This is a genomic window from Reinekea sp. (assembly GCF_982785585.1).
The window spans coordinates 1-57,671 of record NZ_CEYAVF010000009.1 but is presented as its reverse complement, the minus strand read 5'-3'; the positions used below and the strand labels follow the sequence as shown (position 1 = coordinate 57,671).

Below are 57,671 nucleotides of genomic sequence, written 5' to 3'. Positions count from 1 at the left end.
TAGCTGGTTGATAAGGCGATTACCGGTAGGATGATGTATTCCGGCTTGCCACCGTTCCAGCCACCCCCGGGGAGCCAGCCCAAATAGAGAGTGAAGAACAGCACCAGCAGCGGGGCCATCACAAAGTTAGGCAACACCTGGGCCGAAAAGGTAAAACTGAGCGCGGCATAGTCTTTCCACGTGTTGTGATTCAGAGCCGCGATAACGCCCATGGTCACGCCAAATAAAACCGCCACTAGGGCGGATATTGAGCCATAGGTCAGGGTCACGGGAAAGCCAGCCCGGACCAGATCATTGACGCTGCGATCCTTATATTTAAAGGACGGGCCAAAGTCGAAATGGAAAACAATGCCGCTGACATAGTTCAAAATTTGTACGCTATATGGTTTATCGAGACCGTACTTCGCTTCGATATTGGCTTGAACCTGAGCAGGCAGTTTCTTCTCTCGGCTAAAGGGACCGCCGGGGGCACTGTGCATCAGTACGAAGGATACTACTATAAGAATCAGCAGCGTCGGGATCGCGGTAAGCAAACGCTTGAAAATGAAACTGAACATAAGATCTATCCTAGTCTAACCGGTGTCAAAAAACGCGCATCTTCGCCTCAGACATACCTCTGGGCGAGCGCCATTAGATAAATAAAATTCAGTTTTTCACTATTATTTATAAATACGCCACTGCGGGTGCCGATGGGATGAGGTATCTGGTTGACGACAAGCTCGCCAGCGTTTTTCAGCCCTGTAACAGAAAACACCGCCAGCGGCGGTGTTAATCTATTAGCTTGGCAACGCGACGTTACTCTGCAACTTTATACAGGTTTTTCGCATACCAGTTGGTTTGCACGTTGTTGTAAGGCCAGCCTTTTACTTCGGAATCGAGCATAAAGACGCTGGTGTAATGGTAGAGCGGGATCAGTGGCATCTCGTCGGCGACGATCTGTTCGATGCGCGTATAGTTCGCGCTCGGATCGGCCATGGTCTTGGCTTGAGTCATCAGTTGATCGACTTCGGCGTTGACCCATTTGCCATCGTTGTAGCCCGATTCGCTGCGCACCAGATCGAGGAAGGTGGAGGCTTCATTGTAATCGCCACACCAGCCGCCACGCGAGATATCAAAGTTCTGATTGCCGCGTTCTTCCAAGAAGGTGGTCCACTCCATGTTGTTCATTTCGGCGTTAACACCCAGCTTGGACTTCCACATCTGGGTAATGGCAGTTGCGATCGACTTATGGCCTTCAGAGGTGTTGTAGAGTATCTCGACCGACAATGGATTGTTCTCGTCGTAACCGGCCGCCGCTAACAATTCAATAGCCTTGGCATCCCGTTCTGCTTGAGTCAGTTTACCAAACTCGACATCCGGCACCTCAAAGCCCGCCGTGGCACCCGGTGTAAAGGTATAGGCTTCGATCTGACCGGCTTGCAGGATGCTTTCGGTGATGATCGAGCGATCGACGGCATAGGACAGCGCCTGGCGAACACGCTTGTCTTTCAGGGCTTCTGAACCGCTGGCGCTCAGGTTGTAAGCATAATAGTAGGTACAAAGGCTGGGTACAGATACCGCGACGTCAGCACCGAATTCTGCTTTCAAGGCTAGGTACTGACCAGAGGGCACCGGACCACGGTCCAGTTCACCGGCTTTCCAGCGGATCAGACCCTGGTTGTCATCTGGTATGACCAGCGTAACCACTTTTTCAATAATGGTCTCGGCATCATTCCAATAGTTGCTATTGCGTTCCATCACAACCCGTTCGTTAACCACATGCTCGGTCAGGCTATAGGCGCCGTTGTTGACCATGTTTTCAGGCTTGGTCCATTCGTTGCCAAACTGCTCAATGGTTGCCTTGTGGGTCGGGAAGGTCGTGGAGTGAGAGACCATCATCGGGAAGTAGGGTAAGGACTCACTCAGCTCAACCTGGAAGGTATAGTCATCAACAGCGCTGACGCCCAAGCTCGCAACCGGTTGTTCACCGGCAATGATTTCGGCGCCGTTTTTGATCGCCATGATTTCCATATACCAGGAATAGGGTGATGCAGTCACGGGGTCGACAGCGCGCTGCCAGGCGTAGACAAAATCATTGGCGGTAATAGGATCGCCGTTGGACCACTTGGCATTTTCACGCAGGAAGAAAGTATAGGTTTTCTTATCGTCAGAGGCTTCGAAGCGCTCTGCGACGCCGGGTACCAGATTGCCATCGGCATCTTGGCTTAACAGACCTTCAAAGAGGTTGCGCACATGGTCCGAACCGGCAACATCTTCGACTATCTGTGGGTCGAACGAGCTGTGCTCGTCAAGCGCCCAATAGGTAAAGGTTTGATCTGCTGCTAAGGTCTCGCCCGTTACCGGATGCATCGCCGCCGCGATGATAGTGGGTACACTCGCCGCGACACCTAAGGCCAGCTCGGCCGTGTCGTTTGCGGCGTCAGTGTTGCTGGCGTCAGCGTCATTATCAGATGAACAGCCGGTGAGTAATATCGACGTTCCGACCAGCGCAGCGGCCAGTGTTTTTTGAAATGGTTTCATGTGAGTTCCTCTAAGTGTCATAGTAAGCCCCTTTGGAAGGCGGTCTTATAATTGTTGGACATATGAGTGTCCCTTTACTGCATCTAGTGCATGAGTCTTACCTTAGGGTGCCGAAAGGCAGTGTCAATCTGACCGTTTTTTTGCCGTTAATAGTCAATCAAAAAACAGGCCAAGGCAGGCTGACTGCGACTCACTTTCAAAAATAATCCTCTATTGGCCTTTGGAATTAATCAGCGACGTAAAACCGTGGGTCATGTACAGATTGTTACCGTTTGTCTTATTGTTGTTAATGTTAATGTTGTTATGAAATCTGACACGTCTTGTGAAAAACATCAATGGTGTTCTGCACTATTTGTGCCTTTTATTGACTTGCTACTGTACAGCTTGCCGCACAGTGTTTTGGGCGAAAAAAATAGTCTCTGGAATTAAGCGTTAGCCCTTGTTGAGCTAAAGGCTAGTGTGCTCTGCTACCATGGCCTCTATCAAATGGCTGAATTCACGTTGCAGGCCATCGTCATTGCCCAAATTGACTTCTATTAGACGGCGTAGATAGCTCGCAGATTCTAGATCGAGACCGACTAGATTCAGACCATAGGTCGGCTTATCAGACAACGCATAGGCGACCTCGACGGTGAAGTTGAATTCGATATCGCTCTGCTCGGGCCGTATCTTTAGTGCGCCGCGCTGGCCAATCGTCAACACGGTAGAGGCTTTACTGACCGTGATTAGCGCGCCCTTGAGGCTGATGTCTTGGAGCAGCCCGGTGATCGGCTCTCGGTTTTTGTCCGTAAGGGTCATTCTGATCTGCGCATCGAACGGGATGCGCTGAAACCGGCGTTTGTTAGGTTCCATAGCGGGTCTCCAAAGTGTGGGGCACAATTCCTATAGAGCGGCCCTAGCGGGGTCGCAATATAAAACTAACGAGGTGTAATATGTCGAATAACAGCAGCTTACCGAGTGTAGCTCAAAGTTTGCCGGGTCGAGCGCAGGCGATGGAACTCGATTTTCAGCACGCCGTTTTGGCGATTGATATGCGGCACGTGCCCGATAATTGCGCCTCAGTCTGGCTCGCGTTGGGCTGTTTTTGGGGTGCGGAGCGACTCTTTTGGGCTTTGCCTGGCGTTAAGAACACCGCTGTAGGCTATGCCGGTGGGCACACACCGAACCCGACCTATGATGAGGTCTGTTCCGGCCAAACCGGACATACTGAAATAGTGCAGGTGGTGTTCGATCCGAATGAGATTGGCTTGACGACGCTGCTGAAGGTTTTCTGGGAAGCACACAACCCGACGCAGGGCATGCGCCAGGGCAATGATGTCGGTACCCAATACCGCTCAGCGATCTATGGTAGTGCAGACCAGCTGGTGGTCGCCCAGGCCTCGCTGGACGCCTTTCAACAGCAACTGACGCTGAACTCCCTGGGTCAAATTAGTACCGAGCTGCGCGCAACGCCGACCTTTTACTATGCAGAAACCTACCATCAGCAGTATCTACACAAAAATCCCAGAGGCTATTGCGGCCTTAAGGGCACTGGCGTGGTCTGCGCGCTCTAACGCAACTGTTGGCCGTTGATCGACTTGTGGTTGCCGATAACCAACTATTGGGTCACCGGCAAGAACCATAAACCAAGGGGTGCGGTGTCATTCCGCTAATTGGTTGATGGCGTTCTTTAGTGTCAGGGTTGCTGCACGGGCCGCTTGGGCAAAATCTGCCCCGCTCGAGGCGTACAGGATGGCGCGCGATGAGTTGATCATTAGGCCCTGACCGCCGGCGAAGCGACCATTATCGACCGTTGCTTGAAGATCCCCCCCTTGAGCACCTATGCCTGGGACCAAGAACGGCAGATCCGGGGCGACCGCGCGTATGCGGCGCATCTCCTCAGGTGCAGTGGCGCCGACCACTAGGCTGATATTGCCATGTCGATTCCATTGTTCTTGGGCCAGGCGCGCCACATGCAGATAGAGCGGTTCGCCATCGATGAGACGATTTTGGAACTCACCGGCGGAGGGGTTAGAGGTGCGACATAAGACAATCACGCCCTTGTCGGCATAGTCGGCAAAAGGCAAGACCGTATCCGAACCCATGTAGGGATTCACCGTAACGGCGTCGGCCTGATAGTGCTCAAAGGCCTCGCGCGCATACATCGTCGCGGTGGAGCCGATATCGCCGCGCTTGGAATCCAAAATGACCGGAACGCTTGGGTAAAACTCACGGATATAGGCGATGGTTTGCTTCAGCGCCGGCTCGGCGGCAACCGCGGCATAGTGCGCAAATTGCGGTTTGAAGCAGCAGGCCAGGTCGGCAGTGGCGTCGATGATGGCCTTATTAAAGGCGAAAATATCGCTCACGGCGGCTGGGAACAACTCTGGCAGAGGGTCCAGTCCGACACAGACGGCGGTGCCCTGTTGCCAGCGCTGTTTGATTTGGTTACTAAAACTCAAGACGGTTCTCCAGTCGAGTTACTATAGGGATTTCATTTTGCCACCATCGACAACCAGGCTGGTGCCGTTGATGTAGCTTGCCGCATCCGACAATAGAAAGGTGGCGGCATTGGCAAATTCTTCAGGCTGGCCATAGCGTTTAGCCGGTATCTGCGCCCAAACCTGCTCGCGATGGGCCTCGATGCTGATCCCCGAACGAGCAGAGCGCGCTGCATCGAGGGTAGCGATACGATCGGTGGCAATCAAGCCTGGGATGATATTGTTGACGCGTATACCGTAGGGTGACAACTGGCTGGCCAAGCTTTTAACCAGTGCCGCGACGCCGGCCCGCATCACATTGGACAACAATAGCACGTCGATAGGTTCGCGTAGCAAGTTCATGGTTTGCCCTATTAACGAATCAGTTTCATATATATTTTGGAATTGCGCTGAATGTTATACAGCTTTTGGCGCGTCTCGGGCAGGTCCTGCACGCTGACTAGCCTAAAGCCACGTTCAACAAACCAATGTTCGGTTTGGGTGGTCAAGACAAAGAGATTCTTGATGTTTTCTTTGCGCGCCTGCTTTTCGATGGCACTCAATAGGGCATCGCCTCGACCCTTCTTCTGATAATCGCTGTGCACCGTGACACAGGCCAATTCGGCCTGATCGTCGGATAATTTATAGATGGCGGCGCAGCCAATGATCATGCCATCGCGTTCATTGACATAAAAATGATTGATTTCGTTTTCCAGCTTTTCCGGATCTCGTCGAACCAAGATATTCTGCTCTTCGAGCGGCCTGAGTAAGGCTAGGATACCCTGAACATCCTCGATTCGTGCCTGGCGAAAGGTGTCGTATTGATCCAGGGCGATCAGGGTCCCGACACCATCGCGGGTAAACAGCTCAGCCAGTAGCGAGCCATCGGCGGTGCCATCGATCACATGACAGCGTGGAATGCCGGCACGGCTGACCAGGGCGGCAACCTGAAGTTCCAAGTAGGCCGGGGTGCTCGGATCCGCCTGGCTGAGTATCTGTTCCAATGCCGGCACACCCATCTCCTTTTGGTTATCGGACAGCGATAGCGGGTTGTCGCCCACTATAATGACCTTGTCGGCGCCGATCTGTTTGGCGATTTCAATCAGCAACTGCTCCGGCGGCAAATAGAGGATATCGCCGGTGATCGAATACCCCAATGGTGGCATCAACACCAGATGTTGTTTATCGAGGTGTTCGCGAATGGCCAGATGATCAATTCGTCTGACCCGGCCTTGAGCTTTTAGGTCGATACCGTTAAAGACACCAGCCGGACGCGCCATGACAAAGTTTCCGCCTACCACGCGGATGCGAGCACCGTGCATCGGCGAATTGGCCAGGCCTTGACTGAACAGCGCCTCGATCACATAACGGCGGCGTCCGATGGCCGCCACCAGGGTGTCCAAGCTGGTTTCGTCGATCGCCTCCTTATCATTTAACCGGGTCGCAAAGCAGTCGGCATCAAACAACACCACCAAACGCAGCCCCAAGCTATTGAGCAGCGTGAGGTCACTGATAATAGATGTCAGTCGTTCGTTATCCAGGACCTGATCCCGTAGCCAGATAACCGAGGTTTTGCCACGGTAGGCATGAATATAGGGCGCACTGTTGCGAAAATGACTGACAAAATCCATAGTTGATCTCTTAAAAGGAGGGGGACTCAAGGCACATTAAAGCAGTGTATCGTCAAACATCGAAAGCGGCCAGATAGGTTTTTTATAGCGGATGCCGAAGCGGCGCCCTGGGACCGTTCATCGCCGACCCGCTGACGCCGTGCGGGGTCGGGAATTGGCGCCAATCAAGGTGTTATTTGTGCCCTAACGATTAAAGGACTTTGGAAAATCGATCAGCTGTGCCGGGCCTGAAGTAGGCATCGAAGGTTACCAGAATAGGGCGCAGGAGTAGGCGGCCTAGGGGGCGAATCGTGACCAGGTCGACATCGATGGTCACCAGCTCATGCTCTACCAGCTTACCCAACTCGGCCCAGGCGTGACGGAAATAGGTCGGCGCATCGATATCAAAACGGGCCGATACCTCAGTCAGCGAGAGTCGACCCTGGCAGGCCAATTGGCCGATGATCCACTGGCGCACCTTGTCGTCCGCGGTTAAAAAAACTCCTCGATTGATCGCCAGCTGAGATTGACCCAGTAAGGCGTCATAGGTCTCGACATCGTGATGGTTTTGCAGGTAAACACCATCGATTTGACTGATAGACGAGACGCCCAAGGCCAGCATGTCGGTTTCGGCCTTGGTCGAGTAGCCCTGGAAGTTTCGCTGCAGGCTGCCTTCTTGCAAGGCTGTCGCCAGCGCATCGCTGGGTTTGGCGAAATGATCCATGCCGACATAGAGATAGCCGGCCTGTTGCAGTAATTCAATGCTGTCACGCAGGATATGCAGTTTGGTATCGGCGCTCGGCATGCTGGCCGGGTCGATGCGCCGCTGCGGTTTAAACCGGTCCGGTAGATGAGCATAGTTATAGAGGCTGATGCGCTCGGGGCTCAGGCTTAGGGTCTGTTCCCAAGTGCGAGCGAACGATGCACTGGTCTGATGTGGCAAACCGCATATTAGATCAAAGCTGATCGAATTAAAGCCTAGATCCCGGGCCGCTGCGACCTTGTGCTGGACCAGCTCAAAGGACTGGACTCTATTGATCGCAACCTGGGTCCGAGGGTCGAAATCTTGAACCCCGAAGCTGAGCCGATTAAAGTCTCGCCGGCGCAAAAGCTGGAGCATCTCATCGGAGGTTTCACGCGGATCCAGCTCGATGGAGAACTCGCCGGGTTGGTTTACTGGGTCCCAGTCAAAGTAGACCGCGACCAGATCCAATAGTCGGGTCATTTGACCGTTGCTGAGAAAGGTCGGCGTGCCGCCGCCGAGGTGCAGTTGGCTGATGGGTCGATGGCCAAAGTTGCGCGCCTGGAGGGCCATTTCCCGTTCGATCATATCCAGATAACCATCTGCCCGGCTGCGATCCTTGGTCGCAATTTTATTACAGGCACAATAAAAGCAGATATGTTGGCAAAAGGGGATATGGAGGTACAGCGAGAGGGGATCAGTGACCGGGCGTTGCCGGTCAAGATGCTCCTGTACCTTTTTTGGCGCCAATAATTGGAATTGCGCGGCGGTCGGGTAGGAGGTGTAGCGTGGTGCAGTGACATCGTATTGGCGGATGAGGGCATCATCCCAAGGCACATACCACTTATTGGCCGGTGTCATCTGATTCTCCAGTGTTTTGACTACCTTAGCGACAGACAAGGCATTAGGCACTGACCTGAATCAAGCATTAGGCTGCGTAAGGTGGGTTACCCCGTTCCAACGCACCCCTGAGGGATGTTTGCATAACGTTTAATAGCTTAAGTCCCTAGGTGCCCTGTTGAAAGAATTCGCGCGAACCGAACACAACCATGGTCTTGCCCTTGACGGACACCAGGCCTTGCTCTTCCAAGCCCTTCAATACTCGGCCAACCATCTCGCGTGAGCACCCTACGATACGACCGATTTCTTGCCGGGTTATCTTAATCTGCATGCCTTCAGGGTGGGTCATGGCATCCGGCTGTTTGCACAGCTCGAGCAGGGTGCGAGCAACCCGGCCGGTGACATCGAGGAAGGCCAAATCGCCTACTTTGCGGGTGGTGTTGCGCAACCGAGTAGCCATCTGCTCACCAATAAAGTACAGAATGCGGGCGTCGTTGTGGGTGATTTCTCGAAACTTGGAGTAGGATATTTCGGCTACTTCACATTCGCTTTTGGTTTTGATCCAAGCAGATCGGGAATTTAATGAATCGAATAGGCCCATTTCGCCGAAAAAATCGCCGGCATTCAGGTAAGCCATAATCATTTCGCGACCATCATCTTCCTCGATAATGACCGAAACGGAGCCTTTGATGATGTAATAGAGGGAGTCACTCTTGTCCCCGGCATAGATCAGCGTAGTTTTGGCCGGATAGCGCCGCCGATGACATTGGGATAGGAAGTAATCTAGGTGCTTATGTTCTAGGGTATTATGTAGCATAGAAAGTGGATTCCAATGTTACTGAAAGGCTGAACAGCACCGACGGGCGATGACTCAGCTGTCCAATTATTATGGGGTAGCTACAGCAAGCTGGCCATGGCCAAACATCAGTTGTTTGACGCAGTTCCCCTTTTAAAAAGTCATGTTCTTTTTACCTACCTCACTCAACTTTAGCCGAAATTTCAAAATTAGCGCTGTCAATTGCGTACCAATGCTCAATAATATGGGTCTGCGTTATGGCGCTCAATTTTTTAGGAGATCGATTAAAAGTGAAAACATCATTGCAGTGGGTTGGCGAGAAAGCATTTTCATACGAGTCAAATAGCGGCTTCACCGGCTTTGTCGACGGTGCGGCGCGGGATTCCGACGCTGCCAAGGGGCCAACACCGATGGAATTGCTCCTGGTCGGGCTCGGCGGTTGTACCGCCTATGACGTGGTCGGTATTTTGCAAAAAGCCCGTCAAGACGTAGTGGATTGTCAAATTCAGTTGCAAGCAGAGCGGGCAACGACGGTACCGGCGGTATTCACCAAAATACATATTCATTTTTTAGTATCCGGTCGAGCTCTAAAAGAGTCCCAAGTGCACCGAGCGATCGAATTGTCTGCCAAAAAATACTGCAGTGCATCCCTGATGCTGGAGCAAGGTGGCGTCGAAATAAGCCACAGTCATGAGCTGATCGAGGTCAGTTAAGGTTCCAGTCTGGAGATCAATGCCGCTCCACCCCTAGGTTCTTTAAGCCTGTCGGTTTGCGTGTTGACTCATTTTTAGTTTTTCTGCCGGCCAAACTGGGTTACAGTCCATTTAGCACCTACACTCTATGGATAACAATAATCGGCATGTGACCCAATACAGCTGGGTGTCTAATCCCTCAGCTGATAACAATAGGAATCATCAACCCAAAGCAGGCTGGCTTAAAGGACAGGGCAATATGGCGCAGGAAATAGAACTAAAACTGACCATCAGTGAACAGTCGATCGACGACTTTCTGGCCCTAGAGTTGTTGTCGGCCTATTCGGCCGAAACAGCTTTTTTGGAAAACACCTACTTTGATACCCCAGCGCGTCAATTGACCCAGGTTGGTTCTGCACTGCGGATACGTAAGACGCCGCAGGGTTATCTCCAGACGCTGAAAACGCGCGGCCTGAACAGTGGCGGTCTGCACCAGCGCGATGAGTGGGAGTATGGCATAACCAGCAATACCCTAGAGATGGCCCTATTTCCCGAACAGGGCCTGCCAGTGGGCCTTCAGGCCGAGCAGCTGGAACCCCTGTTCAGTACCAATTTCACCCGCACCAGCTGGCAAATTACCTATAATCTATCCAAAATCGAGCTGGTACTCGACCTCGGTCAGGTAGCGTGTCAGGCCGGTAGCGACGCCATCTCTGAGCTCGAACTGGAGTTAAAAGACGGCCAGCTCTCGGATCTGTTCGCTCTGGCGCTGGAAATAAGTGCGCGAGTGGCGGTGATGCCGTCGGATATATCGAAAGCCGAACGCGGTCATCGCATCTGTAATGGCTTTACCGACAACCATGTTGAATTACCCGATATAGTTCCCCAACAAAGCATGGAAAGTGCCTTTTGTGCCCTGTTTGGCTATGAAATGGAGCGGCTGCAACGCAGTTGGCAAGTGTTTTGGTCCTCGCAGCAATGGCGCCATCTGCAGGAGTTTGTTGTCACGCTGGGCAATATGCATACCGAGATCGAATGGTTCCAAGGCATGATGCCGAAGACGCAGATCGACTATGCCCACGACCAGCTCAAGTGGATCTCCGCAACCGTCACGCCAATCCTATCTTGGTGGCCGGCCTGCTTTGCGCTGTCGCAAGATGCGGAGGACGAACCCAAGTCAGTGGCCATCAGTTTGCAACAAAGTAAGGCTAAAAAGGCTTTAAAGGCCTTGCGGCTGTTACAGAATAATCCAGAATTGGGCAGTCGTATTCTGTGCCTGACCGCCTGGTTGCACGGCCAGCAGTGGCGTGTGGGTCAACTGGCCGAACAGGTCCGTTTTGGTGAGCAACCGGTGACCGATGGTCTGGACTATAGTTTTGACAAGGCATTAAACGAATTGCGCACCGATTGCTTTTCCGGCAGCACCAGCAACGCCCTGTCGCAGTCCCCTGCAGTGCATCGCTTACTGATGTTGTGCCAGTATTTCGACCGACTCTATGGCAAAGAATTGGGTGATCTTCGCGCACCCTTGCAGGCCTTGGAAGATAATTTATCCCGCTTATCGGCCATCGATGTGGTAACTCAGCTGAAAGGTTGGCTCAATGATTTGCCCTTTGAACAACAGGCCAGCATTCACAGTTGGACCCGCTCGCAGACTGTATTGCTGCGTGATATTAAGCAGTTGGCCAATAAGCTAATTAGTGGTCGGGAGGCCTTAGGAGAAAGCCCTATTTGAATTTACTGCCCGGGAAGCTGCAGGTTGACGACCTGCTGATTCAACTGGAAACAAGCCAACGACTCAGCGCGACGCAGGCGGCCAAGGCGCGCAGCCAAAAACGTGACCCTAACACACACGCCATTCACCAGATCGCGGCCTTTGGGCTTGCCGATCAAGCCCACCCGGGTAAAAAACTCACCGCACTCACTCTGACCCAGTGGTTAGCGGAAGCCTTGGACTTAGCCTTTATCCATATAGATCCGCTCAAGGTTGATGTCGAATCCCTTGCCTCGATCATGTCTTATGAATACGCCAAACGCTATTCTTTGTTGCCGCTCAAGGTTAGCGCGGATCGAGTCCAGATTGCCACCAGTGAGCCCCTGTTGACCGGTTGGGAAGAGACCATCGCTCAAGTGACCCGCCGTAAGATCGATAAATTCCTCGCAGTTCCCGATGACATCGCGCGCTTTGGCTTGGAGTTTTACGCGCTCAATCGTTCTGTCACCCGTGCCAGCGGTAAGGGCCAGGGCAGCGGTTTGGGCAATGTCGAACAGCTAATAGAACTGGGCAAACTGGCCAGCCCCGAGGCGAACGATGAGCATATAGTCAATATCGTCGACTGGTTATTCCAATACGCCTTTGAGCAACGCGCCAGCGATATCCATATCGAGCCGCGGCGCGAATATGCGCATATTCGATTGCGCATCGACGGGGTGTTGCATTCGGTGTATCAGATGCCGATTCAGGTCGGCCAGGCGGTATTGAGTCGTATCAAGATTCTTGGCCGAATGAATATCGCCGAGAAACGCCGGCCATTGGATGGCCGCGTCAAGACTAAGACGCCGGATGGCCTTGAGGTTGAATTGCGGCTCTCGACCTTGCCGACCGCCTTTGGTGAAAAACTGGTGATGCGGATCTTCGATCCGCAGGTGTTACTCAAGACCTTCGATCAGCTCGGCCTGTCCGATGACGACCTGACCAATTGGCGCGCCATGATTCGCCAACCCAACGGTATTATATTGGTGACCGGGCCTACCGGGTCGGGTAAAACCACGACCCTCTATGCCACCCTTAAGAGTTTGGCCACCTCTGAGGTGAATGTCTGCACCATCGAAGACCCGATCGAAATGATTGAGCCGGCCTTTAATCAGATGCAGATCCAAGCCACTATCGATCTCAATTTTGCTGAGGGTATTCGCGCCCTGATGCGTCAAGATCCGGATATCATTATGATCGGTGAGATTCGCGACCTGGAAACCGCTCAAATGGCGATTCAGGCCGCTCTAACCGGCCATCTGGTGTTATCGACGGTGCACACCAATGACGCGCCATCGGCGATCACTCGACTGCTCGATCTCGGTGTGCCCGGGTATCTGCTTAAATCGACCATTCTCGGGGTGATGGCGCAACGGTTGATCCGCACCCTGTGCCCGCATTGTAAGGCCGAAACGGACATCGACGACGCCACCTGGCAACAGCTGATGCGTCCCTGGTCGGCAAGAAAACCGGCCAGAGTCTATCAGCCGGTGGGCTGCCTAGAATGTCGCAATACCGGCTTCTCGGGTCGGTCGGGTGTCTATGAAAGCTTCGTGATGAGTGACGCTCTAGCGGATCTGGTGCAAGACGGCTGCGATCCCCAAAGCCTGCGCAAAGCCGCTATTCGTCAAGGTATGCTGAGTTTGCGCTTGTCTGGAGCGCGTAAAATAGCGGCCGGTAGCACGACCGCCGATGAAGTTCTGCGCGTGACCCCGGACACCCGTTAGCTCTGGGTCAGCAGCCTGCCAACGGTCGTCCAATGCAACCGCGCTTGGGCCTAGATATAGTAAGTAACCTTGGTCATCAGTTTCGAGACGCCGGTCATAAATTGTTTCACCGGTGGCGAAAATTCAATCCCTCCCGCTGCCAAGGCCTGAGCCTCATGTTGTCGTTCGTCCGTCAACATCTGCTCTAAAATCGCGCTCGAACGGCTATCAATCTGCTCAATCTGTTGCAGATGGGCGCTTAGGTGGTGGCTAACCTGATCTTCGGTCGCAGCGACAAAGCCCAAGGAATAGCGATCTCCTGCGGCACCGGCCAGCGCCCCCAGACCAAAAGACAGACCATAAAAAATTGGGTTCAACCAACTGGTGCGGCCCTGCAACTCCTGCAAGCGCTGGTCACACCAGGCCAGATGGTCGAGCTCTTCTTGCGCGGCCAAGGTCATCTTAGCGCGTACCGTTGGCAACCGAGCGGTGAGTGCCTGACCCTGATACAAACCCTGAGCACAGACCTCGCCGCTGTGATTGATGCGCATTAAGCCCACGCTATGGCGTCGTTCGGCGTCACTGAGCTCGGTTTGGGCCACAGCATGTGCTGGGCTTTGCGTGCCAGCGCTGACGGCACCCGGCGTCAGGGTGCGCAGCGCGTTGTCGAATTGGCCGATCAATCGGTCAGTAAAAGAGAGAATTCTTGGCATGGATGTTTTCCCGGTTTTTCATGATTGTGGGCATAGCTCGGTTCAGCGTCTGGCGTAAGGTTCGAGCCGAAACCGGCTTGGAGAGAAAATATTCCATCCCCGCCTCATCCCCGCCCAAGTCATTGGCCAGTTCGTCGGTCCCGGTCATCATAATAATAATGATATCCTTATTGAGGCTTCCATCCTGACGGATCCGTTGGGCCAGCTCAGCACCGCTCATGGTTGGCATATTTTGGTCTAATATTAGCACATCGATGGGCAGGCCCTTATGGTATTCGTTGTGCAAGTTGGCCAGTGCCGACTGACCATTGCTCATGCTCAGCACCTCTACCGCCCAACTCTTGGCCAAGTGCTCGATCACCTTACGGCAGGTCAGGTTGTCGTCGACCACCATCAGGCGCAGGTCTTCCGGCAGCGGCGTGCTGCCCGTCGCCCTGCCAGCATCGAGGTCAGCCGCACTGGCGAGGGGCAGATCGACCCAGAAGCTGGTTCCCCTGCGTAATTCGCTGCTAAGCGTTAATTGTCCTCCCAAGATGCCGACCAAATACTTGCTAATGGGTAAGCCCAAATGCACGTCTTTAGGCAGCTGTTGCTTGGCATCGTGGCTGTCTGGAAAGTGAAATAGCCGAGCTTTTGAGTCCTTTGCCATGCCCGGTCCAGTATCGATTATAGCAAAGCGGATCCGCTGATTTTGCCATGGTTTTACTGTTAGCAACACCTCGCCATGTTCGGTATATTTTAATGCGTTATCAAGCAGATTCGATAGGATCTGACCGATTATATGGGCATTGCCGCGATACTGGGTGGGTATGTCGGGCGCAATATCGAGCACCAGCTCCAGGTGTTTGCTATGGGCAATACGGGAAAAGGGCTGAACTGTATCTTCAATAAGATCAAAAAGGTCGAATTCATCATCGTTTTCCGGCAGTCGGTTTAGGCCGATGCGGATCAAATTCTGCAACTGATCGGCTTCACGCAGCAAGGCAAAGCCAGCATTTTGCACCGTGTTGACATAGTCTTGTTGGTGCGCCGACAGCGTGGTGTCCTGCATAAGCTCGGCCATACCCAACACGCCATTGATTGGGCCGCGAATATCGTGATTCAGTTTTCTTAACAGCGGCCAGTGTACATCGGGGATAACGAGCCCCTCAACCGCCAGTCTGGCACCCTTAGTTTTTGCAGCCTGCCAACTGGCGAGGGTGATCAGGATGGCCGCCAGCACCGCCATGAGACTGAGTGAATACAGCATCGCCCCAGTGGTCGATAGTAAGCCCATCAGGATTAGAGTGGTGCAAATGAAATAGCTCATCAGCACTAGGCAGCCCGCTAAGGCGAGGCGCTCTGAGAAACTGTTGGGGCCACTCTCTATCCAGTAGAGGCTGATAAGGATCATAGCCGTCGGTATAACGAAGCTGTGTACTGCCAGCAGGTCGATGGTGAACGGCGAGCAAGCCAGTCCGAGCAAAATGATCAACAATCGGCCGAGCCAGATCAGTGCATCGGCTACCCAACGGGAAAACTGATCGGCACGCATCGTGGTAAGCATTCCAGTCATGGCCATCAGGGTCATAAAAGCCCCGACATTAATGGCGCCCACCTCAATATAGGCGATATTGGCTAGCCACTGGGTGATATGGCCGTTCCAGCCGTTCAGGTTGATCAAAACACCCAGATTGAGTACGGCTGCCCAGATGGCAGTGCCAATCCGAAAGAGATAATAGGCATGGCAGCTGATGCCGATGGCCATCAGGACCAGCATGAGCACTAGTGTATTAAACTGTAGGCTGGTGCGCAGTGCGCGGACTAGAGTCGCCTCATCGACCAGGCGCACGGCCATATTGGTTGCGGCGATAGGGTCAATCCTTAGAAACAGCTGCTGAGTACCGGCTTCCAGTGCTATGGGCAGAATATAGTTACCCAACTGATAAGGCCGGTCGTTTAAGCCCATATCAGCCCCGGTGGCAACGTGCTGATAACCACTTGCGGCGTCGAGGTTATAATACAGCTCTGCCGTGGCCAGAAAGGGGGCTTCCAGAATCAGAAACAGACGCAGTGAGCGCTTGGTCAGATTATCGACGGCAAAGGTAAGCCAGGTCTCCGACGCAAGCTGATGGTATCCGATTTCCGAGCCATGGACCGGAGTGAACTGGCGCAGGATGGCGGGGCTGATCACCTCAAGGATTGGGTAAGGATCGCTTGGCGTATTGAGATAGGCGCCGTTTGAGACCACATTTGCATTGAGATAAGGTTGCTCGATCTGAATGGACTCAAAGCCCTGGGCCCAAGACCAGATGTTGGTAAACAGGCATATCAACAGCAGGCGTTTTAGCATGAGAACCCACTATCCGGTAAGAGCGAATAAGTAGTATAGCGGCGGCGCTGAGATCGGTGAGAGAACCGGAAAATTTTTTTTCAAAAGCCCAGGTCACTGGCCGGGACCGAGCGCTGCTCAGCAGCTCCGGCCAGTGTTTGGAACAACGATCAGCTGTCGCGATTGATCGCCTTGTGACCGATGTCGGTGCGGTAATAGGCTCCTTGCCATTGTATCTCCGCCACACCAAGATAAGCCTGTGCTTGTGCCAGCGCGACCGTGTCGCCCAGGGCCGTTACGCAGAGTACCCGACCACCTTGGGTGACCAGACCCTGTTCGGCATCGAGCCGAGTACCGGCTTGAAACACCTTAGTGCCGGCTCGTTCTGCCGCGGCAATACCGGCAATTGGGTCGCCTTGGCGATAAGCGAACGGATAGCCGCCGGCGGCCATAACCACACCCACGGCGGCGCGCTCATCCCAGAGCGCCGTCTGCTCGGACAATTGACCGTTGATGGCCGCCAGACACAACTGGCCCAGATCAGACTGCAGACGCATCATAATGGGTTGAGTTTCCGGATCGCCGAAGCGGCAATTGAATTCCAAGACATAGGGGGTGCCATCGGCAGCGACCATAATGCCGGCATAGAGAAACCCGCGGTAGCGATTGCCTTCGGCAGCCATGCCCTGAACGGTCGGGTAAATCACCTCTGCCATTATCCGTTGGTGAATGGCATCGCTCACCACCGGTGCCGGTGAGTAAGCCCCCATGCCGCCGGTGTTGGGGCCCTGATCGCCATTGTCGCGCGCCTTATGATCCTGTGAGGTGGCCAGAACCAAGACGTCCTCACCATCGACCATGACGATAAAACTGGCCTCTTCACCGCTCAGGAACTGTTCTACCACGACACGCGCGCCAGCTGCACCAAACTTATTGCCTGATAGCATATCCTGGACCGCTTCGATGGCCTCGGCATTGGTCTGAGCCAGGATAACACCCTTACCCGCGGCTAGGCCGTCGGCCTTGATGACTATCGGCGCGCCCTTGGCTTCGATGTAGGCAATAGCTTCACTTTCATCGGTAAACACGCCATAAAATGCCGTGGGGATCTGGTGTCGGGCGAGGAAATCCTTGGCAAAGGCCTTGGAGCCTTCCAGCTGAGCCGCGGCCTGAGTGGGTCCAAATACCGCGAGACCCTGGGCTTCAAAAAAGTCCACGATACCAGCCACCAGCGGCACTTCGGGCCCGACGATGGTCAGTTCGACCTCATTGGCGCGAGCAAAGTCGGCTAGGCCGGCAAAATCCAGCACGTCGAGTGCAACGTTTTCAATACCCGGTTCTGCGGCGGTGCCGGCATTGCCCGGCGCAACAAAGGTGCGGCCAGCGGATTCAGCTTGGCTAGCGCGCCAAGCCAGGGCGTGTTCGCGCCCGCCATTACCAATAATCAATATGTTCATAATGCTATCCTCTAGTGGCGGAAATGGCGCATGCCGGTAAAGACCATGGCAATGCCATGCTCATCGGCGGCGGCTATAACTTCGTTGTCGCGCATACTGCCGCCGGGCTGAATAACGGCGCTGACACCCATCTCGGCGGCCTGATCCAGGCTATCACGGAAGGGCAAGAAGGCCTCAGAGGCCATCGCCGAGCCGGTGATCTCCAGCCCCTCATCCTTTGCCTTGATGTTCGCAATAATGGCGCTGTAGACCCGGCTCATCTGCCCTGCACCGATGCCGGTGGTGAGGCCGTCTTTGGCGTAGACGATGGCATTGGATTTAACGAACTTGGCCACTTTCCAGGCAAATAAGAGATCTTCTATCTGTTGTTGTGAGGGCGCCAGTTTGGTCACTACACGCAGATCGTCGGCGCCGATCATACCCAAATCCCGGTCCTGCACCAGTAATCCGCCGGTCACCCGTTTGAAATCGAGCGCCGGGGTCGGGGTCGACCAATAGCCGCAAGCGAGCAGTCGTATATTCGGCTTGCTGGCAACCAATGCCGCGGCTTCGGCCGAGACCGCGGGCGCAATGATTACCTCGACAAACTGCTTGCCAATGATGGCATCGGCCGCGGCCACATCGAGCTCCCGGTTAAAGGCAATGATGCCACCAAAGGCGGACGTGGTATCGGCTGAAAAGGCGCGTTGATAGGCTTCTTTTAGCGTTGCGCCGGTGGCCACACCACAGGGATTGGCATGCTTGACGATAACGCAGGCCGGGGCGGAAAAGCTCTTCACGCATTCCAGGGCCGCGTCGGTATCGGCAATATTGTTGTAGCTCAGGGCCTTACCTTGCAGCGTGGTGATGGTGGCAATGCCCGCTTCGCTGGCACCCTCTTCGATATAGAAGGCCGCGCGCTGATGTGGGTTTTCACCATAGCGCATGATATCTTTTAAGATAAATTGGCTATTAAAGGTATTGGGGAAGTCGGCACGCTCTGGGATCGCCGAGGCCGGTGTGTCGACCGGCACTGTACCGAGATAGTTGGCGATCATGCCATCGTACTGAGCGGTATGTTCAAAGGCGGCACGTGCTAGTGCAAAGCGGGTGGCGGCGCTGAAACCCCCATCTAGGTCCCACTGTTCGATCAGCTCCGGGTATCGGTCGGCGCTGACCACGATGGCAACATCCTTATGGTTCTTGGCGGCCGAGCGGACCATGGTTGGCCCCCCGATGTCGATGTTTTCGATCGCGTCGGCCAAACTGCAATCGGCATTGGCAATGGTTTGGGCAAAGGGATAGAGGTTCACTACGACCAGATCGATGGCGCTGATGCCGTGTTCGCGCATAACCTCATCGTCGATGCCACGCCGCCCCAATATCCCACCGTGGATCAATGGATGCAGGGTTTTGACGCGACCGGCCATCATTTCGGGGAACGCAGTCACTTGGGACACTTCGGTGACCTCTATATCGTTCTGTTGCAGCAGCTTAAAGGTGCCCCCGGTGGAGATAAGGGTAACGCCGCGGGCGCGCAAGGCGCGGGCAAACTCGACAATACCGGTCTTATCGGAAACGCTGATTAGCGCGCGTTTAGGGGCAATTACGGATGCAGATTGGCTCATGGAGTCCTCGAAACGGGTCATAGTGGTTAAAATTTGATTGATCGGTCAAAAAATAAGGGCGCAGAATGAACAAAGGCGACCGCAGTCGCCTTTTATTAGAGCCTTAAAGAAGCCCATACTCCTTCAGCTTTTTGCGTAAGGTCCCGCGATTTAAACCCAAGACCTTGCTGGCCTTGGTTTGATTGTCGCGGCAATAACGCATCACCGCTTCCAGCATAGGTGCCTCAACCTCGGTCAAAACCATCTGGTGGACGTTGGTAACGTCCTGCCCCTCAAGATGGGAAAAATAATTGCGCATGGCAATTTCAACGCTGTCACGCAAGGTCTGGGGCTGTTCGGCGGCCGCCTGGTAAGTCAGGCTGTCGGGAGAATCGCTCTTGGGCGCGAAAGTATCTAGGTTCATGCGGTGGTTTCCTTAAGTCGTTCAAAATTGTCAAAAAGTGTATTGATTGCGCCGAGTTGCAGTTGACTGCTCTCAAGCAGAATAATTTCTTGGTAACTGTGTTTGGGTAGGCCTTGTCCGCCCAAATACCAACCCAGGTGTTTGCGGGCAATGCGCACGCCCATAAAGTCACCGTAGAATTGGTGCAGTGCCTGAACATGTTCGTTCAGGGTGCGTTGTACCGTGTCCATATCCGGTTTTGGTAGCTCTTCACCGGTCAATAAAAAGTGATTGATGGCATTAAAAATCCACGGATTGCCTTGCGCGGCACGGCCAATCATGACCCCGTCAGCTCCGGTCAGGTGTAATACGGCTTTGGCCTTATGGACGCTATCGATATCGCCATTGGCCAGTACTGGGATGCCAACTGCCTGTTTTACCGCGGCGATGGTCTCGTATTCGGCCTCACCCCGAAAGGCATCGGCTCGGGTACGGCCATGCACTGACAAGAGGGCGATACCGCAGTCCTCTGCCATCTTAGCAACGCGAACGGCATTTTTTAACTCCGCATCCCAACCGGTGCGGATTTTCAGGGTCACCGGGACATCCACAGCCGCGGTGACTGCTCGCAATATATCGGCGACCAGCTGTTCGTCTTTAAGCAAGGCCGACCCGGCGGCACGGTTACACACCTTCTTGGCCGGGCAACCCATGTTGATATCGATGATTTGGGCCCCCAAGACGACATTTTCGCGCGCGGCGTCAGCCATCATGGTGGGTTCACCGCCGGCTATCTGGACGCTGATTGGTTCACCCTCGCCGTCATGGTTCAGTCGCCATTGGGATTTATTGCTTTTCCATAGGCGAGTGTCACTCGTCACCATTTCTGACACCACTAACCCAGCCCCTAAGGCCCGGCAGAGTTTGCGAAAGGGTTGATCTGTAACACCAGCCATCGGCGCAAGCACCGTCGGCTGATCTATGGTATAGGGTCCAATTTTAAACACAATAAATCGTTCAAAAAACGCTCAACTTAGGGGCGCGGAAGCATAGCTGTTCTTGGGGGCTAAAGAAAGTGAGAACTTCGCAATAAAGCCATTATTTCAGGCTTTTTGTTGCCTTAGGGTGGAAACCCAAGGCGCCCCCCTGCGGGCACACTAAAGCTTGGGTTTTCAACGGCTTAGCTTAGGGTTGCAGCAAGGCGCCGATTAGGAAGGGCTTAATAATAGCTGGTAGTTGACGGCACCGGCCACCGGCGTCCGGATCGCTAGAGAAACATAAATTCGGGTATTAATGGGCATCAGTTCGACCCCGGTTAATTCACCCTTGAGATACTCGTCCGGATGATACCGTTGATCGGCTACCAGCTTGCCATTTACATCAGTGTATTGCAGTAGTAGCAGCGGAAACGCCTGCTTAAAGGGTGCCCTATTGGTCAAGACAATATCGACCATGCGCAGGTCTTTCAGATTCGGATCCTTATGCTCGCGCACCAGCAGGGAGCTGCGGATATTGTCCAGGTCTACCTGAGCCGGTAGGCTGCAGCCCAGCACGTTGCAGGCGCTCTGATAGAGGCCCCGCCATTGATCCATGCGCGCATAGTGATTGCGCTCCAGCCAGGCTAATTGGCCGGCCAACACTAGGAGCAAACCAACCACCGCAATCCAACCCAGAGGCCGCAATCGATGTAACCGGTCCTCCAGCTGGAAATCCAGATCTGGGGCGTGGTTGACCTTATTGACCACTTGCGAGGCGGTCTGCGGCATCGGGAAGTCCGGTTCAAAACTGGCTGACCTCCTTGCTGGTGCCACAGGTTTGGCCAGGGACCCTGTTGCGCGTTGATTAACCTCGCCAGCATTGAACACAGCTGTCATGGGCTTGGTATCGTTCTCCATATCCTCAAGAATGGACTCGGCCCAGCGTTCGTCTTGCTCATCGGGATCGGTCAACCCCGGCGTATTGAGTTCTTGAGCTTCGCGTTGAAAATGATCGACTTTACGGTTCGGCTTGTTGGTCGAGTCGTCTAGGTTGCGGAAACTGTCAGACAGCTCGCCAAAACCCTCCTCCGATGCATCGTCACCGAACAGGCGATCATCGGCGTTGTCATCGAAAATAAAGTCATCATCACCATCGGCAAAGACAAATTCGTCCTCGGAGGCTGAAAATCCGCCAAATTTTGACTCAGGCTCTGGCCCAGGCGCTGCCGGGGGTCGCGGTGCGGGTTGACGTGGACTCGCAGGCTTGGTCTCGGTTTTAGGCGCACTGGGCTTGGCGGCCGGCGCGGCTGCGGGGCGATTGCCCGATGAGGGGCTGGTGACGAGATGGTTTCGGGCACCGAATACTTGCAAGCACGCACCGCATCGAACCGATCCATTGGCCACAGCCAACTGCTCGCTTCTAACCCGGAACGATGTCCCACAATGGGGGCATTGCGTAATAAACGATTCAACCATTACTGTATATCCTTGGGCATCCATGCTTAACAAAAATTATCGTTGAGATTGGCTGTTAATATTTTGCCAAGTCGATAGCCGATTCTAAGACGTTCAATAGGGGCCTAACATCGGGCCAAAGCCTTTGGCTGAGCCGATCGAGCCAAGATTATAGTCGTTCTCGTACCGCTTTGCGCCGGCCGCTTAAGCGCACCCAGCCGTCCAAGGTAACCACCGGATCGAACGTGATAGTCGCGCTGTAAGCAGCCATAACCGTGTCCGCCTGATGGGCTAATATACCGGAAAGTACTAAGGGTTGTCCGGGTTTTAGGTAGCTGGCGATAGCATCACTGAGATCGCATAGGGGCCCGGCCAAGATATTGGCGATGACTATCTGATAATGACTTTCTAGGTCATTGGTATCGGTGGTAACAAAATACCGCTCTGCGGCGATATTATTTACCGCCGCGTTGTTATCCGTCGCGATGAGTGCTTGCGGGTCTATATCGATACCGGTCATGCGCTCTGCGCCGAGTAACAGAGCCGCGAGCCCCAATATGCCCGAGCCACAGCCATAATCCAAGACCGTATCGCCGGCTTGGATATGGTCATTTAGCCACTGCAAGCACAAAAAAGTCGTGGGATGGGTACCGGTACCAAACGCCAGGCCGGGGTCCAGCTTTAGGTTGACCCCAGCCGCATCGGGCGGCGTCTGCCAGGAGGGTACGATCCACAAGCGATCTCCACAGGCGATGGGTTTGAAATTGTCCATCCACTCCCGTTCCCAGTCCTTATCTTCCAAAATCTCGGTGCTGATTGAAGCGACCCTAAGCTGGTGAGCGGCAATCACGGAATCCATGAGCGCGACCAGGTGGGCGACATCCACATCCTCTTCAAATAGGCCTTGAATGGTGGTGTGCTGCCACAGCGGTGTGGTGCCGCGGATCGGTTCGTAAACTGGTTGATCGTCTGTGTCGATTAGGGTGACGGCTTTACAGCCAGCTAGCAGCAAGGCATCTTCCAGTATCTCACTGTGTTCGGGCAGGGTGGCAAGTCGTATTTGTAACCAAGGCATCGGGTTATCTCAATAATTTTGCCAATAATAGCAGAATGGTGGGCTGTTTTTGCATGCTTCTAGGCTCGGAATTCAAAGGCTCGGGCGACCTTGTGGTGCCCGAACCTTCGCTGCGGGACTACTGTTCGTCGGCCAGCTTGTGCTCAAGATAGTGAATATTGACACCACCTTCGATAAAAGCGGCATCGAGAACCAGTTTCTTGTGCAGATCGACGTTGGTTCGAATACCACCGATAACCAGTTCATCCAAGGCCGATGCCATGCGCTTTAGGGCTTCGGCACGGGTCGGAGCAAAGGTGATCAGCTTGCCGATCATCGAATCATAGAAGGGTGGTACCGAGTAGCCGGCGTAGATATGAGAGTCCCAACGCACGCCTAAGCCACCCGGTGGATGGAACTGGGTAATGCGACCCGGGCTGGGCATAAAGGTTACGGCGTCTTCGGCATTGATACGGCATTCAAAGGCATGGCCTTCGATTTTGACCTGTTCTTGAGTGTAAGTCAGGGGCAGGCCCGCTGCTATATTCAACTGTTCCTTGATGATGTCGACACCGGTGACCATTTCTGAGATCGGGTGCTCCACCTGAACACGGGTATTCATTTCAATAAAGTAGTAATGGCCCGCTTCATAGAGAAACTCGAAGGTGCCGGCACCGCGGTAATTGATATCAATACAGGCCTTGACGCATGCGTCTTGCACGGTCTGTCGTGCGGCCAGGTCGATGTGTGGTGCAGGGGCCTCTTCGAGCACCTTTTGGTGCCGCCGTTGCAAAGAGCAATCACGATCGCCCAAATGAATGGCGTGACCCTGGCCATCGGACAAGACCTGGATTTCAACATGGCGAGGATTGGTTAAAAACTTCTCCATGTAGACCGTGCCATCGCCAAAAGCCGCGGCCGCTTCGGTCTGGGTAATGGTGATGGAGCTGAGCAGATCCTGTTCTTTGTGGACCACACGCATGCCGCGCCCGCCGCCGCCAGAGGCAGCCTTGATAATCACGGGATAACCGATACGCAAGGCAATGCTCTTACACTTAATTGGGTCCGTCGGTACGGCACCGTCAGAACCCGGTACCGTTGGAACGCCGGCTTTTTTCATGGCCTGAATGGCCGACACCTTGTCACCCATAAGTCGGATGACCGCGGCCGTTGGTCCAATAAATTTGAAGCCAGATTTTTCGACCTGCTCGGCGAAATCGGCCCGTTCGGCCAAGAAGCCATAACCGGGATGGATGGCATCAGCGTGAGTCACTTCGGCCGCAGCAATAATAGCGGGAATATTCAGGTAGCTGTCAACCGAGGCGGCCGGCCCAATACAGACGGCCTCATCGGCCAACTTGACGTGCTTCAGTTCTCGATCGGCGGTGGAATGAACCGCGACCGTCTTAATGCCGAGTTCTTTACAGGCACGCAAAATGCGCAGCGCGATTTCACCTCGATTGGCAATTAAAACTTTGTTCAGCATGGGGCTACTCCGCTTAGCTGATCATGACCAGTGGTTGATCAAATTCTATCGGCTCACCGTTTTCGGCGAGAATGGCGGTGACGGTACCGCTCTTGTCGGCTTCGATTTGGTTCATCATCTTCATCGCTTCGATGATACAGATGGTGTCCCCGGCCGAGACCTTCTGGCCAATTTCAACAAAAGACGAGCTGGTTGGTGACGGCGAACGATAGAAGGTACCCACCATCGGAGACTTGACGGCGTGGCCGGCCGGCGCAACGGGCGCTGGGCCAGCTGCTGGGGCTTCAGGGGCCGCCGGAGCGCTCATCTGCATGGGTGCCTGTTGCGCAGCCTGGAAGGCATATTGGGCCGGTGCAGCGGCTAAGCGTGAGGTGCGGCTGATGCGAATGGATTCCTCGCCTTCAGAAATCTCAATTTCATCGATGTTGGATTCTTCCAACAACTCTATAAGCTTCTTGACCTTACGAATGTCCATGCTATGACCTCTAATTATTGATTCTGTGGTGTTTTATTAGTTAAGTATTCACTGGCTGCGGTAAGCGCCAAGAGATAACTCGTTTGTCCAAAGCCAGCAATCACCCCGACCGCTATCGACGATAGGTAGGAGTGCTGACGAAAATCTTCTCGAGCGTGCACGTTCGACAAATGCAGCTCGATAAAGGGTGTTTTTACCCCAGCCAAGGCATCGCGGATAGCGATGCTGGTATGGGTAAAGGCACCCGGGTTGATCAATATCATGTCTGTACCATCGGTCAGGCTCTGATGAATTCGATCAATCAGGACCCCTTCGTGGTTACTCTGCAGGTGGACTAGCGTGTGTCCCAAGGTGCTCGCATCCGCGGACAATTGCGCCACTATATCGGACAAGGTGCTGGCACCATAGAGCTCCGGCTCACGTACACCGAGCAGATTGAGATTTGGTCCATTTAGTAACAGCAACGATGCCATGGTTCACCCTGGGTTTGAGTTTAAGTCTATTTGTAGCGAAAAGTCGCTAAAAAACAAGTATTAGCACAAGATAATCAGGAAAACACCAATGCACAACGGGTAGGGTGAATTTTAGTTGTGAAAAATGTTCAATAAATACTGTCTTTTACTCAATTCGGCCCCAAATACGCTCAGAACAGCATCTGTTTGCGCTCACCGAGCGGATTTTGGCAAGGAATGTGACCGCTGGCCTATTGGCAGGGCGCGGGTCTGGCGTTACCCTCAAGTGGCTATTTAATGGAGACAATTTAGCATGTTAAAGGTTCAATTTAAGCGCTTTTGGAACGGTTTAAGACACCAATCGTCGAATGCCCCCGGCACCAAGACTGTTGGCAAGAGTTTGAAATACTGGCTTATGGCTGGATTGACCCTGATATTGTTGCTGTGGACAGCACTTGGACTGTATTGGAGCAACTCGCCAGCGGTGGCCAATGTGGTCAGCCTGGCCCAACAATCCGCCAAGGCTCAAGGTAAGCAAGCGGTAGTTGGCTATACCACCGCCTACACTCTGCGCCATCTAGCCGACACCCTGCTGACCAAGCCGGGCGGCTACCTGTCAAACGACGTCACCCCGCCGTCTATCTTTTTGGATAACATGCCTAGCTGGGAATTTGGTGTGGTGATTCAGGTGCGCGACCTCTCCCGAGCCTTCCGTAAGGACCTCAGTCGCTCCCAGTCCCAGTCGACCGAAGATCCGGATCTGGCCGAAGCCGAACCGCTGTTTAATTTCAATAACGACAGTTGGATCTTGCCCTCAACCGAAGGCGAGTATCGCAATGCTATCGGGTATATCGATAGTTATATGACCCGGTTGGCCGACCCCGCCAACGCTAAGGCGCAGTTTTATGCCCGAGCCGATAATCTGTCAAATTGGTTGCGAGATGTCGAAACCCGGCTTGGCTCGCTCTCTCAGCGTCTAAGCGCCTCGGTCGGCCAGCAACGCTACAATACCGATATGGCCGGGCAGGCGAGCGCCGAGCAATCGACCCCGACCGAGAAGCAGACCCAAATCAAGACCCCGCGTCTGTTGGTGGACAATGTTTTTTATGAAGCCCGAGGCACCTCGTGGGCGTTGATCCATATGATGCGCGCGATCGAAGTCGATTTTGCACCGGTGCTCGAGGACAAAAATGCCCTGGTCAGCTTGCAACAAATCATCCGCGAGCTGGAGGCCACCCAGGAAGCGATTTGGTCACCGATGATCCTTAATGGCAGCGGCTTTGGTCTAATACCCAGCCATTCTTTGGTGATGGCCAATTACATTTCGCGCGCCAATGCCGCCATTGTCGATCTGCGGGAACTGTTGCAGAACGGCTAGTCCGAGGCACCCATAAAAAAAGCGACCTAGGTCGCTTTTTTTATGCCGAACAATTGGCAATGTTATTACTTTTTGTCAGCTGCGAAGGATTCGCTGATGATAGCGCGAGCGCGATCGGCGTCGGCCCAGCCCTTGACCTTGACCCATTTGCCCACTTCTAAGGCCTTGTAGTTCTCGAAGAAGTGCTTGATTTGCGCCAGCAGTAGCGGCGGCAGATCGGTGGCTTCCTTAACGTCGGTATAGAGGGCGCTGAGCTTGTCGTGCGGTACAGCGATGACTTTGGCATCTTCACCGGCCTCGTCGGTCATTTCTAATACGCCGACTGGGCGGCAGCGAATCACCGCACCGGGGGCTACTGGGTAAGGGGTAACGACTAACACATCTACCGCGTCGCCATCATCGGCCAAGGTATGAGGGATATAGCCGTAGTTGGCCGGGTAAAACATCGGCGTCGCCATAAAACGATCGACCATCAGAGCATCCATATCTTTGTCGATCTCATACTTAATAGGCGCATGATTGGCCGGGATCTCGATTACTACGTAAATATCATTGGGTACATCTTTGCCGGCGGGGATCTGGGTGTAGCTCATAATGGGCCTCGTTTAGGGTCGTTGCTCGAAAAGGAAAAAATTAGAGGCGCAGTATATAGGGTGCGCCTTGTCATACCAATTTTATGAGGTGATTTTATTGAAGCGCTCAAAATAATCCGGAAACGTCTTGGCGGTGCAGCCTGGGTCGTTGATCACAATGCCGTCTGTGGCAAAGGCTGCGAGCGAAAAGCACATGGCCATTCGGTGGTCCTTATAGGTATCGATGGCGGCCGGCGTGACGCGTTGGGGCGGTGTAATGCTTAGATAATCGCGGCCTTCTTCCACGATCGCGCCGAGTTTACGCAGTTCGGTGGTCATCGCTGCGATACGGTCGGTTTCCTTAACGCGCCAATTGTAGATATTGCGGATCACCGTGGTACCTTCGGCAAATAGGGCCGCGACGGCGATCGTCATGGCCGCATCAGGGATATGGTTTAGGTCCAGATCGATCGCCTTGAGCGGGCCCTGGTGCGCCACCTCAATCCAGTTTTCCGAGCGCAGCACTGTAGCCCCCATCTGTTCCAGCACCTCGGCAAAGCGGATGTCGCCCTGCACCGAGGCGGTCCCCACCCCGTGAACTCGAACTGGGCCACCGCCGATGGCGCCGGCTGCGAGAAAATAGCTAGCACTGCTGGCATCACCTTCGACCAGAATCTTGCCCGGTGACTGATAGCTCTGTAAACCATCGATGACAAAGCTCTGGTAGTCGTTATTGACGACCGTGACGCCAAAGCGTTGCATAACATCGAGCGTGATATCGATGTAGGGCTTGGACACCAGTTCACCAGTCACGCTGATGGTCAGGGGTTGCTTTAACAAGGGTGCGGCCATCAAAATCGCCGTCAAGAATTGGCTCGAGATACTCCCTTCGATGGCCACGGGTGCCGCCGTGAGTGGCTGCGCGCTAATCTTAAGGGGCGGAAAGCCAGCGCTCTGCTGATAGTCAACATTTGCTCCTAGGGCTTGCATAGCTTCGATCAGGTCGCCGATTGGACGCTCGAACATGCGTTCTTCACCGGTCAGAATGAATTCGCCGCTGCCGAAACACAGTGCCGCAGCCAGGGGTCGCATGGCGGTCCCGGCATTGCCGAGAAAGATGGTTTCACTTTGGCCGCGCGCCAAGGGACCATCGAGCCCAACAACCCGACATTGGGTGCGCTCGGCATTGAGTTCGTAGCGGACACCAAGCTGAGTCAGAGCTTGCAGCATATGCTGGACATCGTCGCTGTCTAATAAATTATCGATAACAGTCGTGCCCCGACTGATAGCCGCCAGCAACAGGATACGATTGGATAAGCTTTTTGAGCCCGGGATGGTTACTTCACCGTGGGCTTGGCTTAATTTGGGTAGGGTTAACGATTCCATAGCTATTAGACGCCGAATGAACAAAGGATTTTGCGCTATTGTAAGGCAGTTGCGGGTGATCTTGCACCCTCAGCAATAGAAATCAAAACTGTCTTGTGCGATCTGCACTGCCATGGAATGCGAGTTTTGCGGGCTCAGGCCGCTCCGGCTCGAGGCATGGCATGGCCGTCATGCCTATTTGACGATGAGAATATCGACCGTGATTCGGTCCAGCACCTTCTCGGCGGTATGACCCAGTAGCCAACGTTCGAAGCCGGATCGGGACACCGCGCCCATGATGACAATGTCGATATCGTTTTCATACAGGTGGTCCGGAATAACCTGTACCGGGGAGCCCATCTCAAGTTTCGCCAAGTCCGTTGCGATACCCTTACTCGAAGCCAAGCTGGCTAATGCATCCAGATGTTGCTGGCGGATTTCCTCGCTGATATCGGTTGAGTTGATGGCCGGTTGGTCCAGGTAAATCATTAGGGGTGTTGGGTCATAGACGTGCAAGAGCTGAACTTGGCCGTCCAGCTGAGCCGCCAGATCGAGGCCGCATTGGATAATATGGTCGTCGAGAAAGCTCGGTTTGTCATTGCTGCGAACTGGGTCGACGGCCGCCGTGACCGTTACCTTCGGGTGCCAGGCAGTGCCCTTCGTCAAGAGTAGGGGCACTGGGCAATGGCGAATCAGTTCCCAATCGGTTTGGCTGAAAAAGGTGCGTTGGATAACATTCTGGTGGTGTGTCGCCTTGACCACCAGGTCGACCGAATTGCCATCTATATAGTTGAGCAGCGCGGCACCAGCATGCTTATCCCATACCGCTTCGGTGTGCACGACAATGTCCTGGGCACGGGCGATGGCTGCCAGGCTATCGAGTCCAATGAGCAGCCTTGACAGGTAGGCGTCGCGAGCATTTTCGGCCAGGTTCTGGAGATTGTTTAGGGCGCCGTCATAGCCAGAGGTGAAAAGCGTCATGCGCGAGCCGGTTTTTTTTGCCAGGATGGCCGCCTTTTCGACCGCCGTAACACTTTCTTCCGATTGATCCAATAAAACGATGATCTGGCGTAATTCAAACATGGTCGTCCCTCCAGCAGGCATAACGGAACGCGGTTGAGTTAATAAACCGCGATGGCTACCTGTTAGCCTAGAAAGGACAGGGGATTTTGTGCTGATCTACATCAAGGAATGATTTGGAAGACCACAACCACCTTTTGCACGCCATTGACCTCTGAGGCAATTTCAACAGCCTGTGCGGCTGTTTTTTCACTGACTCGACCCATCAGGTAAACAATACCTTGCTGGACCACCAGTTCGATATTGGACGATGGAAAGAAGTCGGTGGTAAACATTCGCGAGCGGGTCTTAACAGAGAGCCACTTATCGTTCGCTTTGAGGCCGGTGGAAATATTCGGTTCAGCCGTGAGGTGGTTGTGTATCGCCTTAATTTGGGTATCGGTTTTCAACAGCCCGGTTGCCAAGGTCACCAGTTCGGCGGTCGGCACCTGGCCGACAATCAGAACCACGCCGGCGTTGACCTGAATGTCGACATTGGCGTCCCCATAACGTTGATCTAATTTGACCAGGTTTAACTTGAGACGAGTTTGAATGTTCTTATCGTCTATCACCTCACCCATGGTGCGACCTTCTGGGTCCGGTCGAATGGGGTCTTCGGTGATGCTACCGCGGATAGTCGCACAGCCGGTGAGCAGCAGGACCAATAACCAAGGCAGGATGTAAAGGCGATTCATAATTCGTTTCCAAAGATAGCATTTTCAATGAGTTCAACTAGGCAGTTCAAGACCAGATGATGGGTCAGCTGGACACAACTGTCCCGGTCGCTTTCCACACGCAGTTCCATATCGTTATCGTCGAGCAAGGTGGCAACATCGCCGCCACTGCCGCCGGTCAGTGCAATGACGCAGACGCCCTGTTCGTGCGCCGCCTGAACCGCTTTGATCAGAGCCGAGGCATTGCCGGTTGAGGAGAGGATCAGGAGTATGTCGGGTGCATGGCAGAACGCGCGCACTTGTCGGGCATAGATATCACCTGGCCCGCTGTCATAGGCGACAGCACTGGTTAGGATGCCATCATTACTGAGCATTAAGGCGGGCAAGCCGGGCCGGTCGCGTTCGAATCGACTGAGCATTTGAGCGGCAAAGCCGGCCCCGAGAGCGCCAGAGGCACCCATGCCACAGACGACAATCTTGCCATCATTGATAAGGCAGTCGGTCATGACTTCGCTGGTCTGTTCGATCAGGCTGTCCAATGTTTCGGCGGCCATTTGGAATGTTTCTAATGCCAGGCCGACCTGGTCAATAATTATGTCTTGTGGGTTCATATGGTGGCTAAAAAAGCTCCTTTAATCCACTGCGCTTGTCGGTTGATATTGATGCCGATGACATCGAAGCGCATGAAAAGTTTACTTAAATGGGCATGGGTCAAAATATAGTATTGGGCCGTCTTGGTCAGCTTCTTTTGCTTGGCTAGGTTGACGGTGGCCGCAGCGGAACCAAAATGAGTATGGGCTCGATAGCGAACCTCGACAAAGACTAATTCTCGTTGCGAGCGGCAAACCAGGTCAATTTCACCAAACCGACTGCGAAAATTGCGCTCCAGGACCGCCAAGCCGGCCGTGACCACTAGGTTTTCGGCCAAACGCTCAGCGTCCGCGCCAGTCTTGAGGTGACTTGGCTGGTCTGACTTCATTGCAGCAGGTCAGTAGCGGGCACTTGGCGTATCAGTCCATCTTGAACCTCGGCCCAGTCCAGCTCGCGCTGAATCCTGCCGTTTTCGGTCAGTGTCATGGCGCCGGTCACGCCCTGAATTCGAACGTCATTAAAAACCGACATTTGCGCCAAGCGCGGATACAGCCGATAGGCATCAACCCCTAGGGCGACCAAGGCCGCATAATTATCCAGGCTTTCCGGGAAGGCCTCGGCCACGCGGTTCTTGATCGGGCTGGGCGCTAGGCGCCAAGGCATCTCAACAAAGCGCACGCCCTCTAGGTCTTTATTCTTATCTGGGTCATCGACCCCAGAATAGAGAATCGAGGTCGCCACCACAGGCAGATCGACGCCGCGCTGATAGTTAAGAATGGGTTTCAGTTGTCGGGCCTGAGCTGGAAAGGCGAGCATGAAAACCATATCGATATCTTCTCGACGACGGAATTCAAACACCAGATCCTCGTCCAGTTTGCGCCGCAGTAATTGATAACGCTCCTCACTGTCTTGAATATTCAACGCATTCTTTATGTTAGTAAGATATTGATCGGGCTGGCTAAAGAAAGCTTTACTGGCGATAACTCCGCCCTTGAGCTGCCAGAAGCGAACAAATGCATCGCTGACCCGCTCGCCCCAGGCGCTATCCGGTGCGACAATCATCACGCGGCGCACGCCTTGCTGCCAGATGTCATTGGCTACCTGAATCGCTTCATCCTCGGGGGCGAGGCCAAATTGGTAAAAGTTGGTGACCCGTTCGACGCGGCTGTCTGCGTAATTTAACGCCAATACCGGGATGGGCAGGTCTTGAATGCCCGCCATGCGCTGAACTTTAACCTTGGTCAAGGGGCCAATAATCGCTTGGGCGCCCTCTGCGGTGGCCTGTTTGTATAGGGCGCCTATGTCTTCATTGGCGGCCGTATCATAAAAGGTCAGCTCCGGTGTTTCTTGGCCATACTGACGGGCCTGATACCAGGCGGCGAGTAAGCCGTTGCGAATCGCATTACCGGCTTTTTCCAGTGATCCTGATAAGGGTAGCAGGATGCCCAGGCGAGTCGGTTGGTTCAGGGTGAGTTCGGTCAACATCTGCAGGCTGCGGGGCAGGCGTTTGGCGGCCGGGTGTCGGCTATTGGCCAGTTGCCACTGTTCTACCACGGATTGCAGGCGGCTCAATTCGCCGTCTTCCGTTCGGCTGATTAGGGCCAGTTCAATCCATCCGGTCAGATCTGGGCTCGATTCGGTATTAACTAGGCTTAACAGCTGCTCTTGAGGGACCAGCTGCAGATCAAACCAAATCTGTTCTTGATTGGTAATGGCTGTCTCACCTTCAAGCACTGGCGCTAAAAAAATTCGTTCGCGCGCCGCAGAGAGCGATCGGCCTGAAAACTCATAGGCTTCCGCGCGTTTTAGATTGAGCGCGATCTGCTCCTGAAGTGGCAAGCCGTCTAACAAATAGGCATACTCGCCGCTCAACCAGCTCAGGGCCTCCTGGCCATCGCCCAAGATCAGTGCAATATTGGCATTGGCCAGCACATAGCGGGTTTGTTGGTCGGTTAATAGCTGATTAAAGCTCAAGCTGTGTAACAGGATACGGGCTTCATCGACTTGACGCTGTGCGATATAGTCTTCGATAGTTGTTATCTGCTGATTGACCAAAGGCTCGGACTCAGGCTCGGCCGTCGGCGCGATAATAACCTGCGGTGCCACGATGACCGGAGGAGGTGCCACCACAGTTGTGGCGCAGCCCTGCAGTAAGGCAAGAACAAGCAGTGACAACAGCGTAGCTGTGTTAGCAAACGAGCAAATTCGCATGGTCCGGTGAACTTATGTTTGAGTACCCGTGCATTCTACTCAGTATTCACCGTAAAAGTCATTCGGTCATCACAATTGACTGTGTAAGAGAACGGAAAATGAACAGCAACCAGATCATTAGAAATACTTTATATGTCGTGGCCACCCCCATCGGCAACCTGGCCGACATTTCCGAACGGGCGCAACAGGTCTTGCGTTCGGTCGATCTGATTTGCTGCGAGGATACCCGGCACAGCGCTCGATTGATGGATCATCTCGGCTGCACGACCCCGCTCCTATCATTGCATGAGCACAATGAACGTGATCGCTCGGCCATGATCGTTGAGCGCCTGCAATCGGGGCAGTCTATTGCCCTAGTCAGCGATGCGGGTACACCGTTAATTTCAGACCCCGGTTATGTCTTAGTTAATCACGTGATTGACGCCCAGTTGCAGGTGGTGCCTATTCCCGGCGCCAGTGCGGTGATTACCGCTTTATCAATCAGTGGGCTACCAACCGATCGTTGGCGCTTCGAAGGCTTCCTGCCGAGTAAAACCGGCGCCCGGCTAAAGATCCTGAATGCCTTGGCCACAGACCACCTGACCCTGGTCTTTTACGAGAGCAGTCATCGTATCGAGGGGTCGCTCGCCGATATGGCGATAGCCTTTGGCGCCGATCGGCCGATTGTCGTGGCGCGCGAGTTGACTAAAACCTTCGAGACCGTCCTGCGCGGCACCATCGCCGACGTGCAGCAGGCTGTGGCGGCCGATAACAACCAGCGCAAAGGTGAATTTGTGGTTCTGGTGCAAGGTGTGGCGACCGAGGTGGTCGGCATTGGCGATGAGCGAGTGGTCGCATTGGTCAATGAACTAACCGCCATTCTGCCGCCGAAGAAGGCCGCTGCCATCGTGGCCAAGGTATTTGGCGGTTCAAAAAAGCTTTATTATGAATATATTGTCGCCTTGGGTAGCGAATAAACTTGCCTTCCTGAGGATTTCCGGTATTTTGCCGCTCGGGAGACAGCTAGACAGTCGCCGCTTGCTTGCAAGGGGAGGAAAGTCCGGGCTCCATAGGGTAAGGTGCCAGTTAACGGCTGGGCGGCGTGAGCCGACGGAAAGTGCAACAGAGAAGAGACCGCCAGATGGGCAACCGTTTGGTAAGGGTGAAACGGTGCGGTAAGAGCGCACCGCGACTCTGGTAACAGAGTTGGCATGGCAAACCCCACCTGGAGCAAGACCAAATAGGGTTCCATTAAGGCGTGACCCGCGCTGGAACCGGGTAGGTCGCTTGACTGTGTGAGCGATTACACGGCTAGATGAATGACTGTCCACGACAGAACCCGGCTTATCGGCTGTCTCCCACCTTTATTCTAAACCCTGTTTACGCAGGGTTTGGGGTTCCATTACTGCGTACCGACCCAGGTCGCCTGCCGCAGGACTAGTAGAATAGCGTTAGTCTGGCCGTGCGCCTCGTTACGATCTGCTTTTCTTTATTTCCCCTCTTTCCCTGGTTAGTTTCATTCCAAAACAATCTAACACTTAAGGTATTACATTAACTTCATAACCTAAGCCGAGTGCTCGTCTGTATTTTGTGTTGTTAGTGGGCGCTAACTTTTCTGCTCGGTTTTGCCACCCACATTTTAACCTACTGTTTTTAAAGGCTTTTCTCGTTTTTTTATTGTTAGCGCAGGCTTGCTTGTGGGTCATGGGGCCTTTATAGTGTCAAATAGTGGGGTAAAGTGGATAAATGTGGAGTTTATCCGTTCGTAAGCGGTTACTAACTGTAGGTTAATTTGGAGTCGCCAGTGGCGTTGAACGACAATTATATGTTGCGAGGAGTGCACTCCTTGGCGTTAGACGTCAAGGGTCGGATTGCCATGCCTAGCAAATATCGTTCACTCCTTGAGCAGCTGGCCAATAATCAGTTAGTGATCACTATCGATACCGAATCTAAATGCCTGCTGATCTATCCCCTCGCGGAATGGGATCTTATTCAGGAAAAGATATCGGCACTGTCTTCCTTTAACAAAGCAGCTCGGCGTATACAGCGACTGCTAATAGGCTACGCCACTGACGCGGATGTCGATACCGCCGGACGACTACTGATTGCCGGCCCGCTGCGCGAATACGCCCAGCTCGACAAGAAAGTGGTGTTATTAGGGCAAGGCAACAAATTTGAACTGTGGTCTGAATTACTGTGGAACGAGGCGCGAGATGAGTATATAGCCGCCGCCGGCAGCGATTCGGCCATGACCGCTGAATTGGAGCAAATCTCGTTATGAGTCCCGTTGACGCCGCTCAATTTCAGCATGAAACCGTATTATTGGTAGAGGCCGTCGAGGCCGTTTTGGCGGGCGAGGGTTTCTATATAGACGGCACCTTCGGCCGCGGCGGTCACAGCCGCCATCTGCTTTCCAAGGTGGGTCCAACATCCCGCTTACTGGTAATCGACAAGGACCCGCTGGCCATTGCCGAAGCGCAGCGTCTCGCCGCCCAAGATAGTCGAGTCACCGTGGTCCAAGACGGCTTTGCGAATCTAGCCCAGGTGGTCGCCGAGCAAGGCCTGACCGGTCAGGTTTGTGGTGTTTTGTTGGACTTGGGCGTGTCATCGCCTCAGCTAGACGATGCCCGGCGCGGTTTTAGTTTTCAAAACGATGGCCCGTTAGATATGCGCATGAACCCAGACGAAGGGCTCAGTGCCGCACAGTGGCTGACCGTAGTGAAGGAGGTTGACCTAGCCAACGTCCTGTTTCAATACGGTGATGAGCGCTTTAGTCGGCGCATCGCCAAGGCGATCGTAGCGGCTCGACAGGAGCAGGCACTAACCTCTACCACCCAGTTAGCCGAAATCATTAAGGTCGCCCATCCCAAGTGGGACCATAAACGCCACCCGGCGACTAAGTCGTTTCAGGCTATCCGAATCTTTATTAACGGCGAGCTAGTCGAGTTGGAGCAGGCGCTCAACGCAGCCATAGAGGTGCTCAAGCCCGGTGGTCGCTTGGCCGTGATTGCATTCCATAGCTTGGAAGATCGGGCGGTTAAACACTTTATTCGCCTTCAGGCCAATGGCCCTGAATTACCGCCTGGTTTGCCTATTCCGGAGTCTGACATAGTGCGCACGATGCGCGCTGTCGGTAAGGCGATTAAACCCAGCAAGGACGAGGTTGCAGTTAATGTTCGCTCACGCAGCGCCGTGCTTAGAATTGCGGAAAAGCTCTAAGGATGTCGGTGTCACCGGCCGCTTGGGGTCTGCTAGTGCTTGAGGTCTGCGTGGTGTTGATTACCGCCTTCGGCATTGTTTCGGTGACGTACCAGACGCGCGGGCAGTTTGCATTGATAGAGCAGGGCCGGCGAGCGCAGCAGGTCCAGTGGGAAGAATGGGGCAGGTTGCTGTTAGAAGAGAGTGCGTTTTCCTCACCGTCGCGCGTCGAACGCGTCGCGCGTGAGCAATTAGAGATGATATTACCCAGTGTCGAAAACATTCGAGCAATGGAATACAAATAAAAAGAGGGTATGAGTTAGGACATGGTGCAAACTCGTTGGCGTTACACCACAGTACAAATAGTTTTGCTGGCCTTAGTGTCGGTGACGCTTTGGCGTGTGGTGTATCTGCAAGTGATGCAAAAAGACTTTCTGATCTCAGAAGGAACTTCTCGCTGGCAGCGAAGCGAAGTGGTTAATGCACCGCGTGGCATGTTGTCGGATCGCTATGGCGAGCCCATTGCCGTGAGTACGCCGGTCATATCTGTCTGGGCCGATCCGCGTGAGTTAGACCCTACCGATTTGCCGGCTTTGGCCGAAGCGGCCCAGGTCCAGGTTAAAACCCTCATTCGACGGGCCGACGCACATCGCGCCTTTATGTTTGTGCGCCGTCAAATGACCCCCGACCAGGCCCAGGTCATTCTCGATATGAAGCTGCCCGGTGTTTACGGTCAGCAAGAATATAAACGTTTCTATCCTACCGGCGAAGTCGCAGCCCATCTCAGCGGATTTACCGATGTCGATGATCGAGGTCAGGAAGGCATCGAGTTGGCCTTTGAGCGGCAGCTTGCCTCTGTCGCTGGTAAGAAAGAGGTGATTCGCGATTTGCTCGGACGTTCAGTGCGGGATGTGGGCGAAATTTTGGCGGCGCAGCCGGGTGAGAATCTGGTGCTGACAATAGACTTGCGCTTGCAATATCTGGCCTTTCGCGAACTCAAGCAAGCGGTAGCGAGCATGGGCGCGGCCTCCGGTTCTGTAGTGATGATGGATATTCACACTGGCGATATCTTGGCTCTAGTCAATCAACCCGGTTACAACCCCAATGATAGAAGTTCGCTCTTGCCTGAGGCCTTGCGCAACCGCGCGCTAACCGACCTATTTGAACCCGGCTCAGTAATGAAGCCCTTGACCATGGCAATTGCTCTGGATGCAGGCGTTGTAAAGGTCGACAGTCAGATCAACACCAGTCCGGGCCGTATGCGCTTGGGCAAATATACTATCCGCGATTTCAAGAATTACGGCACTTTGAGTGCAACCCAGATCATTAAGAAATCCAGCAATGTGGGCATTGTTAAGGTTGCCGAAAACATACCCAAAGAAGAATTCTGGCAAGCGCTCTATAACTTCGGATTGGGTGAAACAACAAGTTTAGGTTATCCGGGCGAAGCCACCGGTTCATTGCCCAACCCGATGCGCTGGGACAGTGTTATCCAAGGATCGCTCGCTTATGGCTACGGTATGGCAGTGACGCCGCTGCATCTGGCGCAGGCCTATGCCACGCTGGCCAATAATGGTCGCCGGGTGAATGCGCGTCTTATTCAAGGCGTGTCATCCGGCGAGACGGGTATGCAGGTGGTCAGTGCCGCTTCAGCTCAAGCCGTGATAAAGATGATGGAAACGGTTGTGCAACCCGGTGGTACCGCTACTCGGGGCAAACTGGATTGGTACAGCGTAGCAGGCAAGACGGGTACGACTCACCAGGTGGGTGCTTCGGGCTACGAGGATGCAAAATATGTCTCATCCTTTGTCGGCATTACCCCGGCGATCAATCCGCGCATCGTTACTGTCGTGGTGATCAACGAGCCGCCAGATGATGCCTACTACGGTGGTGAAGTCGCCGCACCGGTATTTAAGGGCATTATGGAACAGGCCATGCCCCTATTGAATATTCGACCTGACTCATCGCCTCTGGCCGAAGCGGGGTCCTACTAATGATCTCTATGTTGGATTGGTTACCGGAGTGCCATGACCTCGCTGGCGTGCGCGCGCTCGACATCACTCTGGACAGCCGAGAGGTGACTCGAGGATCTATTTTTGTCGCCTTGAAAGGCCATGTCCTAGATGGACACGACTTTATTGACGCGGCGCTAGCCAATGGTGCAGTCGCCATCCTATGCGAGCGAGCCGTGCCCCAGCCGCAAGGTGCCGTGCCGATATGTGTCATTGACAACCTTGCTGGACGGCTGGGTGATCTAACCCATCGCTTCTACGGTTCAGTGACCGAACAGCTCAGTATGATCGGTATTACCGGCACCAACGGTAAGACCTCTACCTGTCAATATATCGCCCAATCACTCGATTTCTTGGGTAAGCGCTGCGGCATCATTGGTACCAACGGCCAGGGTCTCTGGGGTCAGCTCAGTGAAACCCGCAACACCACCCCCGATGTGGTGCGCTTGCACATAGAGCTGGCCCGCCAGCAGCAGCAGGGCGCCGAGTATTGCGCCATGGAAGTGTCCTCCCATGGTTTGACTCAGGGTCGGGTTGACGGCGTGCATTTCCGTAGCGCTCTGTTCACCAATCTGAGCCGCGACCATCTCGATTATCATGGCACCATGGCCGCTTATGGCGCAGCCAAATGGCAGTTGTTGAACTGGCCCGGCCTGACCAACGCCATCGTGAATATCGATGATCTTTGGGTACAAGATCACTTAGCCACGATCACCGCCGAACATATTTATACTTACAGCCTAGAGCGTCCTGCGACCGTTCAGGCCTTATCAATTCGCTGCCACGAAGCCGGCATTGATGCCACCGTGCAGACGCCCCAGGGTATCGTTGATTTAAATTTACGCTTGCTGGGCCGGTTCAATCTTAGCAATGCCTTGGCAGCTTTCGCCCTAATGTTGGCCGAACAGGTGCCGTTGAATACCGCAGCCCGCATTATCTCCAACTGCAGTCCAGTGAAGGGTCGTATGGAAACCATCCGTTTAAAGTATGCGCCCTGCGTCGTGGTCGACTATGCCCATACGCCCGATGCCTTGGCGAAGGCCTTGCAGGCATGTCGTGAGCACGTCAGTGGTCGTCTGGTGGTGATCTTTGGTTGTGGTGGCGATCGCGATGGTGGCAAGCGTCCGCAGATGGCCCAGGTCGCTGCTGAGTTGGCCGATTTTGTTGTGGTGACCGATGATAATCCTCGCACCGAACGTTCAGAGCAGATTATTGCCGAAATTTGTCAGGGTTTTGATGCCACAGCCGAATATCGAATCATCAATGACCGCAAGCAGGCCATTACCCAGACATTGGCTAGTTGCAGTGCGACCGATGTGGTCTTAATAGCGGGCAAGGGTCACGAAAATTACCAAGAAATCGATGGTATCCGGCATCCCTTTTCCGACCAGGAAACGGTTATTAATTGGCAGGAGGCGCTCGATGTTGACTAATCTAAAACTGTCCGATTGGGCGCTGGCATGCACCGGTCAGCTAATCGGCGTTGATGCGGTTATAGATGACATTTCCACCGATACCCGTTCGATCAATAAAGGTGACATCTATGTTGCTCTTGTCGGTCCCCTGTATGACGGTCACCACTATTTAAGTGCGGCGATAGAAAAGGGTGCGTGTGCTGTTGTGGTACAGCAGTTAATAGCCGATCTGGCGATTCCTCAATTGGTGGTGAGTGACACCAAGCGGGCTTTGGGTTGTCTGGCCAGTGCGCTGCGCGATCGGTTTACCGGCCCAGTGATCGCCTTGACCGGCAGTGCCGGTAAGACCTCAACCCGGGCCATGCTGGAGCATATTCTCGCCTTGCAGCCGGGCCTATTGTCGACTCAAGGCAATTTCAACAACGATATAGGTGTGGCCAAAACCTGGTTCCGTCTGTCCGATCGGGACTTGCGAGTCTTGCTTGAATTTGGCGCCAATGCTGCTGGTGAAATAGATTGGTTGGGTAGCATATCGCGGCCCCATATCAGCCTGATTATCAATGCCGGCATAGCCCATACCGACGGTTTTGGCGGGCTTGATGGTGTGCGCATGGCCAAGGGTGAAATCATCGACACGACCGACATCGCTGGGGGTTGTGTGTTCAACCGGGATGATCCGGCCTTTGCCTATTGGGTCAAGCGAGCCGGTAAGCGTCGAACAATCAGCTTTGGACAGCATCTCGACGCCGATGTTCGTTTGCTGGCATTTACCAGCACCGGGCAGGGCAGTGATTTTAGCCTTAGCTTGCCGGACGGCAATATTGCTGTCAGCTGGCCCATGCTTGGTCGCCATATGGCGCTCAATGCGGCGGCGGCTGCAGCGACCGCTTGGCTGGCTGGTGCGTCAGCCCCTGACATCGCCAATGGCCTTGGTGCCATGCAGCCAGAGCCGGGCCGTATGCAGCCGGTTGAGTCGAAACATGGCGGTGCGTTGATTCACGATGCCTACAACGCCAATCCAGTTTCATTTGAAGCGGCCATCGATGTCATGGCAGACATAGGCGGAGAGACATTGTTAATCGCCGGCGACATGGCTGAGCTGGGTGCCGAGTCTTTAGCGCATCACCGGGCGGTGGGCCAATATGCTATAGGTAAGATCGGCCAGTTGTGGAGCGCTGGCGAACAGGCTAGTGCGATGTCAGCGGCCTTTGGTGGGCGACATTTCAAATCAGTAGTCGAATTACTGGCCGAGTTGCCAGCAACAATAAATCATAATACAGCCATTTTGGTTAAGGGATCACGCAGTTCTGGTATGGACCGGGTGATCGACGCTCTGAGAGGGAAATCCTAATGTTTGTTTGGCTCACGCCTTTTTTAGAGCAACTTGATGCTGGCTTCCAGGTGCTGCAATACCTTACCTTGCGGGCCATTTTCGGCGTGTTAACAGCATTGGCTGTGTCGTTGATTTTGGGTCCGAAATTGATTCGGTTATTGAAACATCATCAGATCGGTCAGTCTATCCGCAGTGATGGCCCTCAGAGTCATCTGGCCAAGGCTGGCACTCCGACCATGGGCGGTGCGTTGATCATTATCTCGGTGATCAGTTCCGTGTTGCTCTGGTCGGACCTTAGCAATCGTTATGTCTGGATCACCTTGCTGGTTACCGCTGGATTCGGCGGCATCGGTTGGGTGGACGATTATCGTAAGGTGGTCAAACGAGATAGCAAGGGCCTATCTGCCAAAGCCAAATTTCTATGGCAGTCAGGCTTCGGCCTGTTTGCCGCAATGGTGCTGTTTTACTCTGCCACGACACCAGACGAAACGACCCTTTTTGTGCCCTTTTTCAAGGACATCGCCCTGCCGATGGGTGGGCTCTATATTGCCATGACCTACTTCGTGATTGTCGGTACGTCCAACGCCGTGAATCTAACCGACGGCTTAGATGGTTTGGCCATCTTGCCAACGGTTTTGGTCGGTGGCGCACTCGGCGTGTTCGCCTACGTCACCGGTAATTCAGTCTATTCCGACTATCTGCAAATTCCCTATGTTGCCGGCACTGGCGAGTTAATTGTATTTTGCTCTGCCTTGGTGGGCGCTGGTTTAGGCTTTCTATGGTTTAACACTTACCCGGCGCAGGTCTTTATGGGCGATGTGGGCTCGTTGGCACTCGGCGCTGCGTTGGGCGTGATGGCCGTCATCGTGCGCCAGGAATTAGTACTTTTTATTATGGGCGGTATTTTCGTCGCCGAAACTCTGTCCGTGATTATCCAAGTCAGCTCATACAAAATGACCGGGAGGCGCATCTTCAGGATGGCGCCCCTACATCACCATTACGAATTAAAAGGTTGGCCGGAGCCACGCATCATAGTCCGTTTTTGGATTATTACCGTGATTCTGGTCTTGATTGGTTTAGCTTCGTTGAAGATCCGCTAATGACACTAATAGGCGCCGACACTAAGTATTTGGTAGTGGGTCTTGGATTGACCGGGCTGTCCTGTGTGCGTTATTTAGCGGCGCGGGGCAAGTGGGTTGCCGTGACCGACAGTCGCACCAATCCACCGAACCTGGCCGAGGTGAAAACGCAGTTTCCGGATATGGATGTGCAGGTCGGTGGCTTTGATATAGAGCAGTTTGAGCAGGCGGATGTCCTGGTAATGAGCCCTGGGGTTGCTCTGCACACGCCTGCGGTGCAGGCCGCTATCAAGGCCGGCGCGCGCGTCACCAGTGATATCGAACTATTTTTGAGCGAGTTCACCGGTCAAGTCGTGGCCATTACCGGTTCAAATGCCAAATCAACGGTTACTCAATGGTTGGGTGAGGCCATACAGCGCAGCGGGCGCAGCGTATTGATCGGCGGTAATATTGGTCAACCGGTTCTGGATGTCGCGGATCAAATGTTCGATGTAGCCGTTTTGGAATTGTCGAGCTTTCAACTGGAACTGCTCCCGAGTGTCGGCGCGGATATAGCGACCATCCTCAATGTGTCTGAAGACCATATGGATCGATACGATTCGATGGCGCGTTACCAACAGGCCAAGCAGCGTATCTACTTTGGTGCCAAGCAGGCGCTGTTCAATCGCCAAGATTTGCTCACCCAGCCGTTGGTCGCACCGAACGTCAAGGTAGCCAGCTTTGCCCTGACCCGTCCCGATCTCAAACAATATGGCTTACTCGAAACCCCATCCGGAACTTGTCTGGCCTTGGGGTTAAACGCATTGCTGCCAACCTCTGTGTTGGCCTTGCCGGGGCGTCATAATATTGCCAATGCGCTGGCCGTGTTGGCCTTGGCCGATGCGGTTCAGAATCCGCGCGAGCATACCTTGGCTGCGTTGCGCAACTTTAGTGGTTTGCCGCATCGCTGCCAGTTAATTCGTGAGCTTGCGGGCGTTCGATACTTTAACGATTCCAAAGCAACTAATGTTGGCTCGACCTTAGCTGCGCTAACCGGCCTGGCCCAAGCCGACCGTAAGGCCATCGTACTGTTGCTTGGTGGTCAGGCCAAGGGTCAGGAGCTCGGTCCGCTGGCACCAGCGATCGCCGCTCATTGCAAGGCGGTGTTTGTCTATGGCGAAGACCAGTCGCGCTTCACCGACGTGGCGCCGCAGGCCACTTATGTAGAATCCATGTTCGACGCGCTAGCCCAGGCCAAGGCAATAGTGCAAGCGGGTGATGTGCTGTTGTTATCACCAGCCTGTGCGAGTTTTGATCAGTTTACGAACTTCGAACAGCGTGGTCGTCAATTCGTAACCTGGGTGGAGGCGCTCGCATGACTATGCAAAAGCAGATGCCTCTGGCGCCTAATAGATTAGACCTTAATTATCAGCCCATGTGGCAGCCCGACGTGGTGCTGATCGGCAGCTGTTTCGCTCTGCTCTTGTTCGGACTGGTGATGATTGCCTCGGCGGGCATTGATGTCAGCGAACAGCTATTTGACGTGCCCTATCATTTCGTCCTGCGTCATGGCATCTACATGCTTATTGGCGCCTTCGGTGGGTTAATGGTCTCCGTGGTCCCTGCCGCGGTTTGGCAGCGGCACAGCGCTTTCTTCTTGTTGGCTGGTTTTTTGTTATTGGTGTTGGTGTTGCTTCCAGGCATCGGACAAGAGATTAAGGGTTCACGTCGCTGGATCGATTTGGGGCCGATCGGCTTTCAGCCGTCTGAACTGGCCAAGGTTAGTATGATTTTATATGTCGGTGCCTATCTTGTGCGCCGTCGTGCAGAGGTCATCAGTAGCTTTTACGGTTTCGCACGGCCCTTGCTCGTTCTGCTGGTGGTTGTGGCCCTGTTATTGTTGGAGCCTGACTTTGGTTCAGTCGTGGTAATCTTGGGCACTATTCTCGGTATGTTATTTTTGGGTGGTGTCAAACCCATGCAATTTTTGTTGACCATGTTTGGCGCGCTCGCCCTAGTTATTGCGATGGCCTTATCAGAGTCTTACCGCGTTAAACGCCTGTTGGCATTTCGCAACCCGTGGTCTGATGAAAATGTTTATGGCAGTGGTTACCAATTGACCCAGTCGTTAATTGCCTTCGGCCGGGGTGAGTGGTTTGGTGTGGGCCTAGGCAATTCAATACAAAAACTCTTTTATTTACCCGAAGCCCACAATGATTTTATTGTCGCAATAATCGCTGAAGAATTGGGCCTATTTGGCATCGTGGCTTTGATCGCGCTCTATGCGCTAATGATCCACAGAATCTTTAGTGTCGGTCGTTTAGCCGAAATTAAGGACAACCTCTTTGGCGCCTATTGCAGTTATGGCATTGGCATCCTTTTTACAATGCAGGCCTTTATCAATATAGGGGTTAACACCGGCTTACTGCCTACCAAGGGACTAACACTGCCCTTTATAAGCGCCGGTGGTACCAGCCTTATTGTCAGCATTTGCCTCATCGCTCTGGTCAATCGCATTCATGCTGAAACGCATCGATTGGAGCCGACCAGATGACTAAAATAATGCTAATGGCCGGCGGCACGGGCGGTCACATCTACCCTGCGGCCGCGGTTGCCGAGGAACTCCAAGCGAATGGTTATCAGATCCGTTGGCTTGGCTCTCGCCGGGGCATGGAAAACACCATCGTGCCCAGCTTGGGCTTCAAATTTTGCGCCTTACCCGTCACAGCATGGCATGGCGGGCGCCTGCGCAAGTTGTTAGCGCCGTTCAATCTTGTGCGCGCACTGGTGGCCAGCTTGTTGATTTTTCGGCACGAAAAGCCTGATCTGGTCATTGGCTTTGGCGGATACGCCTCAGCTCCAGGTGCGATTGCCGCGTGGTTATTGCAGACGCCGATCATCTTGCACGAGCAAAACGGCGTGCCGGGCTTGACCAATGAAAAGATGGCCCCTAAAGCCACGCGCATATTACAAGCATTTCCAAATACCTTCAGCGCCGATTATGAGGTGGTTGGTAACCCGGTGCGTGCCGCTCTATGCGCCATGGCGCAACCGCAAGAGCGGCTGCTGGGTCAGCACACTAAGTTGCGTTTGCTGGTGTTAGGCGGCTCACAGGGCGCTCTGGCTATTAATGAATTGCTACCCGCGGCTGTGGCCGCTGCGAAAACCCAGGCCCGACTCGAAATATGGCACCAAACCGGACAAGGCAAACGTGACGCCACACAGCGAGCTTATCAAGACTTAGGATTGGCGGCGACCGTAGTTGAGTTTATCGATGATATGGCGGCGGCCTATGCCTGGTGTGATTTGGTAATAGCGCGCAGCGGTGCATCTACTGTCTCAGAATTAGCCGTGGTGGGTGTACCGGCAATTCTTATTCCTTACCCATGGCATGTCGACAAACAACAGTACCGCAACGCCCAATGGCTTTGTGCAGCACAGGCAGCAGAGTGGTTTGAACAAACCGACTTACGTGCCGAGCAATTAGCCGCACGATTGGATTATTGGAATGATACTCGACCTGCTTTAATTGACAGCGCACAAAGGGCTTGGCAGTTGGGTATACGCGATTCTGCTGAGCGAATAGTGAAGGTTGTTCAGGACGTTATAGAGAGTAGAGCCTTATGACAAATTGTGATCTAAAAAACAAAGAAAGTTTTCCGATTCCAGAAATGCGGCGCATCAAACGTATTCATTTTGTCGGCATTGGTGGCGTAGGTATGTGTGGCATCGCTGAAGTGCTGTGCAACCAAGGCTATCAGATTAGCGGCTCGGATCTGCGTGCAACCGCGACTACACAGCGGCTGCAGTCGATCGGCATCAGTGTGGTCATCGGTCATCATGAAGACAATGTCATTGGGTCTGACGTTGTCGTCGTCTCAAGTGCCATTGATGCCGAGAACGCCGAGATTGGCTGGGCGTTAAATAAGCGGATTCCTGTCGTGCGGCGTGCCGAAATGTTGGCTGAGTTGATGCGCTATCGTCATGGTATCGCAATTGCTGGCGCACATGGCAAGACCACCACCACATCATTAATGGCGTCGGTGATGGCCAAGGGCGAGTTTGATCCAACCTTTATTATCGGTGGCAAGCTAAACAGCGCAGGCAGCAATGCACGCCTGGGCACCAGCCGGTATCTGGTCGCCGAGGCAGATGAAAGCGATGCGTCATTCTTACATCTCCAACCGATGACCGCCGTTGTAACCAATATCGACGCCGATCATATGAGCACTTATGACGGTGATTTTGAAAAACTTAAGAAAGCCTATATTGAATTTTTGCACAACGTGCCCTTCTACGGCTTGGTTGTATTGTGTTCGGATGATAGCCATGTGCAGTCGATAATGCCCTTGGTACGGCGGCAGATGGTGACCTATGGTTTTAACGCTGACGCGGATGTGCGCGCAATAAATATTGCTCAAGAGGGGCTAACAACACGTTTCACCGTATGCCGTCGGCAGAAAGAAAATCTAGATATTTGCCTGAATATGCCCGGTGACCATAATGTTCTCAACGCTTTGGCCGTTATAGCAGTAGCAACCGATGAAGGCGTATCGGATGCGCAAATCGTGCAAGGTCTGGCAGAGTTCGAAGGCGTTGGTCGACGTTTTCAAGTACAGGGCGAGTTTGATACACGCAAGGGTAAAATAATGTTGGTAGATGACTACGGTCATCATCCGAAGGAATTGCAGGTTACCCTGGACGCTATTCGAGCCGGTTGGCCGGAACGACGACTCGTTAGTGTTTTTCAACCGCACCGATATAGTCGTACTCGGGACCTGTATGAAGACTTTGTCGAGGTGCTCTCAAAGGTGGACGTGCTGTTGTTGCTCGATGTATACAGCGCCGGTGAGCCGGTCATTAATGGTGCAGACAGTCGAAGCCTGTGTCGCAGTATTCGTCAACGAGGCCGAGTAGATCCAATTTTTGTTGAACGGATCGAAGATATTTTAACCATCCTGCCCGATATACTGCAGGACGGAGATTTGTTATTGACCCAGGGTGCCGGCGATATTGGCGCGCTCTCGCTGGAGATTGCGAAGCAAGGCTTGGGGTTTAAAACTGCATGAGCACAAGATTTAACAAAGTAGCCGTCTTGTTTGGCGGATTGTCAGCCGAACGTGAGGTGGCTTTGCTTAGTGGCCGAACCGTCATTAAAGCATTGCTGACGGCAGGGTATGAAGTGGTCGAACTGGATTTGGTTGATCGGAGTCTACTACTGCCCTGGTTGGCCGAGCATAAACCAGATGTTGTGTTTCCCGTTCTGCACGGTCGAATGGGTGAAGATGGAGTCTTACAAGGCTTGTTGGAATGGGTGGGAATACCTTTCGTCGGTAGTGGTGTGATGGGTTCGGCGATCGCGATGGACAAGCTGCGCAGCAAGATGATTTTTAAAACCGGAGGCGTGCCCACGCCAGACTTCGTGGTTGTGCGCAGCCAAGCAGACGCCTTGATTCACCAAGCTCGACTGTGCTACCCGGTATTTGTTAAGCCGGTACGTGAAGGCTCAAGTATTGGGATTGGTCGGGCGGACAATCAAGGCGAATTTATGTCCGCGGTGACTGAGGCACTGAACCACGACACGGAGGTCTTGGTCGAGCAATTTGTAGACGGGCCTGAGTATACGGTGGGCATTATTGGTGCCGAGGTGTTGCCGGTTATCAGGCTTAAGCCCCATGCTCGGTTCTACGATTATGATGCTAAATATGTAAGTGAGGATACCGAATATCACTTACCCAGCGGGCTAAGTGCCGAACTGGAAGGCGCTGTGCAGGCGATGTCGTTAATGGCCTTTGCTGCCTTAGGTTGCACAGGTTGGGGTCGGGTTGATCTGATGATGGATGGCCAAGGCGCGTTGCAAGTTCTGGAGGTAAATACCATACCCGGTATGACCGACCACAGTCTGGTGCCGAAGGCGGCCTCGGCATACGGTTGGGACCTACCGGAGTTGATGCACAAGCTGTTAGCAACGGTTAAATAGGAAGAAGATTGAAGTGGCGGCTAAGAAAAAATCAAATGGCGCGACGCGACGAAAGGCGTCGTTGCCAATACGAAAGTGGGCCCTGTTCAGTGCAAAGGTGGTGGTTGGGGGGGTTGTTTTGACAGCTTGTGTGTTCTCGATTAACTGGCTGTCTGGGCTGAAATGGGAGCCTATGCCGCTGCAGGTTTATGCCATTGCAGAGCCATTAAAGTTTCAAAATAGTTTGGCTGTTGAAGGCGTGTTGCAGGGGTATTTAACACGTAGTCTGCTGTTTTTAGATTTGCTTGATGTACAGCGTGATTTAGAAAGATTGCCATGGATAGCTCAGGCAAGTGTTGTAAAAATTTGGCCTGGTACAATTTCCGTGGCATTGGTTGAGCACGAGCCGATTGCATTATGGAACGGTCAACAAGTATTAAATAGTAAGGGCGTACCTCTGGACAAGCCGTTGGTCAGTTTAGATTTGGCCAGCCTGAGAGGGCCTGACAACAGCGCGGCTCGAGTGATGGAACAGTATCTGCAGTTTACGCAGATCTTTGCGGCACTAGGAGCTCAGTTAGTCCAGGTTAGCATGCAGGCCCGAGGGTCATGGTACGTCCAAATGGACGACGGCTTGACCATCGCTTTAGGTGAACGAAATGTGTTGGAAAGAAGTCGACGCGTCGTTAGGTTGTTGCAGTCAGAAGCCTATAGCAGTGAACGAATAGAATATATTGATGCGCGATATCCAAACGGAATCGCGATACGAATTGCGAGTTAATTGGCAACAGAGGTTGAGTATGACATCGCCCCATAAAGGAAAAATGCTCGTTGGCTTGGACATTGGTACGTCCAAGGTAGTGGCAATTGTTGGCAGCGTAACTGCTGCGGGTGGGTTGGAAATCATCGGTCTTGGGTCACATCCATCACGCGGATTGAAGAAGGGTGTCGTGGTTAATATTGAGTCCACGATCCAAAGTATTCAGCGCGCGATCGAAGAAGCGGAATTGATGTCTGGGTGCGACATTCACTCGGTTTATGTCGGCATCGCCGGCAGTCACATAAACAGCTTAAACAGTAACGGTATTGTCGCCATCAAAGATAAAGAAGTAGCTGAAGCAGACTTAGTAAGGGTGACCGATGCGGCTAAGGCCGTGGCGATACCAGCTGATCAACATATTTTACATGTGCTGCCTCAGGAATATATTATCGATAGCCAAGAGGGCATTAAAGAACCCCTTGGGATGTGTGGCGTGCGTTTGGAAGCAAAGGTTCATATCGTCACGGGTGCACAGAATGCGGTGCAAAATATTGAAAAGTGCGTTCGTCGCTGTGGTTTAGAAGTTGATCAAATTATCCTTGAGCAACTGGCGTCAGCCCAATCGGTTTTGACTGATGACGAAAAAGAATTAGGTGTATGTATGGTTGATATCGGTGGTGGCACCACCGATATGGCGATCTTTACTGACGGTTCCATCCGACATACTGCGGTCATTCCGATTGCTGGCGATCAGGTCACCAACGACATTGCCATGGCCTTTGCCACGCCGACTCAGCACGCTGAGGATATAAAAATAAAATATGCCTGTGCACTGTCTCAATTGGCTGGCGAGCATGAAACTATCAAGGTGCCGAGTGTTGGCGATCGGGGCGCTCGGGAGTTAACCCGGCAGGCGCTGGCCGAAGTAGTTGAACCACGCTACGAAGAATTATTTTCATTAATCAAAGCTGAGCTGCGACGCAGCGGTTTTGAAGACATGATTCCCGCCGGTATCGTTTTAACCGGTGGTACGTCAAAAATGGAAGGGGCGGTCGAGTTGGCCGAAGAAGTATTTCATGTTCCAGTGCGACTGGCCACGCCCTATGGCATATCAGGGTTGTCCGATGTCGTCAACAACCCGATTCACGCGACCGGAGTTGGCCTGCTGCAATATGCATTGCGCCAATTGCACAGCGGGAATCACAAGAAATCCAGAGCCAAAGTATCCGGTTGGCAGAAATTCAAACAAATAATTTCAGAAAATTTTTGAAAAATTCAGGGTGTGCCGGTCAGGCGGCACTGATAATCTAAATAGGAGCCACACAATGTCTACATACGATAACGACACAAAAAATAACGATATGTTCACGCTGGTCGATGAGCAGCCACAAAATGCAATTATCAAGGTTTTTGGTTGCGGTGGCGGCGGCGGAAATGCAGTTAAGCATATGCTTGAACGCAATGTGGAGGGCGTTGAGTTTATTTGCGCCAATACCGACGCCCAAGCGTTGCGCAGTGTTAACGCGGCAACTTCATTGCAGCTGGGTAATAGCATTACTCGGGGTCTCGGCGCTGGCGCCAATCCCGAGGTTGGTCGCCAATCGGCACTTGAAGATCGTGAGCAGATTGAGGAAATCCTTAAGGGTGCTGATATGGTCTTTATTACCGCTGGCATGGGTGGCGGCACTGGCACCGGTGCTGCCCCTGTGGTGGCTGAAATTGCCAAAGAGTTGGGTATTCTGACCGTTGCTGTTGTGACCAAGCCGTTCCCATTCGAGGGCCGACGACGCATGCGAGTGGCCAATGAGGGCATGGAAGAATTGCGTCAGCATGTCGATTCGCTAATAACTATTCCAAATGACAAGCTATTGAGTGTATTGGGCAAAAATGTGACCCTGCTCGAAGCCTTTGGTGAAGCCAATAACGTGTTGTTGAATGCCGTTCAGGGCGTGGCCGATCTAATCGTCCGTCCGGGTATGATCAACGTCGATTTCGCCGATGTGCGCACGGTCATGGCTGAAATGGGAATGGCAATGATGGGCAGTGGCCGAGCATCTGGTGAAAACCGTGCCCAGCGCGCCGCCGAAATGGCCATTCGTAGCCCGTTGCTGGAAGATGTCGACCTAAGTGGTGCGCGGGGCATCCTAGTGAACGTATCCGCTGGCGTTGACCTTGGGTTGGATGAATTTACCGAAGTGGGTAATACCATTGAAGAATTTGCCTCTGAAGATGCCATTATCGTGGTCGGTACGGTCATCGACCCAAGCTTGGAAGATGAAATTCGCGTTACCGTCGTTGCCACCGGTATTGGTGAAGCCCCGGTCAAGGTAGTGTCCAAGCCAAAGGTTGCGATCGACAACACCCGACGCAGCGATGGCTCCATTGATTACACGAAACTCGATCGGCCTACAGGCACTCGCTTAGCCGCGTCTAGCCGAGCATCCGATGAGGTGAGCGGGCCAAAGCCGGTTAAAACTCTGAAAGATTTGGATTATCTTGATATTCCGGCATTTCTGCGTCGCCAAGCCGATTGAGTGTAATCGGCTGTAAATCTTTTGTTCATGGCAACTGTTCTGCTAGAATGGAAGGCTTGTAAGTCTTAAATGTGGTATCAGTCACCAAATGGTCAATCAGCGAACCCTGAAAAATACGATTAAAGCTACGGGTGTAGGATTACACTCGGGCAAAAAGGTCTATTTAACCTTGAAGCCAGCGCCGGTCGACACTGGTATAGTCTTCGTGCGGACCGATTTAGAGGTCCCAGTTGAAATTAAAGCCCACGCCCTGAACGTGGGTGACACGACTTTGTCTACGACATTGGTAAATGGCGATGTCAGTGTTGATACCGTCGAACACCTGCTGTCGGCCTGCGCCGGACTTGGTATCGATAATGCTTTTATCGAGGTCAGCGCCCCGGAAGTCCCGATAATGGACGGCAGTGCAGGTCCTTTTGTGTTTTTGCTGCAGTCAGCAGGCATTGTGGAACAGGAACGGCCCAAGCGTTTTATTCGAGTATTGAAATCGATCAACGTTCAAGATGGCGATAAATTTGCCCGTTTCGAACCTTATGACGGCTTCAACATCAAATTCACCATCGATTTTGATCATCCTGTGTTTCGAAATCGCTCACAGGTGACCGAATTTGAGTTCTCGACCTCCGCCTTTGTAAAAGAAGTGTCGCGCGCGCGCACCTTCGGCTTTATGCGCGATTTTGAGTACCTGCGAGCGAATAACCTGGCCCTTGGCGCCAGCGTGAATAATGCTATTGCCGTGGATGACTATCGCGTCCTCAACGAAGATGGTCTGCGCTACGAAGATGAATTCGTCAAGCACAAGGTCCTTGATGCAGTCGGCGACCTCTATCTGCTGGGTCATAGCCTGATCGGGCGATTTGTCGGCTATAAATCAGGCCACGGGTTGAATAATATTCTCCTACGGGAGCTGTTAAAGAACCCCGATGCTTGGGAATTCGCAACCTACGACGATACCAATGAAGCTCAAATGCCAATCGCTTTTGCGCCGGTTATCGCTGTGGGTACCTGATAGATGAAGATCATCCTGGTCAGCAGCAAGCATGGTCGTTCCACGATGGTATCCGTTTGGATGTTAGTGCCGGTCTTATTTGTGCTGGTGTCGACAATAACGGGGGCCGGATACCTCGGCTATCAATACCTGCGCCCGATCCAATCGGATATTGTCGATCAAAATGCTTCGCTGATTTGGCTGGACCGCATTGAAAATCAGGCGGCTCAGGTTGAAAAAACCCGTGTCTATACTGAGGAGCAAATCAACGCTCTGCGTATCCGCCTGGCTCAGCTGCAGGCCCGGCTGACCCGGCTCGATGCGCTCGGTGAACGCTTAGTCGATGTTGCCAGTCTCGATAAGGGCGAATTCGATTTCTCTGTTCCTCCTGCAGTGGGCGGCCCAGAGTCTGAATTTGTCGATTATCAAGCCCCCGATTTTGTCAATATTCTTGATGAGTTGGCCAATCAGATTGATAATCGAGAGCAACAGCTGCGGGTGTTGAACTCCTTGCTGGGCGACCGAAAAATCCAGAACGAAACCTTCGTCGCTGGCCGGCCGATAAAACGCGGCTGGATGAGCTCTCGTTACGGCTATCGTAACGATCCGTTTTCAGGCAACTTGGCCTGGCATGAAGGCGTCGATTTCGCCGGTAAAAACGGCTCCGATATTGTTTCAGTCGCCTCTGGTGTAGTTACCTGGGCTGGAACTCGGTCAGGTTACGGTAAATTGGTCGAAATCAATCATGGCAATGGCTTCGTAACCCGTTACGCCCATTGTGATGAGATTCTTGTCGAGCTGGGTGATGTGGTCACCAAGGGGGATATAATATCCTTAATGGGCAGTACTGGCCGATCGACAGGTCCTCATGTGCATTTCGAAGTGCTGTTTAATGGCAAGGCAGTGGATCCTGCCAAATATATCAACCGGGTTGCTCGGTTCTAATTCCTCAGTAGAATCCACCCCGCCCGGGGTGGCTTGCGAGACTGGTTTTATCACTCCTGTTGTCAATTCAAGACAATTTCAAAGACATCCCGCCTTGTGATCTGTATAGTTACCCCAACCCTAAATGCCTGAAAACTCAACAGAAATCAGCCTCTATGTTCACTAAAATTGCCCGTAAAGTGATCGGAAGTAAAAACGATCGCGAAGTTAAGCGACTCAATAAGATCGTCGCTAAGATTAACGAATTTGAAGCCCCCTATGCGGAATTGACCGACGATGGCATCAAGGCCAAGACAGTCGAATTCCGAGAGCGCCACAGTCAAGGCGAAGCCCTCGATCTGCTTATCCCTGAGGCCTTTGCTTTAGTGCGCGAAGCCAGCAAACGCGCCATGGGCATGCGCCACTTCGACGTTCAAATGATCGGTGGTATGGTCTTGCATCAAGGCAAGGTCTCCGAAATGAAGACCGGCGAGGGTAAAACCCTCGTCGCGACCTTGGCTGCCTACCTCAACGCGCTGCCGAGCAAGGGCGTGCACGTCATTACCGTCAATGATTATCTGGCGCGACGTGATTCCAAGTGGATGACTCCGCTCTACAATGCACTCGGACTCAGTGTCGGTGTGGTGGTTAATCAGCAAGACCCGGTCGAAAAGCGTCAAGCCTACCAAGCCGATATCACTTACGGCACCAATAATGAATTTGGTTTCGATTATCTGCGCGACAACATGGCCTTCCGTATGGAAGACAAGTTTCAGCGCGGTCATGGCTTTGCCATCGTCGATGAAGTGGATTCGATTCTGATCGATGAAGCCCGTACCCCACTGATTATTTCGGGTGCGGCGGAGGATTCCAGTGCTCGCTATATTGAAGTGAATAAGCTGATCCCGAGTTTGACGCGCGGCTATGCGGCTGTTGAGACCCAACCGGAAGTCGCCGGTGATTTTATAATTGATGAAAAGCAACGCAGCGTCGAACTAACCGAAGCCGGCCATGAAAAGGTGGAAGCTCTGCTGATCAAAGCCGGCTTATTGCCTGACGGGGAAAGCCTCTATTCGCCCACCAACCTTATTTTGTTTCATCATGTAATGGCGGGTGTGCGTGCTCACCATGTGTTCCACAGGGACGTCGACTACCTGGTGCAAGATGATCAGGTTGTTATTGTCGATGAACATACCGGTCGAACCATGCCCGGGCGGCGTTGGAGTGAAGGCCTACATCAGGCGGTCGAAGCCAAAGAGGGCCTGTCGGTTCAAAAAGAGAACCAAACCCTTGCTTCCACCACTTTTCAAAACTATTTCCGTCTTTATGACAAACTATCGGGTATGACTGGCACCGCCGATACTGAGGCGTTCGAGCTGCGAGAAATTTACGGTTTAGATGTTGTGGTTATCCCGACCAATCAAACCGTGGTGCGTAAAGATGCCAATGATCTGGTCTATCTCAGTGAGGTCGATAAGTACGCCGCGGTTATCGAAGAAATCAAGAAGATCGTTGCCGAACAACGACCTGTATTGGTCGGTACTGCCTCGGTCGAGGCATCGGAGCGTATTTCTCTAGCCCTAGACAAGGCTGGCATGAAGCACAACGTACTCAATGCCAAGCAGCACGCGAGCGAAGCTGAAGTTATCGCCCAGGCTGGCATGGCCGGTTCTGTGACCATCGCTACTAACATGGCAGGCCGAGGTACCGATATCGTTTTAGGCGGCAATCTCGATGCGATTTTGGCCAAGCTCGAGGGCGCTAGCGAGGCAGAACTCGCCAACGCGCGACAAGAATGGGCGGCACGTCAGCAGGCGGTTAAGGATTCAGGTGGTCTGCATATTATCGGTACTGAGCGGCATGAATCTCGCCGTATCGATAATCAGCTGCGCGGCCGAGCCGGTCGCCAAGGCGATCCGGGTTCATCCCGTTTCTTCTTGTCACTCGATGACAATCTGATGCGCATCTTTATGCCACCGAGCATGAAAAATATGTTCAGTAAGTTGGGCATGGGCGAAGGTGAGCCGATTGAAGCTAAGATGGTCTCTAACGCCATCGAAAAGGCCCAACGCAAGGTGGAAAACCGCAACTTCGATATTCGAAAGCAGTTACTCGAATACGACGATGTGGCCAACGATCAACGAACCGTCATCTACCAGCAGCGTGATGAACTGATGATCGCTGAAGACATCCGCGACATCATCGAAAAGATCCGTCTCGATGTCACCAATCAGTTGATCGATAATCATATCGAGCCCAGCAGTATTCCTGAACAGTGGGATATTGAAGGACTGGAACGGGAGTTGGAAGCCGAACTGGGCACTCGTCTGGCTATTCAAACCTGGCTAGATCAGGACGAAAATCTGCTTGAGGCTGCTATCCGAGAGCGAATTATTAGCGACTTGTCTGATGCCTACCAGAACAAGGAAACGGTTGTCGGGGAGAGCAATTTCCGCCAATTTGAAAAACAGGTCATGTTGCAGGTACTCGATCAGCATTGGAAAGAACACCTCTACAATATGGATCACTTGCGCCAGGGCATTCATTTGCGTGGCTATGCTCAGAAGAACCCGAAACAAGAGTACAAGCGTGAATCCTTCGAGTTGTTTCAGAACATGTTGTCCGAAGTGAAGTTCCAAACAGTGAAATACCTGTCCTTGGTCCAGGTTCGCTCGCCGGAGGAGGTGCAAGAAGAAGCTGCACGCCGCCAAGAGGCTGCCAAAGCTCGGATGAAGTTCGATAGCGCCCAGGCATCTGCGCTTAGCGCCGACAAGGCCCGTGCTCAATCGAGCCTCGAGCCGGTGCGCGGCACTCAGAAGGTCGGTCGTAACGAGCTCTGCCCTTGCGGTTCGGGTAAAAAATACAAGCAATGCCACGGCAAATTGAATTAGGCCGGGTCTAGCACCCACATTAGACCCTGTAGGGCGGTAGCGGATATGGCGGTAGGTGAAGGATTTACGGGCACGTTAGCGCCCATAGCAGGCATTACCATTGGTGTCGGCTGCGCCGGGATCAAGGTCGTCGGTCGGCGCGATCTGGTGATTTTTGAACTGTCCCCGGGCTCAACAATAGGGGCGGTCTTTACCCAAAACGCCTTCTGTGCGGCACCGGTGCAAATCTGCAAAGAGCATTTGAGCACTGACAAGCCCACGCGGTTTTTGGTGATCAATACCGGCAACGCGAACGCTGGCACGGGTCAACAGGGTCTGGATGATGCTCGGGAAACCTGTACCCGTTTGGCGGCACACAAATCGGTTGGCCCCGAACAGGTATTGCCCTTTTCAACCGGGGTGATCGGTGAGTATCTGCCCATGACCGCCTTGGCGAACGGCTTGCCCAATGCCCTAGCAACCCTAGCCACAGACAACTGGCACGATGCAGCGCAAGGTATCTTAACGACTGACACACGCCAAAAGGGTGCCAGTCGACAGTTTGAATATGGCAATGAAACCATTAGTGTGACCGGTATCGCCAAGGGATCGGGCATGATCAAACCTAATATGGCGACCATGCTGGCCTTTATCGGTACCGATGCCGCCATCGACCAAGACCTGTTGCAGCAGATTACCCGAGAGGCCGCTACGGCGTCGTTTAATCGCATTACCGTTGACAGCGATACCTCCACTAATGACGCTTGTGTCGTCATAGCGACGGGTAAGGCACAGGCCCCTCGGGTGACCAGCGCGACGGACCCGCTTTACCTCCATCTGTTAAAAACGATTAAAGAGTTGATGCTGTCGTTGGCCCAGCAAATTATCCGTGATGGTGAAGGTGCGAGTAAGTTTATCGAGGTTCGGGTCGAGGGCGCACAAGATACCGAAGAAGCCCTTGCCGTGGCCTTTTCGGTCGCCGACAGTCCGCTGTTTAAGACCGCCATGTCGGCTTCGGATGCCAACTGGGGGCGTATTTTGATGGCGGTCGGCAAAACCAAGATGGAGCGACTCGATGTCAACCTGGTCGATGTCTATCTCGGTGCTGTGCAAATTGTCAGGGCCGGACAGCGAGCGCAAGGCTATACCGAAGCGCAGGGTGCAGAAGTCGTCGCGCGGGAGGAGATCAGTGTGCGGATTGTCTTGAATCGTGGGGATTTTAACGAATCGGTATGGACCTCGGATCTGTCCCATGAATATGTGCGCATCAATGCTGAGTATCGCTCTTAGCTCTGGCATGTGGT

Annotated in this window: 51 protein-coding genes and 1 other RNA gene (1 of these 52 running past the window's edge); 26 read left to right on the top strand and 26 right to left on the bottom strand. The window is 53.3% G+C overall.

The features are described 5' to 3' along the window. The 3 genes from oppB to AC4FIC_RS05700 form a co-directional block, all read right to left on the bottom strand. Window positions 1-557: the 5' portion of an oligopeptide ABC transporter permease OppB gene (gene oppB, locus AC4FIC_RS05710; protein ID WP_100258062.1), read on the bottom strand. Its footprint begins 367 nt before the window's first position; the window shows 557 of its 924 coding nt (coding positions 1-557); the start codon lies at window positions 555-557; its stop codon lies off the left edge, out of view. 238 nt (window positions 558-795) lie between these two features. Beyond that, on the bottom strand, window positions 796-2,520 hold the full coding sequence (locus tag AC4FIC_RS05705) for a peptide ABC transporter substrate-binding protein (RefSeq protein ID WP_100258061.1): 1,725 nt from the start codon (window positions 2,518-2,520) through the stop codon (window positions 796-798). 447 nt (window positions 2,521-2,967) lie between these two features. Next, window positions 2,968-3,372, bottom strand: a complete 405-nt coding sequence (locus AC4FIC_RS05700; RefSeq protein WP_100258060.1) for a PilZ domain-containing protein — start codon at window positions 3,370-3,372, stop codon at window positions 2,968-2,970. Between the two features lie 80 nt (window positions 3,373-3,452). Between AC4FIC_RS05700 and msrA the strand changes: the two genes are divergently transcribed. Beyond that, window positions 3,453-4,073, top strand: a complete 621-nt coding sequence (gene msrA, locus AC4FIC_RS05695) for a peptide-methionine (S)-S-oxide reductase MsrA (RefSeq protein WP_100258059.1) — start codon at window positions 3,453-3,455, stop codon at window positions 4,071-4,073. Window positions 4,074-4,160: 87 nt separating this feature from the next. On the opposite strand, the gene pyrF is transcribed toward msrA, so the two are convergent. The 5 genes from pyrF to crp all read right to left on the bottom strand — a co-directional run bounded on the left by pyrF (window position 4,161) and on the right by crp (window position 8,988). Beyond that, window positions 4,161-4,961: an orotidine-5'-phosphate decarboxylase gene (gene pyrF, locus AC4FIC_RS05690; RefSeq protein ID WP_100258058.1), complete on the bottom strand. Its 801-nt coding sequence runs from the start codon at window positions 4,959-4,961 to the stop codon at window positions 4,161-4,163. A gap of 21 nt (window positions 4,962-4,982) precedes the next feature. Further along, window positions 4,983-5,342 carry an SDR family oxidoreductase gene (locus AC4FIC_RS05685; protein WP_273285914.1) on the bottom strand — a complete coding sequence of 120 codons (360 nt, stop codon included), beginning with the start codon at window positions 5,340-5,342 and terminating at the stop codon, window positions 4,983-4,985. An 11-nt stretch (window positions 5,343-5,353) separates the two neighbouring features. After that, complete coding sequence (argA, locus tag AC4FIC_RS05680) at window positions 5,354-6,610, bottom strand: amino-acid N-acetyltransferase (RefSeq protein ID WP_100258056.1); 1,257 nt, start codon at window positions 6,608-6,610, stop codon at window positions 5,354-5,356. Window positions 6,611-6,800: 190 nt separating this feature from the next. After that, entirely contained in the window at window positions 6,801-8,192 is a 1,392-nt protein-coding gene (gene hemN, locus AC4FIC_RS05675; protein ID WP_100258055.1) for an oxygen-independent coproporphyrinogen III oxidase, read from the bottom strand. A 145-nt stretch (window positions 8,193-8,337) separates the two neighbouring features. Further along, window positions 8,338-8,988 carry a cAMP-activated global transcriptional regulator CRP gene (crp, locus tag AC4FIC_RS05670; RefSeq protein ID WP_100258054.1) on the bottom strand — a complete coding sequence of 217 codons (651 nt, stop codon included), beginning with the start codon at window positions 8,986-8,988 and terminating at the stop codon, window positions 8,338-8,340. 269 nt (window positions 8,989-9,257) lie between these two features. Between crp and AC4FIC_RS05665 the strand changes: the two genes are divergently transcribed. The 3 genes from AC4FIC_RS05665 to tfpB all read left to right on the top strand — a co-directional run bounded on the left by AC4FIC_RS05665 (window position 9,258) and on the right by tfpB (window position 13,139). Continuing rightward, complete coding sequence (locus AC4FIC_RS05665; protein ID WP_193437305.1) at window positions 9,258-9,680, top strand: OsmC family protein; 423 nt, start codon at window positions 9,258-9,260, stop codon at window positions 9,678-9,680. A 238-nt stretch (window positions 9,681-9,918) separates the two neighbouring features. Further along, complete coding sequence (locus tag AC4FIC_RS05660) at window positions 9,919-11,394, top strand: CYTH domain-containing protein (RefSeq protein WP_158524388.1); 1,476 nt, start codon at window positions 9,919-9,921, stop codon at window positions 11,392-11,394. Beyond that, window positions 11,391-13,139, top strand: coding sequence for a type IV pilus assembly ATPase TfpB (tfpB, locus tag AC4FIC_RS05655; protein ID WP_273285916.1), 1,749 nt, complete (start codon window positions 11,391-11,393; stop codon window positions 13,137-13,139). The genes AC4FIC_RS05660 and tfpB overlap by 4 nt, the downstream gene beginning before the upstream one ends. Before the next feature lie 50 nt (window positions 13,140-13,189). Here tfpB and coq7 read toward each other — a convergent pair whose 3' ends face one another. The 11 genes from coq7 to aroQ all read right to left on the bottom strand — a co-directional run bounded on the left by coq7 (window position 13,190) and on the right by aroQ (window position 25,508). Next, window positions 13,190-13,831, bottom strand: a complete 642-nt coding sequence (gene coq7 / locus AC4FIC_RS05650) for a 2-polyprenyl-3-methyl-6-methoxy-1,4-benzoquinone monooxygenase (RefSeq protein WP_273285917.1) — start codon at window positions 13,829-13,831, stop codon at window positions 13,190-13,192. Next, a complete protein-coding gene (locus AC4FIC_RS05645; protein WP_273285918.1) occupies window positions 13,806-16,163 on the bottom strand; it encodes a hybrid sensor histidine kinase/response regulator in 2,358 nt (785 codons plus the stop codon). The genes coq7 and AC4FIC_RS05645 overlap by 26 nt, the downstream gene beginning before the upstream one ends. Before the next feature lie 149 nt (window positions 16,164-16,312). After that, window positions 16,313-17,599, bottom strand: a complete 1,287-nt coding sequence (purD, locus tag AC4FIC_RS05640; RefSeq protein WP_100258048.1) for a phosphoribosylamine--glycine ligase — start codon at window positions 17,597-17,599, stop codon at window positions 16,313-16,315. Between the two features lie 11 nt (window positions 17,600-17,610). Then, the gene (gene purH / locus AC4FIC_RS05635) at window positions 17,611-19,206 is read right to left on the bottom strand and encodes a bifunctional phosphoribosylaminoimidazolecarboxamide formyltransferase/IMP cyclohydrolase (protein ID WP_100258047.1); all 1,596 of its coding nucleotides are present in this window, start codon (window positions 19,204-19,206) and stop codon (window positions 17,611-17,613) included. Window positions 19,207-19,309: 103 nt separating this feature from the next. Continuing rightward, entirely contained in the window at window positions 19,310-19,609 is a 300-nt protein-coding gene (fis, locus tag AC4FIC_RS05630) for a DNA-binding transcriptional regulator Fis (RefSeq protein WP_100258046.1), read from the bottom strand. Continuing rightward, window positions 19,606-20,595 (bottom strand): tRNA dihydrouridine synthase DusB, encoded by a 990-nt coding sequence (gene dusB / locus AC4FIC_RS05625; RefSeq protein WP_100258045.1) that lies wholly within the window; start codon window positions 20,593-20,595, stop codon window positions 19,606-19,608. The genes fis and dusB overlap by 4 nt, the downstream gene beginning before the upstream one ends. A 201-nt stretch (window positions 20,596-20,796) precedes the next feature. Further along, window positions 20,797-22,041: a DUF3426 domain-containing protein gene (locus tag AC4FIC_RS05620; RefSeq protein WP_158524387.1), complete on the bottom strand. Its 1,245-nt coding sequence runs from the start codon at window positions 22,039-22,041 to the stop codon at window positions 20,797-20,799. A 148-nt stretch (window positions 22,042-22,189) separates the two neighbouring features. After that, window positions 22,190-23,095, bottom strand: coding sequence for a 50S ribosomal protein L11 methyltransferase (gene prmA / locus AC4FIC_RS05615; protein WP_100258043.1), 906 nt, complete (start codon window positions 23,093-23,095; stop codon window positions 22,190-22,192). Between the two features lie 118 nt (window positions 23,096-23,213). Continuing rightward, on the bottom strand, window positions 23,214-24,560 hold the full coding sequence (gene accC / locus AC4FIC_RS05610; RefSeq protein ID WP_100258042.1) for an acetyl-CoA carboxylase biotin carboxylase subunit: 1,347 nt from the start codon (window positions 24,558-24,560) through the stop codon (window positions 23,214-23,216). A gap of 13 nt (window positions 24,561-24,573) precedes the next feature. After that, window positions 24,574-25,035, bottom strand: coding sequence for an acetyl-CoA carboxylase biotin carboxyl carrier protein (gene accB, locus AC4FIC_RS05605; protein ID WP_100258041.1), 462 nt, complete (start codon window positions 25,033-25,035; stop codon window positions 24,574-24,576). 14 nt (window positions 25,036-25,049) lie between these two features. After that, window positions 25,050-25,508: a type II 3-dehydroquinate dehydratase gene (gene aroQ, locus AC4FIC_RS05600; protein WP_100258040.1), complete on the bottom strand. Its 459-nt coding sequence runs from the start codon at window positions 25,506-25,508 to the stop codon at window positions 25,050-25,052. Between the two features lie 292 nt (window positions 25,509-25,800). Here aroQ and AC4FIC_RS05595 point away from each other — a divergent pair, with 292 nt between their 5' ends. Next, on the top strand, window positions 25,801-26,865 hold the full coding sequence (locus AC4FIC_RS05595) for a DUF2333 family protein (RefSeq protein WP_193437304.1): 1,065 nt from the start codon (window positions 25,801-25,803) through the stop codon (window positions 26,863-26,865). Between the two features lie 65 nt (window positions 26,866-26,930). Here the strand turns inward: AC4FIC_RS05595 and ppa are convergent, their stop codons facing one another. From ppa to AC4FIC_RS05560, 7 genes are all read right to left on the bottom strand, one after another. Continuing rightward, window positions 26,931-27,458, bottom strand: coding sequence for an inorganic diphosphatase (ppa, locus tag AC4FIC_RS05590; RefSeq protein ID WP_100258039.1), 528 nt, complete (start codon window positions 27,456-27,458; stop codon window positions 26,931-26,933). Between the two features lie 81 nt (window positions 27,459-27,539). Next, window positions 27,540-28,823: a 3-phosphoshikimate 1-carboxyvinyltransferase gene (gene aroA / locus AC4FIC_RS05585; RefSeq protein WP_100258038.1), complete on the bottom strand. Its 1,284-nt coding sequence runs from the start codon at window positions 28,821-28,823 to the stop codon at window positions 27,540-27,542. 174 nt (window positions 28,824-28,997) lie between these two features. Beyond that, window positions 28,998-29,885 carry a universal stress protein gene (locus tag AC4FIC_RS05580; RefSeq protein ID WP_158524386.1) on the bottom strand — a complete coding sequence of 296 codons (888 nt, stop codon included), beginning with the start codon at window positions 29,883-29,885 and terminating at the stop codon, window positions 28,998-29,000. A gap of 101 nt (window positions 29,886-29,986) precedes the next feature. Next, window positions 29,987-30,556 (bottom strand): BON domain-containing protein, encoded by a 570-nt coding sequence (locus AC4FIC_RS05575; RefSeq protein ID WP_100258036.1) that lies wholly within the window; start codon window positions 30,554-30,556, stop codon window positions 29,987-29,989. After that, the gene (locus tag AC4FIC_RS05570; RefSeq protein WP_273285921.1) at window positions 30,553-31,089 is read right to left on the bottom strand and encodes a D-sedoheptulose-7-phosphate isomerase; all 537 of its coding nucleotides are present in this window, start codon (window positions 31,087-31,089) and stop codon (window positions 30,553-30,555) included. Before AC4FIC_RS05570 ends, AC4FIC_RS05575 begins: the two co-directional genes overlap by 4 nt. 53 nt (window positions 31,090-31,142) lie before the next feature. Beyond that, entirely contained in the window at window positions 31,143-31,514 is a 372-nt protein-coding gene (locus AC4FIC_RS05565; protein ID WP_100258034.1) for a YraN family protein, read from the bottom strand. After that, window positions 31,511-33,253 (bottom strand): penicillin-binding protein activator, encoded by a 1,743-nt coding sequence (locus AC4FIC_RS05560; protein ID WP_476194106.1) that lies wholly within the window; start codon window positions 33,251-33,253, stop codon window positions 31,511-31,513. The genes AC4FIC_RS05565 and AC4FIC_RS05560 overlap by 4 nt, the downstream gene beginning before the upstream one ends. A gap of 182 nt (window positions 33,254-33,435) precedes the next feature. Here AC4FIC_RS05560 and rsmI point away from each other — a divergent pair, with 182 nt between their 5' ends. From rsmI to argJ, 21 genes are all read left to right on the top strand, one after another. After that, on the top strand, window positions 33,436-34,293 hold the full coding sequence (rsmI, locus tag AC4FIC_RS05555; RefSeq protein ID WP_100258032.1) for a 16S rRNA (cytidine(1402)-2'-O)-methyltransferase: 858 nt from the start codon (window positions 33,436-33,438) through the stop codon (window positions 34,291-34,293). 38 nt (window positions 34,294-34,331) lie between these two features. Next, window positions 34,332-34,679, top strand: an RNA gene (rnpB, locus tag AC4FIC_RS05550) — RNase P RNA component class A. A gap of 462 nt (window positions 34,680-35,141) precedes the next feature. After that, window positions 35,142-35,597, top strand: a complete 456-nt coding sequence (gene mraZ / locus AC4FIC_RS05545) for a division/cell wall cluster transcriptional repressor MraZ (RefSeq protein ID WP_100258791.1) — start codon at window positions 35,142-35,144, stop codon at window positions 35,595-35,597. Beyond that, entirely contained in the window at window positions 35,594-36,535 is a 942-nt protein-coding gene (rsmH, locus tag AC4FIC_RS05540) for a 16S rRNA (cytosine(1402)-N(4))-methyltransferase RsmH (RefSeq protein ID WP_100258031.1), read from the top strand. Before mraZ ends, rsmH begins: the two co-directional genes overlap by 4 nt. Before the next feature lie 2 nt (window positions 36,536-36,537). After that, the gene (gene ftsL / locus AC4FIC_RS05535; protein ID WP_100258030.1) at window positions 36,538-36,819 is read left to right on the top strand and encodes a cell division protein FtsL; all 282 of its coding nucleotides are present in this window, start codon (window positions 36,538-36,540) and stop codon (window positions 36,817-36,819) included. Window positions 36,820-36,840: 21 nt separating this feature from the next. Beyond that, a complete protein-coding gene (locus tag AC4FIC_RS05530; RefSeq protein ID WP_100258029.1) occupies window positions 36,841-38,508 on the top strand; it encodes a peptidoglycan D,D-transpeptidase FtsI family protein in 1,668 nt (555 codons plus the stop codon). Further along, window positions 38,508-39,959, top strand: coding sequence for a UDP-N-acetylmuramoyl-L-alanyl-D-glutamate--2,6-diaminopimelate ligase (locus tag AC4FIC_RS05525; protein ID WP_100258028.1), 1,452 nt, complete (start codon window positions 38,508-38,510; stop codon window positions 39,957-39,959). Before AC4FIC_RS05530 ends, AC4FIC_RS05525 begins: the two co-directional genes overlap by 1 nt. Further along, entirely contained in the window at window positions 39,949-41,292 is a 1,344-nt protein-coding gene (locus AC4FIC_RS05520; protein ID WP_158524384.1) for a UDP-N-acetylmuramoyl-tripeptide--D-alanyl-D-alanine ligase, read from the top strand. Before AC4FIC_RS05525 ends, AC4FIC_RS05520 begins: the two co-directional genes overlap by 11 nt. Next, the gene (gene mraY, locus AC4FIC_RS05515) at window positions 41,292-42,374 is read left to right on the top strand and encodes a phospho-N-acetylmuramoyl-pentapeptide-transferase (RefSeq protein WP_100258026.1); all 1,083 of its coding nucleotides are present in this window, start codon (window positions 41,292-41,294) and stop codon (window positions 42,372-42,374) included. Before AC4FIC_RS05520 ends, mraY begins: the two co-directional genes overlap by 1 nt. Then, entirely contained in the window at window positions 42,374-43,711 is a 1,338-nt protein-coding gene (gene murD, locus AC4FIC_RS05510; RefSeq protein WP_100258025.1) for a UDP-N-acetylmuramoyl-L-alanine--D-glutamate ligase, read from the top strand. The genes mraY and murD overlap by 1 nt, the downstream gene beginning before the upstream one ends. Beyond that, window positions 43,708-44,886 carry a putative lipid II flippase FtsW gene (ftsW, locus tag AC4FIC_RS05505; protein WP_100258024.1) on the top strand — a complete coding sequence of 393 codons (1,179 nt, stop codon included), beginning with the start codon at window positions 43,708-43,710 and terminating at the stop codon, window positions 44,884-44,886. The genes murD and ftsW overlap by 4 nt, the downstream gene beginning before the upstream one ends. Then, window positions 44,883-45,959: an undecaprenyldiphospho-muramoylpentapeptide beta-N-acetylglucosaminyltransferase gene (gene murG / locus AC4FIC_RS05500; RefSeq protein ID WP_100258023.1), complete on the top strand. Its 1,077-nt coding sequence runs from the start codon at window positions 44,883-44,885 to the stop codon at window positions 45,957-45,959. Before ftsW ends, murG begins: the two co-directional genes overlap by 4 nt. Then, entirely contained in the window at window positions 45,956-47,401 is a 1,446-nt protein-coding gene (murC, locus tag AC4FIC_RS05495; protein ID WP_100258022.1) for a UDP-N-acetylmuramate--L-alanine ligase, read from the top strand. The genes murG and murC overlap by 4 nt, the downstream gene beginning before the upstream one ends. Next, window positions 47,398-48,312, top strand: a complete 915-nt coding sequence (locus AC4FIC_RS05490; RefSeq protein WP_100258021.1) for a D-alanine--D-alanine ligase — start codon at window positions 47,398-47,400, stop codon at window positions 48,310-48,312. Before murC ends, AC4FIC_RS05490 begins: the two co-directional genes overlap by 4 nt. 13 nt (window positions 48,313-48,325) lie before the next feature. After that, window positions 48,326-49,072, top strand: coding sequence for a cell division protein FtsQ/DivIB (locus AC4FIC_RS05485; protein ID WP_273285927.1), 747 nt, complete (start codon window positions 48,326-48,328; stop codon window positions 49,070-49,072). 19 nt (window positions 49,073-49,091) lie between these two features. Next, window positions 49,092-50,321, top strand: a complete 1,230-nt coding sequence (ftsA, locus tag AC4FIC_RS05480) for a cell division protein FtsA (RefSeq protein ID WP_476194103.1) — start codon at window positions 49,092-49,094, stop codon at window positions 50,319-50,321. 91 nt (window positions 50,322-50,412) lie between these two features. Continuing rightward, window positions 50,413-51,585: a cell division protein FtsZ gene (gene ftsZ, locus AC4FIC_RS05475; protein WP_100258790.1), complete on the top strand. Its 1,173-nt coding sequence runs from the start codon at window positions 50,413-50,415 to the stop codon at window positions 51,583-51,585. Window positions 51,586-51,673: 88 nt separating this feature from the next. Then, window positions 51,674-52,594, top strand: a complete 921-nt coding sequence (lpxC, locus tag AC4FIC_RS05470; RefSeq protein ID WP_100258018.1) for a UDP-3-O-acyl-N-acetylglucosamine deacetylase — start codon at window positions 51,674-51,676, stop codon at window positions 52,592-52,594. Window positions 52,595-52,597: 3 nt separating this feature from the next. Continuing rightward, window positions 52,598-53,518 carry a M23 family metallopeptidase gene (locus AC4FIC_RS05465; protein WP_100258017.1) on the top strand — a complete coding sequence of 307 codons (921 nt, stop codon included), beginning with the start codon at window positions 52,598-52,600 and terminating at the stop codon, window positions 53,516-53,518. Window positions 53,519-53,673: 155 nt separating this feature from the next. Then, window positions 53,674-56,388 (top strand): preprotein translocase subunit SecA, encoded by a 2,715-nt coding sequence (gene secA, locus AC4FIC_RS05460; protein ID WP_100258016.1) that lies wholly within the window; start codon window positions 53,674-53,676, stop codon window positions 56,386-56,388. Between the two features lie 45 nt (window positions 56,389-56,433). Then, the gene (argJ, locus tag AC4FIC_RS05455) at window positions 56,434-57,657 is read left to right on the top strand and encodes a bifunctional glutamate N-acetyltransferase/amino-acid acetyltransferase ArgJ (protein ID WP_100258015.1); all 1,224 of its coding nucleotides are present in this window, start codon (window positions 56,434-56,436) and stop codon (window positions 57,655-57,657) included. The last annotated feature ends 14 nt before the right edge of the window (window positions 57,658-57,671 follow it).

Excerpts from the sequence above, each read along its gene's own strand:
- crp (WP_100258054.1), bottom strand. The coding sequence starts at position 8,988 with ATGCTACATAATACCCTAGAACATAAGCACCTAGATTACTTCCTATCC.
- AC4FIC_RS05525 (WP_100258028.1), top strand. The coding sequence starts at position 38,508 with ATGATCTCTATGTTGGATTGGTTACCGGAGTGCCATGACCTCGCTGGC.
- argA (WP_100258056.1), bottom strand. The coding sequence starts at position 6,610 with ATGGATTTTGTCAGTCATTTTCGCAACAGTGCGCCCTATATTCATGCC.
- purH (WP_100258047.1), bottom strand. The coding sequence starts at position 19,206 with ATGAGCCAATCTGCATCCGTAATTGCCCCTAAACGCGCGCTAATCAGC.
- hemN (WP_100258055.1), bottom strand. The coding sequence starts at position 8,192 with ATGACACCGGCCAATAAGTGGTATGTGCCTTGGGATGATGCCCTCATC.
- rsmI (WP_100258032.1), top strand. The coding sequence starts at position 33,436 with ATGAACAGCAACCAGATCATTAGAAATACTTTATATGTCGTGGCCACC.
- mraZ (WP_100258791.1), top strand. The coding sequence starts at position 35,142 with ATGTTGCGAGGAGTGCACTCCTTGGCGTTAGACGTCAAGGGTCGGATT.
- prmA (WP_100258043.1), bottom strand. The coding sequence starts at position 23,095 with ATGCCTTGGTTACAAATACGACTTGCCACCCTGCCCGAACACAGTGAG.
- fis (WP_100258046.1), bottom strand. The coding sequence starts at position 19,609 with ATGAACCTAGATACTTTCGCGCCCAAGAGCGATTCTCCCGACAGCCTG.
- rsmH (WP_100258031.1), top strand. The coding sequence starts at position 35,594 with ATGAGTCCCGTTGACGCCGCTCAATTTCAGCATGAAACCGTATTATTG.
- AC4FIC_RS05645 (WP_273285918.1), bottom strand. The coding sequence starts at position 16,163 with ATGCTAAAACGCCTGCTGTTGATATGCCTGTTTACCAACATCTGGTCT.
- argJ (WP_100258015.1), top strand. The coding sequence starts at position 56,434 with ATGGCGGTAGGTGAAGGATTTACGGGCACGTTAGCGCCCATAGCAGGC.
- AC4FIC_RS05620 (WP_158524387.1), bottom strand. The coding sequence starts at position 22,041 with ATGGTTGAATCGTTTATTACGCAATGCCCCCATTGTGGGACATCGTTC.
- murC (WP_100258022.1), top strand. The coding sequence starts at position 45,956 with ATGACAAATTGTGATCTAAAAAACAAAGAAAGTTTTCCGATTCCAGAA.
- secA (WP_100258016.1), top strand. The coding sequence starts at position 53,674 with ATGTTCACTAAAATTGCCCGTAAAGTGATCGGAAGTAAAAACGATCGC.
- AC4FIC_RS05490 (WP_100258021.1), top strand. The coding sequence starts at position 47,398 with ATGAGCACAAGATTTAACAAAGTAGCCGTCTTGTTTGGCGGATTGTCA.
- purD (WP_100258048.1), bottom strand. The coding sequence starts at position 17,599 with ATGAACATATTGATTATTGGTAATGGCGGGCGCGAACACGCCCTGGCT.
- ftsW (WP_100258024.1), top strand. The coding sequence starts at position 43,708 with ATGACTATGCAAAAGCAGATGCCTCTGGCGCCTAATAGATTAGACCTT.
- AC4FIC_RS05700 (WP_100258060.1), bottom strand. The coding sequence starts at position 3,372 with ATGGAACCTAACAAACGCCGGTTTCAGCGCATCCCGTTCGATGCGCAG.
- AC4FIC_RS05530 (WP_100258029.1), top strand. The coding sequence starts at position 36,841 with ATGGTGCAAACTCGTTGGCGTTACACCACAGTACAAATAGTTTTGCTG.
- AC4FIC_RS05685 (WP_273285914.1), bottom strand. The coding sequence starts at position 5,342 with ATGAACTTGCTACGCGAACCTATCGACGTGCTATTGTTGTCCAATGTG.
- AC4FIC_RS05575 (WP_100258036.1), bottom strand. The coding sequence starts at position 30,556 with ATGAATCGCCTTTACATCCTGCCTTGGTTATTGGTCCTGCTGCTCACC.
- AC4FIC_RS05465 (WP_100258017.1), top strand. The coding sequence starts at position 52,598 with ATGAAGATCATCCTGGTCAGCAGCAAGCATGGTCGTTCCACGATGGTA.
- murG (WP_100258023.1), top strand. The coding sequence starts at position 44,883 with ATGACTAAAATAATGCTAATGGCCGGCGGCACGGGCGGTCACATCTAC.
- coq7 (WP_273285917.1), bottom strand. The coding sequence starts at position 13,831 with ATGCCAAGAATTCTCTCTTTTACTGACCGATTGATCGGCCAATTCGAC.
- accC (WP_100258042.1), bottom strand. The coding sequence starts at position 24,560 with ATGCTGAACAAAGTTTTAATTGCCAATCGAGGTGAAATCGCGCTGCGC.
- ftsA (WP_476194103.1), top strand. The coding sequence starts at position 49,092 with ATGACATCGCCCCATAAAGGAAAAATGCTCGTTGGCTTGGACATTGGT.
- AC4FIC_RS05520 (WP_158524384.1), top strand. The coding sequence starts at position 39,949 with ATGTTGACTAATCTAAAACTGTCCGATTGGGCGCTGGCATGCACCGGT.
- ftsZ (WP_100258790.1), top strand. The coding sequence starts at position 50,413 with ATGTTCACGCTGGTCGATGAGCAGCCACAAAATGCAATTATCAAGGTT.
- mraY (WP_100258026.1), top strand. The coding sequence starts at position 41,292 with ATGTTTGTTTGGCTCACGCCTTTTTTAGAGCAACTTGATGCTGGCTTC.
- ftsL (WP_100258030.1), top strand. The coding sequence starts at position 36,538 with ATGTCGGTGTCACCGGCCGCTTGGGGTCTGCTAGTGCTTGAGGTCTGC.
- msrA (WP_100258059.1), top strand. The coding sequence starts at position 3,453 with ATGTCGAATAACAGCAGCTTACCGAGTGTAGCTCAAAGTTTGCCGGGT.
- AC4FIC_RS05705 (WP_100258061.1), bottom strand. The coding sequence starts at position 2,520 with ATGAAACCATTTCAAAAAACACTGGCCGCTGCGCTGGTCGGAACGTCG.
- aroA (WP_100258038.1), bottom strand. The coding sequence starts at position 28,823 with ATGGAATCGTTAACCCTACCCAAATTAAGCCAAGCCCACGGTGAAGTA.
- ppa (WP_100258039.1), bottom strand. The coding sequence starts at position 27,458 with ATGAGCTACACCCAGATCCCCGCCGGCAAAGATGTACCCAATGATATT.
- AC4FIC_RS05570 (WP_273285921.1), bottom strand. The coding sequence starts at position 31,089 with ATGGCCGCCGAAACATTGGACAGCCTGATCGAACAGACCAGCGAAGTC.
- lpxC (WP_100258018.1), top strand. The coding sequence starts at position 51,674 with ATGGTCAATCAGCGAACCCTGAAAAATACGATTAAAGCTACGGGTGTA.
- aroQ (WP_100258040.1), bottom strand. The coding sequence starts at position 25,508 with ATGGCATCGTTGCTGTTACTAAATGGACCAAATCTCAATCTGCTCGGT.
- murD (WP_100258025.1), top strand. The coding sequence starts at position 42,374 with ATGACACTAATAGGCGCCGACACTAAGTATTTGGTAGTGGGTCTTGGA.
- AC4FIC_RS05660 (WP_158524388.1), top strand. The coding sequence starts at position 9,919 with ATGGCGCAGGAAATAGAACTAAAACTGACCATCAGTGAACAGTCGATC.
- AC4FIC_RS05565 (WP_100258034.1), bottom strand. The coding sequence starts at position 31,514 with ATGAAGTCAGACCAGCCAAGTCACCTCAAGACTGGCGCGGACGCTGAG.
- AC4FIC_RS05580 (WP_158524386.1), bottom strand. The coding sequence starts at position 29,885 with ATGTTTGAATTACGCCAGATCATCGTTTTATTGGATCAATCGGAAGAA.
- accB (WP_100258041.1), bottom strand. The coding sequence starts at position 25,035 with ATGGACATTCGTAAGGTCAAGAAGCTTATAGAGTTGTTGGAAGAATCC.
- AC4FIC_RS05595 (WP_193437304.1), top strand. The coding sequence starts at position 25,801 with ATGTTAAAGGTTCAATTTAAGCGCTTTTGGAACGGTTTAAGACACCAA.